General features: G+C 54.6%; 44 protein-coding genes, 1 tRNA gene and 1 riboswitch (1 of these 46 running past the window's edge). Of the genes, 19 read left to right on the top strand and 26 right to left on the bottom strand.

The window, feature by feature from the left end:
- From FHW17_RS23815 to FHW17_RS23770, 10 genes are all read right to left on the bottom strand, one after another.
- A protein-coding gene (locus FHW17_RS23815) for a polysaccharide pyruvyl transferase family protein (protein WP_112529394.1) crosses the window boundary here: on the bottom strand, window positions 1–732 show its 5' portion. 456 nt of this gene lie to the left of the window's left edge; only the first 732 of its 1,188 coding nucleotides appear in the window; the start codon lies at window positions 730–732; the stop codon falls past the left edge of the window.
- A 38-nt stretch (window positions 733–770) separates the two neighbouring features.
- Window positions 771–2,099 carry a glycosyltransferase family 4 protein gene (locus FHW17_RS23810; protein WP_182510957.1) on the bottom strand — a complete coding sequence of 443 codons (1,329 nt, stop codon included), beginning with the start codon at window positions 2,097–2,099 and terminating at the stop codon, window positions 771–773.
- Window positions 2,096–4,339: a hypothetical protein gene (locus FHW17_RS23805; protein WP_182510956.1), complete on the bottom strand. Its 2,244-nt coding sequence runs from the start codon at window positions 4,337–4,339 to the stop codon at window positions 2,096–2,098. The genes FHW17_RS23810 and FHW17_RS23805 overlap by 4 nt, the downstream gene beginning before the upstream one ends.
- A 10-nt stretch (window positions 4,340–4,349) precedes the next feature.
- Window positions 4,350–5,132: a hypothetical protein gene (locus FHW17_RS23800; RefSeq protein ID WP_113097600.1), complete on the bottom strand. Its 783-nt coding sequence runs from the start codon at window positions 5,130–5,132 to the stop codon at window positions 4,350–4,352.
- 10 nt (window positions 5,133–5,142) lie between these two features.
- Window positions 5,143–6,405: a glycosyltransferase family 4 protein gene (locus FHW17_RS23795; protein ID WP_112529388.1), complete on the bottom strand. Its 1,263-nt coding sequence runs from the start codon at window positions 6,403–6,405 to the stop codon at window positions 5,143–5,145.
- Window positions 6,402–7,244 (bottom strand): class I SAM-dependent methyltransferase, encoded by an 843-nt coding sequence (locus FHW17_RS23790; RefSeq protein ID WP_227988835.1) that lies wholly within the window; start codon window positions 7,242–7,244, stop codon window positions 6,402–6,404. Before FHW17_RS23790 ends, FHW17_RS23795 begins: the two co-directional genes overlap by 4 nt.
- A complete protein-coding gene (locus FHW17_RS23785) occupies window positions 7,241–9,505 on the bottom strand; it encodes a glycosyltransferase (protein ID WP_348643777.1) in 2,265 nt (754 codons plus the stop codon). Before FHW17_RS23785 ends, FHW17_RS23790 begins: the two co-directional genes overlap by 4 nt.
- A gap of 73 nt (window positions 9,506–9,578) precedes the next feature.
- Window positions 9,579–10,238 carry a calcium-binding protein gene (locus FHW17_RS23780; RefSeq protein ID WP_091886306.1) on the bottom strand — a complete coding sequence of 220 codons (660 nt, stop codon included), beginning with the start codon at window positions 10,236–10,238 and terminating at the stop codon, window positions 9,579–9,581.
- Between the two features lie 290 nt (window positions 10,239–10,528).
- On the bottom strand, window positions 10,529–11,947 hold the full coding sequence (locus FHW17_RS23775) for an HlyD family type I secretion periplasmic adaptor subunit (protein ID WP_113097601.1): 1,419 nt from the start codon (window positions 11,945–11,947) through the stop codon (window positions 10,529–10,531).
- Window positions 11,944–13,662 (bottom strand): type I secretion system permease/ATPase, encoded by a 1,719-nt coding sequence (locus FHW17_RS23770; protein ID WP_246707013.1) that lies wholly within the window; start codon window positions 13,660–13,662, stop codon window positions 11,944–11,946. Before FHW17_RS23770 ends, FHW17_RS23775 begins: the two co-directional genes overlap by 4 nt.
- Before the next feature lie 256 nt (window positions 13,663–13,918).
- Between FHW17_RS23770 and FHW17_RS23765 the strand changes: the two genes are divergently transcribed.
- From FHW17_RS23765 to FHW17_RS23725, 9 genes are all read left to right on the top strand, one after another.
- A complete protein-coding gene (locus FHW17_RS23765; RefSeq protein ID WP_091886304.1) occupies window positions 13,919–14,488 on the top strand; it encodes a MarR family transcriptional regulator in 570 nt (189 codons plus the stop codon).
- Window positions 14,489–14,529: 41 nt separating this feature from the next.
- Window positions 14,530–15,747 (top strand): glycosyltransferase family 4 protein, encoded by a 1,218-nt coding sequence (locus FHW17_RS23760; RefSeq protein ID WP_112529378.1) that lies wholly within the window; start codon window positions 14,530–14,532, stop codon window positions 15,745–15,747.
- 253 nt (window positions 15,748–16,000) lie between these two features.
- On the top strand, window positions 16,001–17,506 hold the full coding sequence (locus tag FHW17_RS23755) for a DUF6212 domain-containing protein (protein WP_210276011.1): 1,506 nt from the start codon (window positions 16,001–16,003) through the stop codon (window positions 17,504–17,506).
- Window positions 17,496–20,183, top strand: coding sequence for a glycosyltransferase (locus FHW17_RS23750; RefSeq protein WP_182510954.1), 2,688 nt, complete (start codon window positions 17,496–17,498; stop codon window positions 20,181–20,183). The genes FHW17_RS23755 and FHW17_RS23750 overlap by 11 nt, the downstream gene beginning before the upstream one ends.
- Before the next feature lie 28 nt (window positions 20,184–20,211).
- A complete protein-coding gene (locus FHW17_RS23745; RefSeq protein ID WP_112529374.1) occupies window positions 20,212–21,387 on the top strand; it encodes a polysaccharide pyruvyl transferase family protein in 1,176 nt (391 codons plus the stop codon).
- A gap of 46 nt (window positions 21,388–21,433) precedes the next feature.
- Window positions 21,434–22,609 carry a polysaccharide pyruvyl transferase family protein gene (locus FHW17_RS23740; RefSeq protein ID WP_112529372.1) on the top strand — a complete coding sequence of 392 codons (1,176 nt, stop codon included), beginning with the start codon at window positions 21,434–21,436 and terminating at the stop codon, window positions 22,607–22,609.
- Window positions 22,610–22,651: 42 nt separating this feature from the next.
- Entirely contained in the window at window positions 22,652–23,767 is a 1,116-nt protein-coding gene (locus FHW17_RS23735) for a glycoside hydrolase (protein ID WP_182510953.1), read from the top strand.
- Window positions 23,764–24,948, top strand: a complete 1,185-nt coding sequence (locus tag FHW17_RS23730) for an SGNH/GDSL hydrolase family protein (protein ID WP_246707012.1) — start codon at window positions 23,764–23,766, stop codon at window positions 24,946–24,948. Before FHW17_RS23735 ends, FHW17_RS23730 begins: the two co-directional genes overlap by 4 nt.
- An 81-nt stretch (window positions 24,949–25,029) precedes the next feature.
- Window positions 25,030–26,247, top strand: a complete 1,218-nt coding sequence (locus tag FHW17_RS23725) for an adenylate/guanylate cyclase domain-containing protein (RefSeq protein ID WP_182510952.1) — start codon at window positions 25,030–25,032, stop codon at window positions 26,245–26,247.
- Window positions 26,248–26,312: 65 nt separating this feature from the next.
- Here FHW17_RS23725 and FHW17_RS23720 read toward each other — a convergent pair whose 3' ends face one another.
- The 3 genes from FHW17_RS23720 to FHW17_RS23710 all read right to left on the bottom strand — a co-directional run bounded on the left by FHW17_RS23720 (window position 26,313) and on the right by FHW17_RS23710 (window position 28,907).
- Window positions 26,313–26,456 (bottom strand): hypothetical protein, encoded by a 144-nt coding sequence (locus tag FHW17_RS23720; RefSeq protein ID WP_162700433.1) that lies wholly within the window; start codon window positions 26,454–26,456, stop codon window positions 26,313–26,315.
- Between the two features lie 157 nt (window positions 26,457–26,613).
- Window positions 26,614–27,450, bottom strand: coding sequence for an oxidoreductase (locus FHW17_RS23715; protein ID WP_182510951.1), 837 nt, complete (start codon window positions 27,448–27,450; stop codon window positions 26,614–26,616).
- Between the two features lie 167 nt (window positions 27,451–27,617).
- Window positions 27,618–28,907 (bottom strand): amidohydrolase family protein, encoded by a 1,290-nt coding sequence (locus FHW17_RS23710; RefSeq protein WP_182510950.1) that lies wholly within the window; start codon window positions 28,905–28,907, stop codon window positions 27,618–27,620.
- Between the two features lie 268 nt (window positions 28,908–29,175).
- Between FHW17_RS23710 and FHW17_RS23705 the strand changes: the two genes are divergently transcribed.
- Window positions 29,176–30,240, top strand: coding sequence for a nucleotidyltransferase domain-containing protein (locus FHW17_RS23705; protein ID WP_112529361.1), 1,065 nt, complete (start codon window positions 29,176–29,178; stop codon window positions 30,238–30,240).
- Window positions 30,241–30,280: 40 nt separating this feature from the next.
- Here FHW17_RS23705 and gcvP read toward each other — a convergent pair whose 3' ends face one another.
- The 4 genes from gcvP to FHW17_RS23685 form a co-directional block, all read right to left on the bottom strand.
- Window positions 30,281–33,079, bottom strand: a complete 2,799-nt coding sequence (gcvP, locus tag FHW17_RS23700) for an aminomethyl-transferring glycine dehydrogenase (RefSeq protein WP_112529457.1) — start codon at window positions 33,077–33,079, stop codon at window positions 30,281–30,283.
- A 10-nt stretch (window positions 33,080–33,089) separates the two neighbouring features.
- Window positions 33,090–33,458, bottom strand: coding sequence for a glycine cleavage system protein GcvH (gcvH, locus tag FHW17_RS23695; RefSeq protein ID WP_112529359.1), 369 nt, complete (start codon window positions 33,456–33,458; stop codon window positions 33,090–33,092).
- Between the two features lie 5 nt (window positions 33,459–33,463).
- Complete coding sequence (gene gcvT, locus FHW17_RS23690) at window positions 33,464–34,567, bottom strand: glycine cleavage system aminomethyltransferase GcvT (protein ID WP_112529357.1); 1,104 nt, start codon at window positions 34,565–34,567, stop codon at window positions 33,464–33,466.
- Window positions 34,568–34,717: 150 nt separating this feature from the next.
- Window positions 34,718–34,814, bottom strand: a riboswitch (glycine riboswitch).
- A gap of 130 nt (window positions 34,815–34,944) precedes the next feature.
- Complete coding sequence (locus FHW17_RS23685; RefSeq protein WP_113097612.1) at window positions 34,945–35,952, bottom strand: adenylate/guanylate cyclase domain-containing protein; 1,008 nt, start codon at window positions 35,950–35,952, stop codon at window positions 34,945–34,947.
- Window positions 35,953–36,324: 372 nt separating this feature from the next.
- On the opposite strand from FHW17_RS23685, the gene FHW17_RS23680 reads away from it, so the two are divergent.
- The 8 genes from FHW17_RS23680 (at window position 36,325) to FHW17_RS23645 (ending at window position 45,508) form a co-directional block, all read left to right on the top strand.
- The gene (locus FHW17_RS23680; protein WP_182510949.1) at window positions 36,325–37,329 is read left to right on the top strand and encodes an LLM class flavin-dependent oxidoreductase; all 1,005 of its coding nucleotides are present in this window, start codon (window positions 36,325–36,327) and stop codon (window positions 37,327–37,329) included.
- A 15-nt stretch (window positions 37,330–37,344) separates the two neighbouring features.
- Entirely contained in the window at window positions 37,345–38,697 is a 1,353-nt protein-coding gene (locus tag FHW17_RS23675) for an LLM class flavin-dependent oxidoreductase (RefSeq protein WP_112529351.1), read from the top strand.
- Window positions 38,697–39,899 carry a M20 aminoacylase family protein gene (locus FHW17_RS23670; protein ID WP_113097615.1) on the top strand — a complete coding sequence of 401 codons (1,203 nt, stop codon included), beginning with the start codon at window positions 38,697–38,699 and terminating at the stop codon, window positions 39,897–39,899. The genes FHW17_RS23675 and FHW17_RS23670 overlap by 1 nt, the downstream gene beginning before the upstream one ends.
- The gene (locus tag FHW17_RS23665) at window positions 39,896–40,447 is read left to right on the top strand and encodes a GNAT family N-acetyltransferase (protein WP_112529347.1); all 552 of its coding nucleotides are present in this window, start codon (window positions 39,896–39,898) and stop codon (window positions 40,445–40,447) included. Before FHW17_RS23670 ends, FHW17_RS23665 begins: the two co-directional genes overlap by 4 nt.
- 218 nt (window positions 40,448–40,665) lie before the next feature.
- Window positions 40,666–42,471, top strand: coding sequence for an amino acid ABC transporter permease/ATP-binding protein (locus FHW17_RS23660; protein ID WP_182510948.1), 1,806 nt, complete (start codon window positions 40,666–40,668; stop codon window positions 42,469–42,471).
- A gap of 106 nt (window positions 42,472–42,577) precedes the next feature.
- Window positions 42,578–43,444: an ABC transporter substrate-binding protein gene (locus tag FHW17_RS23655; RefSeq protein WP_246707016.1), complete on the top strand. Its 867-nt coding sequence runs from the start codon at window positions 42,578–42,580 to the stop codon at window positions 43,442–43,444.
- A gap of 43 nt (window positions 43,445–43,487) precedes the next feature.
- A complete protein-coding gene (locus FHW17_RS23650; RefSeq protein WP_182510946.1) occupies window positions 43,488–44,537 on the top strand; it encodes an LLM class flavin-dependent oxidoreductase in 1,050 nt (349 codons plus the stop codon).
- Window positions 44,538–44,572: 35 nt separating this feature from the next.
- Window positions 44,573–45,508 carry an ABC transporter substrate-binding protein gene (locus FHW17_RS23645; protein ID WP_113097620.1) on the top strand — a complete coding sequence of 312 codons (936 nt, stop codon included), beginning with the start codon at window positions 44,573–44,575 and terminating at the stop codon, window positions 45,506–45,508.
- A 54-nt stretch (window positions 45,509–45,562) separates the two neighbouring features.
- On the opposite strand, the gene FHW17_RS23640 is transcribed toward FHW17_RS23645, so the two are convergent.
- The 8 genes from FHW17_RS23640 to FHW17_RS23605 all read right to left on the bottom strand — a co-directional run bounded on the left by FHW17_RS23640 (window position 45,563) and on the right by FHW17_RS23605 (window position 56,105).
- A complete protein-coding gene (locus tag FHW17_RS23640) occupies window positions 45,563–47,962 on the bottom strand; it encodes an aldehyde dehydrogenase family protein (RefSeq protein ID WP_162700434.1) in 2,400 nt (799 codons plus the stop codon).
- Window positions 47,963–47,973: 11 nt separating this feature from the next.
- A complete protein-coding gene (gene deoC, locus FHW17_RS23635; RefSeq protein ID WP_091886748.1) occupies window positions 47,974–48,933 on the bottom strand; it encodes a deoxyribose-phosphate aldolase in 960 nt (319 codons plus the stop codon).
- A 41-nt stretch (window positions 48,934–48,974) separates the two neighbouring features.
- Window positions 48,975–49,988 carry an ABC transporter permease gene (locus FHW17_RS23630; RefSeq protein ID WP_112529337.1) on the bottom strand — a complete coding sequence of 338 codons (1,014 nt, stop codon included), beginning with the start codon at window positions 49,986–49,988 and terminating at the stop codon, window positions 48,975–48,977.
- Entirely contained in the window at window positions 49,975–51,471 is a 1,497-nt protein-coding gene (locus FHW17_RS23625; protein ID WP_348643776.1) for a sugar ABC transporter ATP-binding protein, read from the bottom strand. Before FHW17_RS23625 ends, FHW17_RS23630 begins: the two co-directional genes overlap by 14 nt.
- Window positions 51,461–52,456 (bottom strand): sugar-binding transcriptional regulator, encoded by a 996-nt coding sequence (locus tag FHW17_RS23620; RefSeq protein WP_112529333.1) that lies wholly within the window; start codon window positions 52,454–52,456, stop codon window positions 51,461–51,463. The genes FHW17_RS23625 and FHW17_RS23620 overlap by 11 nt, the downstream gene beginning before the upstream one ends.
- Window positions 52,453–53,973: an FGGY-family carbohydrate kinase gene (locus FHW17_RS23615; protein ID WP_182510944.1), complete on the bottom strand. Its 1,521-nt coding sequence runs from the start codon at window positions 53,971–53,973 to the stop codon at window positions 52,453–52,455. The genes FHW17_RS23620 and FHW17_RS23615 overlap by 4 nt, the downstream gene beginning before the upstream one ends.
- Before the next feature lie 42 nt (window positions 53,974–54,015).
- Entirely contained in the window at window positions 54,016–55,038 is a 1,023-nt protein-coding gene (locus tag FHW17_RS23610; protein ID WP_112529329.1) for a galactitol-1-phosphate 5-dehydrogenase, read from the bottom strand.
- Window positions 55,039–55,109: 71 nt separating this feature from the next.
- A complete protein-coding gene (locus FHW17_RS23605; RefSeq protein WP_182510943.1) occupies window positions 55,110–56,105 on the bottom strand; it encodes a substrate-binding domain-containing protein in 996 nt (331 codons plus the stop codon).
- Window positions 56,106–56,394: 289 nt separating this feature from the next.
- Between FHW17_RS23605 and FHW17_RS23600 the strand changes: the two genes are divergently transcribed.
- Window positions 56,395–57,339: a threonine/serine dehydratase gene (locus FHW17_RS23600; RefSeq protein ID WP_182510942.1), complete on the top strand. Its 945-nt coding sequence runs from the start codon at window positions 56,395–56,397 to the stop codon at window positions 57,337–57,339.
- Window positions 57,340–57,467: 128 nt separating this feature from the next.
- Here the strand turns inward: FHW17_RS23600 and FHW17_RS23595 are convergent.
- Window positions 57,468–57,544: transfer RNA gene (locus tag FHW17_RS23595), tRNA-Met, on the bottom strand.
- Window positions 57,545–57,671 lie beyond the last annotated feature (127 nt).

Genomic DNA, 57,671 nt, shown 5'->3' with positions numbered 1-57,671 from the left:
CTCATCGGTGCCGAAAACCATCTTCTTCTCTTCCACTTCACCCTGCGCCATCAGGGTAATGTCAAAGCGTTTGGCCATTTGCTTGATCAGTTCACGATGAAGGGTCAGATAGCGCTGGATATCCTGCGCATAGGTTGGCGACACTTCGCGGCGGACAGTCACACCAACCTTTTTTACCGTATCCAAATCAGGCAATTTAATGCGCAGATGCTGGTTGTTCCGGCGGAAAGCCGTGGGGCAACCAATAATCCGCACGTTCTTGATGCCGATATCATTGAGAACCTGTGCCGAATAGGCACCCCGCACGCCGATGGACGTGGTAGAATCGGCGATGAGACGCCAAACTGCCTTGGATTCCTCCGAAAGTTCCAGCTGACCTTTGACCGGCGCCTGGGCACCAACGCCGAAAGCGATAACCGGCAATCCCAACCGCTTGAGAACCGGGATTGTGTCTCGCCAGTTCATTTCCTTATTGATGTAGTTGGACCCGCGCAGAATGACATAGTCATATTCCTCGCGCAGTTGATCAATCTTCTCCATCGGCGGATTGACGATAGGAAGCTCGCCAACCTTATCGTAGTTCATCAGCTTCAATGACGATTCGAAAACGAAAGCATCGCCAATGTTGTGGTAGTGATCAATACTACGCTGAATATCACTGTGCTTGTACCAGCGTACATTGTCATGATCATATACTTCACCGGCGGGTATCAGTACGAGGACGCGTGCCATGAGGTATTCCTTCTTTTGGCGATGAACGCTGGGTAAATTCAGCTTGCTTGGGAAAGAACAACGTCAGTTCTTGCAGCTACGTTAAGCGACTGCTGCCGGGTAGGTTTAAGCAATTCACCGTAGAGAGCAAGATGTTCTTGAGCACAGTCAATATAGTTCAGCGGACTTCGGATAGTCTGGTGCAGACGATCCCAAATCGAGGAGTCGCTGAGCACTTCTGTGAAACGATCCGCCAGATCTTCAGCGCTGCGAACCCGGAAATGCAAGCCATCGAGTCCATCGCGAATTTTCTCCGCCATACCACCAATATTGGAGCAGATGACCGGACGGCGATGGTGCAGAGCCTCCTGAATGACAATAGGCGAATTCTCCCACCAGATGGAGGGCATAACCACCCAGTCGACTGATTGCATGAGGCGCGGCATCTCCGCATTCTGATATGCGCCATAGAAGCGGACACGCGGTCCGGCTTCCTCAATCAGCTTCTGCATGCGATCCTGGAATTCGCGCGGTTGTTTCTCAAGATTGCCGCCAAAGATCATCAGGCGTGAATCTTCGCCCCAGCTTTCCTCGGGCACGCGCGAGACAGCATCAATAAGCACGTCGATACCCTTGAAAGGCGTGACCTGTCCGAAATAGGCAAAGCGATTGCGCCGAGGCCTTGGTCCCGACAGCTCCCGCGGCGGCGTTATGTTATCGATGGCAATGCCGTTCTCGATGACGGTCAGCTTTGCAGGATCGAGCCCCCATTCCCTGTATCGTTCCGCCAGAAAATCACTGGGTGCAACGAAGGCATCGGCAAGTTCAAGCATACCGCGGATGAAACGTTCCCGCTTAAGAAAACGAGCCGGAGGAATATCGGGGAAACAGGCATGACAATCGATGGGTGAAGCCTCGTTGCAAAGCTTTGCCGAGCCCGCCTTCACCATTTGTCCGTCATTGTTGCAGATCGACAAATATTCGTGGAACGTCACCAGAATGATTGTATCCGGCATCGCCTCGCGAATGGCATAGAGCGTTTCCAACCCGAGGCCGAGCACATGATGAAAGTGTACCACATGCGGATTGAGGTCCCGGACAAAACGCAGGAGATCGCGGCGGATTTCATCGGTGTTGTTATTTGACAGATAGAAGTGATCATATTCATCCGCATGAAACAGGATTTCGTCGCTGCTGCGGCGCATGCTCATCAAAGCGGTCGTACCATGGCGCGGTATCGGATGACCGGCTCGTGCAAGATAGACAGACTGGACACCGGCCAGGCTGTTAAGCCCCTTGTGCAGATTGTAAGATGCGATTTCTCCACCCCCGAGTGAAATACTCGGATGAGCATGGGAAATCACCAGAACCCGAAGCTGTTCGGTCATGCCGTTTCCTCTGTGGAAGCACCGCGTTTATTGGAGACATTGTTGGCCCAGCGTGCGTCAAAAACCTGCCGATCAATCCGCTCGATCAGTGCAATGGTTGAGGCCTTGTCAGATACGGATATATCGTCAGAACCCAACATCTGGGCCGATGGCAGCCAATAGGAACGCAAACCCGACTGTTTGAGTTTGAGGCCAAGATCGAGGCCCTTCTCATGCGTTCCAAGATAGCCGCGCGTGAACCCGTTGACTGAGAACAGGGCATTGCGTGGCAGGATGCAGCACTCGAAGGTTGCCGTTGCTACCTCTGTTATTCCCATCCCAGCCACAGCATCAATTGGATATCCGGCATAACGGCTGATCAAGGCGCGATCGGACTGGGCTCCTGCCACCCATGTCCCGGCCCAGCGGATGGAGTCATCTTCATAGGCAAGGGTTGGAGACAGCACGCATTCCTTGCGTGCATCGTAGGCGGCCAGCAATTTCTGGAACCAACCGGAGCTGCGGGGTAAAAGCGATGCGGCGAGAAAGACAACGCTTTCGGTCGAAACTGCCCGCGCACCCACCTCCAATGCATCATAGAGATCTTCCGACCCGCTTGCGGATACCAGCCGGACGCGTAGGCCATAGAAATCGGCTAATCTGCGAATCTGAACGCCGATACGGTCAACGATTTCCGTTGCAGCGGCTACAACAATCGGCGCCTTGCGTGTACCGGGATCAAGTGCGAGCAGGGCAAGAAGAGGACCAATCTCTTCCACGCGTTCGTCCACACCGATGATAAGCGCAGGTCCTTCAGCGTCTTCAAAGGCACCGAGATCAACGATACCGAAAATCTCCGGAGGCGGACGGCTGACACCGCGAAGCAATGGCACGAGTTGCTGATCAACGATATGACGCAGCGCCCATGCATTGGGGTCAATGGCGCGAATTTGCCTGACAACCGCATCGCGTGACGTAATCCGCGTCGGCGTCAGGGGCATGAAGGCCCGGCGTGCATCGCTCAACTCAAGTTCAATATAGAAGGGAGCCGTGCTGTCACCTGCAAGTTCCGGAGCGAAAGCCACGAACCCATGCGCATGACGATTGGGGTCGAGTCCGGCATTGAATGGTGGCTGGTTGTCGAATTCCCTCGTCACATCAGGCCGGTCTACCCGCGTCCAGTTGCTATCAAGCTGGGTTTCACCGCGGTGCCGACGGAGCTTGACCGACTGCACATGGTTATCCGGGTCGAGTAGCCAGCCGGAAACCAGAAGGCCGCTGCCTTCAACACGAAACACGTTATCAATGCCCATCCTAACCGGGAAGGGCAGGCCGGATATTGTCTCCGTGCCATCAAAACGGTTAGCCGCCGAACGCAGGCGGAGAAGTATCTCCGTCGAACTGCGCATGTTCGGCAAAATAGCCCTGACATGGCTGGGTGTTTCACGCGAGCCAACCAGCAGACGCCGGTCATAGACCTCAATAAAGCGCCAGCCCCGGCGTCCGCGAAACAGCAGGCGCTCAATGTCATTTGGCGCAACAGGTTCATTGGCAAGCAGCAGCCCCGCAAAGCCAGACGCCTGTTCACTCACATCCGGCCGTGCAAAAACGCCAATTGAACATTCCGCAAGGGAAGGAGAACGGCCACTAATCAGAAGCCGCGTAACGGAAGGCGTCAGATCCTGCGCCCAACCCTGTACAAAAATCTCACCTTCATCACTCCCGCCGATCAATTCGATGATGCCATCAGATCGGGCGCCAGCCTGTAACAGTACGGTGATAGCCGCAAGCTTTTTGCGGCCGATCGGGCCGGAAATCAGTCCTTCAACGAGCCCGTCAATGGCGCCGGGCAAATTGGACCCTGCGAGATCGGCCATCATGGCTGCCAGATCGCCAACCGTGGCGGCTCGTGCGGCAAATGAATATCGCGCCACCTTTGCCTTGTGCTGGAACATGATTGTCTTCAGCTGACCGCGGCGTAAAACACTGGTTGGAACAATAGCAACAAAACCGTGGGTGCCCGCTGGCGAAGGTGCCTTCAGTGGCCAAGTGATGAGCGTTGCCTTGACGCTCATGGCAGGATCACCATTGAGGAAAACCGTCACCTGATCGGAGGTGTTACTGCCAATACCGAGGACCAGCACCAGCGTATCCTCTACCGGGCAACCCACAACCATTTCGCCTTCCATGACAATGGAATTGCGCTCCGGCGCTTTACCGGTTTTGGGTACGGGCATCAGGGTTTTTTCGTCGCGTGTCATCTCAACACCCTCAACGGAGAGCCCCAAGCGTCAGGAGCGCACCGGTAACGAATCCCACCAGGACGAACAACAGCAGGAACAATGGTTTGGTATCACCACCGGCGCGCTTATGCAGAAGCTCCATGCGGGTTTCCAATCCCGCCACAACACCATCCATGCGCATGAGATGCACGTCCAGCTCTGTCATGCGTTGATTGACATCGCTGCGCAGACCCTCAAGCGAATTGCTGACATCACCAAGGTCGGAGGGCGTGCCTCCCCCGTCAATGGTTTGTGACGGCCGTTGCAGGGAGCGTTGATTCACCTGTAATTGGCGCTGCGCTGCCATCAGCATATCGAGCTTGTCGAGAATACGCGTCATCGGTGCCGCAATGAGCGCTTCTGCAGCCTGTTCGTCGGGCTTTGGAACGCGCAATGACTGTTCTACGCCTGCGCCGCTGATCGCGATAACAACAAGTTCACCTGCCCGCATCGAGGCAAATTGCGGCAACATCACATCAAAGGCATGGATACCATCACCAATCCCATTGCGCTTCAGGTCGGGCCGGTCCTTATCAGCCGTTGCTTCGGCAATAGGCTTACCATCGAGCATCACGCGAATGGTCAATCTCACATCCGGTGCCGCCGGATCAAACGCCCATCCGTAGAGACGACCATCATCGACAGCGTCGACACGCCCTTTGATCGGTTCTGTTTTTGCTGGCTCAGGCTGCACTTGTTTGGTGTTATCCTGTTCCGGGGCGGTTGTCGGCTTTGCAGAAGGCTGCGCCGACACTTTTGTCACTATAGACATGATATACCTCTCAGGCTGCCTCGACACGTTCAGAACGCAGGGTCTCGATCAGATCGAGATACCGTTCAGCTGTCGTATCGATAGTATCAGGGTGGCGTGCCCCCAGTGAAAGAAGCTGACGCAGGTCAGTATCTTCAGCAATCCGCCGCATAGCAGCTGCCAACGCGAGCGGATCGTTGGGGGGAACAGTCAGGCCATTGACCCCGTTTTCGATCATTTCGGCCATACCGCCAATATTGCTGGTGATCACAGGGCAATCCTGTCCTTGAGCCTCTTGAATTACCAGCGGAGCATTCTCCCACCAGATTGATGGCATAATCGCACAATCAACCGTCGCGATGAGATTTCCTATGTCTTCACGCCGATAGGCACCGCGCCTTTGTACGAAAGGCGATGTCTCGGCAAACAACCTGTCTATATCGGCAACAAACGCTTCACTCTGAAATGGCGCAGCACCGTGGACACGCAGTTCAAAATCATAGCCCTCAGCAATCAGTTGCTTCGCCGCTTCCAGAAGGACAGTGGTCCCCTTCCAGGGGTTGAGGTTGCCGAAATATCCGAAGATGGGCTTGGTACGGGTTGCCGGATCAGTTTTCGCTGTCAGTTCGCGCTTTGGTTGTCCATTCGGGATCACGCTGATCAGCTCTTCGTCAATTCCCCAATCGACATAGCGCTGCTTGAGAAACTCACTCGGTGAAACAAATGCATCCACTACACTCAACAGCGATTTCAGATGACGCTCGCGCAGCACGAATTTGTCCAGCGCAATGTCCTTGAAACAGCTATGGCACCGATCCGGACTTGCTCCGTAACAAAGTTCCTTGTCTCTCGTGCGAACCATCAGGCCATCATGATGGCAGATCGGATAGTAATCGTGCAGTGTCAGAACAATCCGGCATTCGGGCAATGTTCTCCGGACGATATGTGGGAACTCTGCGCCTAACAGCAGCAAATGATGCAGATGAACGACATCCGGCTTGAAATCCCGCAGCAGTTCGACAATGTCGGGCACGATCCCATAGAGATCGACCTGGCTCATGAAAAAGCGGTCAAAGTGGCCAGACCAGAGCAAAATTTCATCGCCGCCGTTGCCAATACTCTGAAAGCTTGTGCCGGGACGTGCCTCGCGATGAATATGGTTGGTTGCACCCAGAAACAGTGCTTCGCATCCGGCGCGCTGATAGGCGCGAAATAGATCATGCGCAAAGATTTCGGTGCCACCGGGATGCAGTGACGGGTGATTATGGGCCGCGATAAGGACACGGGCCATTATCTCTCCCCTCCAGGTCCCGCAATGAAGATGTCCTGATAATGATCAGCGGGTATGCCGCGCCAGTGACCAAGTGATTTATTGAAAACCGATAGGCCAGCACGCGTCAAAGCCTGATCCAAAAATCCGTCATCAAAACCGACCGCGGCGAGGGGAGGCAATTCCGGCACGAACCAGCAGGGCCCTTGATCATAGCGCTGGAAACCCAATCGTGTATCGCGCTTCTTCAGCGGGTTTTCGGCCGCTGTCTTGTCCACTACAAACGCCGTCATGAAAAGGCGTCCGCCGGGCGCAAGAACGCGCGCAACTTCACGCAGATAGACACTGACTTCCTCATCGGGAAGATGAGTAACAACCGATGTCATGATGACAAAATCGAACTTTTTGTCTTCGAAGGGCAATTTGAGCTGAAGGCCATCAATCGCTCCCTTGGGATTATAAAGGGAATGCGCGATATCCATGTAGCGGAACTCGAAATTCGGATAGACGGGCGTGATCTTCTGCTGGCACCAGTTGATGCCACCGGATACCGGGTCAATGCCGCGATAGCTTCCTTTAGCCGGATCAAGATATTGTGTGAGCGGTACAGCCATACGGCCAATACCACTACCGATATCAAGCACATGGCTTTCCGGGCGCAATCCGCCCTTGCGGATAAAATGACCCAGAAACTCGGAGCCGACGGTCCGAAAATCACCATCACCGACAAAAACACTGTCCGGGTCAGGACTGGGCAGAAACCGGTTTCGTACGACAGCTTCCATCAGCCAGTCGACATATTCATCATTCACAGCATTTGTATGCTCGGGTAGGGCTTTCTTGAGTGCTACAACCTCAGTCAAGCGGCGCTCCTTTCAGACTTTCCAACGATATAAGGGGCGACAGTGTCCTCTGTCGCTTCATCGAGGTAGGTCGACATCAATTCGGTTATGTCATCGTTCCAGCGCTTGGTGTGCAGCCATGAATTATACTGGCTTGCCAGACCACGCATGTAATCTGCGCTGCGGCGGATGGACCGCCGCTCGAAATGGTACAGGGAAACATCTGGCTCATAGGCAATATGAAAGCCGATCTGGCGAATTTTCAGGCACAGATCGCTGTCCTCATAGTCACCGATAATGTAATCTTCGGTGAAGCCACCCACGAGATCGTAAATGTCTTTTCGAGTAACCAGACAGGCGCCCGTCACCCCCGGGACAGTGCGGCCCACACGTGCGGGAGCGTATGCGCCGGGCATTCCCTTGTAGAAATGGTGATTCAGCCAGACGCCCTTCTGGTCGCGCGCAAAATACAGCCCGGCATGCTGGAGAGACCCGTCCTCGAACAACAACCTTGGACCGATTGCACCGAGTTTCTTCTGATCAAGCAGCGGTTGAATAAGAGCCTGAAGCCAGCCATTGGCGCAAGGCACAACGTCCGAATTCAACATGACTATCATTGTGCCTGTGGCTACGCCTGCGCCCGCATTACAGGCACGGGCATAGCCGCTGTTGCGATTCATTGTGACAAGCCTGAATGGCAAGCCGTGCAGAATGTGCAAGCCGCCTAGCATATGTTCGGTATCATCCTGAATTTCAGGGGAATCGAGCACAAAAATGAGTTCAGCGTTGTCGACAAGCCAAGGATCTGTCGCCATGGCAGAAAACTGGAAGCGGAGGAAGTCGAGGTTCCGATAGAGCGGAATGACAATCGACACCACAGGATTATCAGGCAGAACGCCATAATCCTTGGTATCAGCGATCTTCACAGTCTTGCCGAGCTTGTGCTCAACTTCCTGCAGGGCAGGGGCGAGAATATTCTCGAAAACCTGATCACGCGCATGTTGCGGAGGGACAGAACGCAGGATGCGATTTCGCTGGGCTGAAGCTTCGAAAGGCTGCAATTGCGGGATCAGCGACGACGTCGCGCCAGATACCAACCGCATCTGGAAACGCGGTTGGAGCAGTGGGCCCAAATTTTTGCTTTGCGGAAGCCATGCAACAAATCCGGTTACATCTGCACCAAAACCGTCTTCGCGCTCGCCGGTTTTACCGGGAAATTTGTAAAAATTGGGTTGAAGCGGCAAGACGCTTCCATTCTCTGAAAGATATTCGATCCTCGATAACATGGCCGCAGGATCATGTGTCCAACCGCCGACAAGCAGACCACCATCCAGCGCGAGAGCGAGATCGATTTCAGCGGCAGGATGCGTGGCGGATTTGGCAATCTGACGAACCGTCAGCGGCGTGCGCGTCTGCATATCAATGGCAGTGGCAAGGCCAGCGCCTGTGACCTGGGCCAATTCGCGGATGAGGAACTCACGCAGATCCATGTCTCCGTGGCGCTTTGCCCACCACTTTTCGAAATCCGCCTGCTGACTGTCACCATCAGCGAGTTTGCGAACGGCAACGCCGTTCTTGCCGCAAAGCACGAGATGGAAGGACTGCGGTAAAGACCGCGCTGACTCAACCAAAAGGTGACACGATTGTCCGCCCCGTTTGATTTGTGAGCCCATGACGAATTTTGCCGGCAGGGCTGTCACCGAAGCCGCACTGATTGCGTAAATCGTGCTCACATCGCCAAGCACAGGATCAATCACTGTTTCCAGCAGATACTGACCGTCGATCGGCTGGCCGCAGGAACGTACGGGCCGGGGTTCTGGTGTCAGCGCCAGAGTGATTTCACGCGCAACGCCGGCGAAAATCTGGTTTTGGGAAAGGCGGAATGTGGTGCGCCATGTGCTCAGAACATTGTTGAGCAGCTTGATGTGACCGGCAGCCGAGAGATTATTCACCGCACTGTTTACATCAAACGATGCAAGTTCATCGGCGGGATAAAGAACGGCCTGCTCCGTTGGCCCGAGCGATCCAGCAGAAAGGGTCAGATTGATCGGCTGATCTTTCGTCCGCATGGCCCAAAGCACACGCTGACCGCCCGTTTCAAGAGGAATGTTGAGGCTAACAAGCGGAACCAGTTGATCCGATGCCTCCAGTGTACATTTTGTCGAGGCTCGCATCGCGCCGGGGAGATCCCAGATCACGACAGCAATATCAGCACATAGACGAGAGATGGATACACTCTCCGTGTCGTCTGCAATATCCGTCGAATGGTCGAGGTTCAACACGTTGCCCTTTCATTCACATCGGAAAGAAAAACGTGCCCGGCAAAAAAGCAGGGCACGCCAATTTTTGAAAAAATCAATGTACGACGAAGTACTGGTCGGGATGTGCCTGCACATCGTCATAGCTGGTGTTCACAAGTGTGATGCTGTCGCCATGGCCGAAATCGACCACAACGTTGTTGCCAACTTGCGTAATATGGTCTGCCACATCATCCGGGGAATTGATGTGAAGGCCATTGATGCCTTTGGATATCTGAAGAACGTCTTCACCTGGGGTAAAATCAAGAATGACGTCGTTGCCGCCGCCACCATTGAACAGGAATACGTCATGTCCGGAACCGCCGACTAGGGTATCATCGCCAGCTCCACCAACGATAAAGTCATTCCCTGCGCCGCCGAGAATAACGTCATTGCCGGAGCCGCCGAAGAGGATGTCTGAGCCATTGCCGCCCAGAAGAGTATCATCTCCGTTGTCACCGAACAGAACGTCGCTTCCGTCGCCGCCATTCAGAATGTCATTTCCTTGGTCACCATGGAGAATATCACTGCCTGTTCCGCCGAAAAGGGTATCGTCACCCCGTCCGCCGAAAAGGAGATCATTCCCTTCATCACCAAATATGATGTCGTTGCCGTTTCCGCCAAAGACGAGATCATCACCACCGTGGGCGTGGATGAAATCGTCAAAACGCGAACCAAACAAAACGTCGTCGTAGGCGCCGCCTTCTAAAGTGGCCATCTGCTTCTCCTTCTGTCTGCTTTGAGTTTCGACTGCCGAAAATGTTCCGACCATCGATGCTTTGACGATTGTGCGCTGCAACAAATCGAAATGCAACATAACCTAAGAGTATAAATGCGGCATTCACGAGTAACAAATTATTACGGAAACGTATTACTTCACGTTTTGTATCACGACTCTAATTTATGTTTATTTCAACTGTAATTAATCTATCAAACTATATTGGTTATATTTTATTTCAAAATTTGAAATGTCACACAAAACGCCCCATTTTGGGGGAATTATTCTACTTAATCTTCTCTAAATGCACGATTGAGGCTGTCTGATATTGGCGAGATGATGTAGTCGATCGCCTTACGAGCCTTATGAACAATGATCACTTCGGCGGGCATTCCCGGATAAAGTTTGACTGACGGATTGGCCGCCAGCGACTTTGGCATGATCTCCGCACGCGCCACAAAGTAGGCCGTGTCGGTTTTTTCGTCGATCACCTGGTCCGCCGCAATGTAGCTGATCTTGCCGTCGAGTGGTGTCAACGAACGCTGATTATAGGCTGTCAGACGAATCTGCGCAGGCGATCCCATCGAAACGCTATCCACGTCCCGCGGATTGATTTTCATCTCCACGACCAGCGGCTCATTTTCTGGAACGATGTCCAGTACCGGCTCTCCAGCCGCGATAACGCCGCCGGGTGTCCTCAGGCGGATGTTGGCGATGACACCGGCCTGCGGTGACTTGATTTCAATACGGCGCATCACATCCTTCGCCGCAACAATCCGCTCTTCCGTATCCGCCAGATCGGTCTGATTTGTTGTAATTTCACCGGCGATTTCCGATTGCAGATCGCTTTCGATTCCAATCAATGCGAATTCTGCACCGGCTTTTGCCTGTTCAGCCCTTGCTTTGTCACCAGCATGCTCGCCGCGGTTTCCGGCCAGTTCGCTCAGTTTTGTATCGATTTCGGTCAACTTGGATTTCTGGGCAAAACCCTTTGCGACCAAGCTGGCGATTGCAGTGCGCTGTTCCGTGATGAGTTCGATCTGTCTGTCTGTCGCAGCGATCTGCGAGGCCGCTGACTTTGCCTGTTCCGTGTATTGTTCGATGGTCTTTTTCTGAACGTCGGTACGGCTGATCTTTTGCGCTGAACGCTTCTGGAAGAAGATGCGCTCGGCCTTCACCGCGTTCTGCGCCGCGACATCATCCGGACCACCGAAATTCTCCGGAAAGGTAATCTCTGGCTCACCCCCTTGTTCAGCCCGCAATCGTGCAAGCTTGGCTATGAGACCGACACGCCGGGACTGCAAGGACTGTAATTCGGAGCGAGCCTTTGTATCGTCCAGCCGGATCAATGGTTGGCCAACCTTCACTTCGTCGCCTTCCTGCACGAGCAGGCGATCCAGTATCCCACCTTCCAGATGGCTGATGGTCTTCCGCTTCGAATCGACAATCACGGTTCCAAGGGCAACCGCAGCGCTTCCAAGCTCAGCCGAATAGGCCCAGCCAAAGAACCCGCCGAACGCGACTACGATGGTCATAACGCCGGCTATGATAAGTCGGCGCAACGGCGACTTTGCATCCTCGTTTTCCAGATCAACAACCCATTCGGGACGCACAGTTCCAAATTTGGTCAATGCGTGCTTTTCACCAGCTTTTTCGCGGGGAGCCAGAAGCTGACTAACGCGCTTGGGAACTATCGATTTGCCGGTCATGCGCCTGCTCCTGCCGTACCCATTTTCGGACCAGTGGGTGTAATGGAAGCCACCACATCAGTGCGCGGCCCGAACTGCGTGATTCGACCGTTTTCAAGCACCAGCAGCTTGTCCGCTACCTGCATGATGGTCGGCCTGTGAGCGATCATGATGACAATAGCGCCATCATCCCGCGCTTGTTCGATGGCGCGCATCAAAGCACGCTCACCAACCGCATCAAGGTTCGAATTTGGTTCATCCAATACGATGAGGCGAGGGCGATTATAGAGGCAGCGGGCGAGGCCGATGCGCTGCCGCTGACCACCGGAAAGAGTGAGGCGACCATCGCCGACAGGCGTGTCGTAGCCAAGTGGCAGACGGCCAATCATCTCATGCACGTCAGCGAGGCGGGCCGCTTCCAGAACGCGATGCGGATCACTGTCACCCATACGCGCGATGTTGTCCTTGATGGTGCCGTCGAGCAGTGCCACCGATTGCGGAAGATATCCGGCTATCTCGCCAAAGGAGCCGCGTTCCCAAAGATAGACATTGTTGCCATCGAGGAAAACACCGCCGGAAGTTGGCTTGACGATACCAATCATCAGCCGGGCCAAGGTCGATTTACCGGCTGCGGATGGGCCCACAACCCCGAGAACTTCACCGGGTGAAAGAGAAAAGGAAATACCCTTGATAATCGGCATTTCAACACCGGGAGCCGCATAAACGAGCTTGTCGATGATCAGATCGCCCTGGGGTCTTGGCGTGGGCATCGTCTGACGCACCGCGAGATTCTGCGCCAGCAGCGATTGTATCCGCTGCCAGTTGCCGATGGCGTTCACCCACTGACGCCATGTATCTACAACATGATCAAAAGGCATGAGAAGGCGGCCAATAATAATCGTCGTAGCGATCATGGCGCCACCCGTGATTTCCTGTTGCATGGCCAACAATGTACCGGCGCCCAGCCCGCCAATCTGAATCATGAAGCGCAGTGTACGGGCAATCGTTGCCATGCCGCGGCTGCGGGTGCCGCCAATATCAAGCAGATCCAGCGCATTCATCTGGGTTGACCGCCAGCGCCTCGCCAGCGCCGGCAACATGCCCATAGCCTCAATCACTTCCGCATGGCGCAAGGTGCTGCCGATTTTGGAAATGGCTTCAATATTTGCCTGATTCGCATCCTTCAGCAGGCTTCGCGTCATAATATCCGTGATAACGCCGCAGATCACGAGCACGACGACAGAAACCACGCCGATGATCCCAAAAACCGGATGCAAAAGGAAAAGCACGGTCAGATAAATCGGCGACCAGGCCGCATCCAGCGGCGCACTCACCGCAGTTGACGTCAGGAATGTACGCAATTCCGTCAGATCGCGCAGTGCCTGTGTGGCCTTCGGCAAGCCCTGATCGACGGATGCCTGAACCGCCGCTGTAAGAATTGGCAAGTTAAGACGGCGCACCAGCGCACTGCCCATAGCCTGAAATGACAAAGCCCGAATAAACTCAAGAATGCCAAAAACAATCAACGCGCCGACCGCCAGAATGCTCAACATAATGAGCGTATCGGTGCTCCGGCTGTTCAAAACTCTATCGTGTACCTGCAACATATAAAGCGGTACAGTGAGTTGCAGAAGATTGATGCAAGCACTTAATAAAACGGCATAAAGCAAGCCTGACAGGAACACCCGGCGCGCTCGCAAAATGAGAGCTTGAGGCGCCGGAACTGCGGACGTCATCGTATTTTTTCCAATATTGCTCTTGCCATTTGCATTGTTTTGACGAGTATCTGTCATCTATAATCTGCCTTGGAAATGCCACAGCTGCCGGTTAGCCCGTTTGACCTTGGTCGAAGGAAACAGACTAGTAAAGTAATACCGTGCAGAATGTGACAGAAAAAAGTTTATATGGTGGGGAAAAAAGCAAAGGAGACTGAGAATATACTTGTAACTTACTTCAAATTTTGAAGTAAAATTGATGATGGAGACCAAGATGATACAAAAACTTCTACACGAAGGAGTGGAAGTCGAAACATCTATTGACGGCTACGATGCCGCCGATTTTCCTGAGATTACTGCTGAAAAACAGGGACATAGACATCCAATTCATACCGTTGTGGTCACACATTTTGAGTTGGCCAGAATGATTGAGAGAGTAAATCGTCGGTTCGCAAGCCTACTGAGGTCCGAATTGACGAAATTGGGAATTGAAGACGTTGGCCCAGCCCAGGCAATGGTTCTCCTGGCAATTGGCGACGTCGAACTTTCCGTCGGAGAGCTTTTGGACCGGGGACATTATATCGGTTCCAACATCTCTTATTATCTGAAGCAGCTCGGCGATGGCGGTTACATCGACAGGGTTGCATCCCAGCGCGACAAGCGATCCGCAAGGATTCGTTTGACGGAAAAAGGCGAACAGCTTTGCTCCAATCTGCGTAACGCTGGCGGGGCTTACAACCGCGTACTTGCCAGGGATGATGACGATCTTCGCAATCTGGAAATCGCATTCCAGACATTACACAGACTCGAACTGGTTTGGGGAAATGCCGCTCGTTACGGCATCTGACCCTCTGTCAATTCGCGTTCTGACGTCTGGAAAGGACTGACATGCATGTGGCTTTCGTTCACAGGCGCGGACTAGGTCAGTTCGCGGCCCTGGCCGAACATCTTGCAACCAGCGGGCATGATGTCAGTCTTATCTGTGAAACAGTGGACCGTCGCCTCCCATCGGTCCGCGTGATCAGACACAGAATGGAACCTGGCCCTCGGGCGGATAGCCAGATGGCCAGGTATCTAGGCATTCCCGACCACCATGTGCGGATCGGGCATCGCGTGGCGGAAACGTTTGATTCGATGGCACGCCAGGGTGAACGCCCTGACATTGTCATTGGCCATATTGGTTGGGGCAGCATGATGTTCGTCAAGGACGTTCTGCCAAACATTCCCGCCCTGGGCTATTGTGAATTTTTCTATCGGGCCGAAGGTGCCGATGTCGGGTTTGCTCCGGATGACAAGCCGGACGCAGAAACGCGCAAAAGATTAAGGCTGCGCAATATTGCGCAGTTAATTTCGCTGGAAGCCATTGATGGAGGCATCAGTCCCACTTTCTGGCAAAAGAGCCTTTATCCGGCTGCAGCGCAAAAACGCATCGCAGTTTGCCATGAAGGCGTTGATACCCAGCTTTTCCGTCCCGACCAGCGCGCATCGCTGAAATTACCGGATGGGCGCATCATCAAAACAGGCGATCCGGTAATCACCTTTGTTGCCCGCGATCTCGAACCCTATCGTGGTTTTCCGCAGGCGCTTGAAGCAGCGGCAAAGGTGATCCAGAAGAACAACGACGCCTTGTTTATCTTTGTTGGCGCAGATGGCGTGAGTTATGGCACACCGCCTCCGGGAGGCGGTTCGTGGAAGGATGCGCTTCTCTCCAAATATAATTTACCAGCTGACAGGATTTTGTTTCCGGGCGCAATTTCGCACGATCTTCTCCGTCAGTTGTATCAGATTTCGACGGCTCATATCTATCTGACTTACCCGTTCGTACTGTCCTGGTCTGTCATTGAAGCGATGGCATGCGGTGCGCTGATCATCGGCTCCGATACGCAACCCGTGCAGGAAGTGATCCGATCCGGTCAGAATGGTCTGCTTGTTCCCTTTTACGATACGGATGCGCTCGCCAGCACCATCCTGCGCGTGCTTGCCAAGCCGAATGATTTTATGCCGTTGCGCGCTGCAGCACGCCGAACAATCGAGTCCCGCTTTCGCTTGACCGACTGCCTCGCGCGACAAAAAAACCTCATTGATACGGTTTTGCGAACGGCTTGAAGACGCGGTTTTGTGCCTCCTGATTTCAATGGATTTTGGTTTTAACGATTATCCAAACCCAGATACGGCATGGGTTTTTTTGCACTGCACACAAAGTATAACTAAACTATTTCGAATTTTGAAACAAATCAAATCCATATCTGTATTATAATTTACTATAGATCAAGAGCATATTCTGTTGACATTACTCTATTGATATTTTCTCATAAAGGGAGACGCAGTTCGCATCTGCACAATCGACCAACTACACTGGATGTCTATTTTGAACACATCACTGCCCACAGCCGTTGATCGACAGCCTCGCCGAAGCCGCTACGCGATTGCTTCCACCCATGATCAACAGCTGCTCGAATCTTCACCCCTGGCCGATTTCATTGTTTTCGTCGAGCCGGAATCGGATCAGGTGCGCCTCCTCAACGCCTTCCCGCTGATTGGCGTTGCCGCTTCGGATACCGGGGCGACGGAGTTAGAGAACGCTTTGAAGCGAATTTACCGGTTCAAGACTTTGCCCGAAGTGCCGATTGTCCGGCTTGATCCATCGACGATTGCCACGGAAGCAGCACTCATAGCGCAGGTGCTTGAAAGCGGGATAGATCGTCTCACCAACCACGTGACAAAGGTTCATACCGAGCTTGTGATGTTGCGCCGGGAACGGGAAACACTGTTCGAGAATTACCGCGCTATCGAAAATGCCTTTCATGCACGCAACTGGGATTCTGTTACCGAAATTTTTAGCCACACACCAAGCGTCGATCCAAAAGACGAGGGTTTCGCAAATCTTTTGCGTGAATCAGAGATCGAACAGCTTTTCCCGGTGTCGAGCTACGCCGTATCGGGCTTTGCCCTGCATTTCCGCGGCCTCCCATCCGGCCGGTCTGGCCAATTGATCGTCACTCTCGATTATGTGGAAAATGGCGAAGGCATTGCCGAATGGCTGGTTCCCTACAGCAGCGTTGCTGCCGATTGGAACTTCTTCTCGCTGCCAAAAGCCTGCGATGGCGGGCACCGCACCTTGCGGCTGAGAGTATCGGCGACAGGTGGTGTACCGCCAGAGCTTTCCCTCGGCAATGTCATCACGAACGAGCGTTATGCTGCAAGAGCGCGCATACCCCATGCGGATCTCGATATGCGGCCGCTTGCCTTCCGCGTCTTTACCGGTCTGCCGGGCGTGCGTCCTACATCCTTGCCGAATGTCTTTGTGCCTACCTCCCTGATTGCGGGAAGGCGCGTGGAAGATTATCGCCTGCCGGTGGAACTGCTTCGCGGCGTTACCAACGTTTCGGTAAGCACTATTGTGCCGGATTTCCCCACAGTGCGTTTCCTGGAACACGAAGATGCAATCGTGTGCCACCCTCTTGCCGAGGGCATTACGGCTGGTGCTATCCGCCGGGTCATATCACCGGGTACGGTGCGCATTTCGGCGCGTGCGCTCATTGATCATCCGGAAGGTAAGCCCGGTGCTGTCGGCTTCCTGCTGACAAGCTTGTCGGCTGACATCAAGGGAGAGATAGCAGCGCTCGGACGCCCGGGCGAAAAGCGCCCCACGGCACTTTTCAGCGGCTGGACCGAGATCACCGCAATGCAACCGGCTGATATCAATTTCATGCTGGATACAGCAACCACCCGTGCGATGGACCTCGTCGTTCTTAGCAAGGCTACCGCTGGTTCGGTCGATTTCTCCTGGCTGAAGGTATTCAACTTCCGGCTCGTCAAGCATATCGAGGCTCGTCCAGTCCAGGAGATGGCCAATGCCCGATAAATCTCAGGACCTGATTGCCATTGCAATGCCACTCTATGGCCATGCAGCACTCGTTCCTGAGGCGCTTGAATCTGCACTGGCATCCGTAACAAAATTCCGCATTGCCATTGTCGTATCGGTAGATGGTGATCCCCGGCACGAAGTCTTTGACCAGCTCGCACTTTATGCGGCAGCACACCCCGAAATCCATGTGATCTTCGGGGAAAATGCCGGGCCGGGCGGCGCGCGCAACCGGGCGATTGACTATATTCTTGAAGAATTGCCCGAAGCAAAGGCAGTATATTTTCTGGACGCAGACAACCGCGTTCAGCCATATACTGTGGATACACTTTACCGCCGTCTAGCTGCGAGTGATGCAGGCTGGATTTACACAAACATTGATACATTCTCGGTCAACTGGCGCGCCCACTATGGCGACAGCTATTCGCGTCTCATTCATTGTATCACGGACAATATCTGCGATACGGGATCGATGATTTCGCTGGATGTTTTCAAGAGCGGCATCCGTTTTGATGACGACCGCCAGAATGGCTTTGAGGACTGGGAATTCTGGCTTTCGGCGATTGAAGCAGGCTTTGTTGGCCAGCCATGCCATGACACCGGTTTTGAGTATCGCCTAAGAGCCGAAAGCCGCTTTAAGGAAGCAAATCGCGACCGGTCCGCATCCATCAATTTCCTGCGCAAGCGACACAAGGTTCTGTTTCGACGTCCAACTTTGGTTGGTTTCGAACATGAAGAATGTCCGCGCTATGCGCTCATTCGCACGGGCGAGGGGACACTCAGCACCTTCAGCGATCCCACGCAAAAGCCGGGAGAGGTCGCATTTGACGATGCGATCCGCGCTTTTTGGGGAAGCGTCGGCGAGCCCGACAATTTCCACTTTCCGCCCTTCGTTGCCGCCTGCAGCAGCGAGACATTAAAGCTGCTTACGCGCTCGCGGCTTCTGCCAAATATTCTTTGCCATCTCGAACGGCTTGCAGAAAAAACCAACATTGTCTTTGTTGAACTTGGCAATGTGGATTCAGAGCGGCGCATTGATTCCGAAATCATGTCGTCGGGCACCCATCAGGGTCCGGCTGATCTGATCTTCGTTTCAACGAAGCTCATCCAGAACGTCATTGATAATGACGCGCTCGACTGGTTCTCGTCCATTGGCAGCCAGCAATTATGGCCCACCTCATCGCGGGTGAAAATTCGCTTCCCGTTTCCAAAGGCGCGGCAACGCCGCTCGCTGGCACGGCCCGAACAGGCGCTGCTCAATCTTGTTACCGCCATTGCGACCAGCCCGCTCAAGCAAACAGCCTCGACACGCTGGACATGGCGCCCGCGCCGCTTGCCTGCCCTGTCAGAAATGTATCAGGTCTTGCGCAAGGAACTTGGCGGATCGCCAGTCCTGCCGCTCGCCCATAATGCCGGCAAGCGAAAGACGGCTGCGGTGCTGGTTCCCAATGCCTCCTTTGGCGGCGCTGAAAAAGTTGCCTACGCTGCAGGACGCGAGTTGAAACAGGAAGGTTTCGAGACCCACCTTTTTGTGCTCGGTTCAAGCCGGATGGATGTGCTCGATGAGTTCGATCAGGCTTTCGATTATGTGCATTTCTGGAAAGACGGCATTCCGGCATGGGGTGATACCAATCGCTTCCTTGGACAGGATTTCATCACCGAGGATCATCCTCTCGATTGGGAAGGGTTACGCGGACAGCTTTCCGGGTTTGACCTGATCGTCAATAACCACGTCATGGCCGCCCATCCGCTCATGGGGAAACTCCGGTCGGAAGGCACGCGCACAGCCTGTTATCTTCATGTGGTGGATGAGACGGTGTTCCGTCGCCGCGCCGGGCAGCCCTATGCCGCCATCGCGTTTGAACACGCCTATGACGCATTCCTGACCTGCTCCGAACAGCTGAAAACTTATCTGCACAGCTTCGGTGTGCCATTCGAGAAGATATTCGCTGTACCGAACGCGGCCAGTTTTTCAATCGATACAAAATTGCGCACACAGGTCACCGCTGCGCGTAAAACGCAGCAACCGGATGAGCCGCTTCGTATCCTCTACATGGGACGACTGGACCGCCAGAAGGGCATTGACCGGCTGTATGATGCCATCTTCAAGCTGCGCGAACGCGGTATTGCCTTTGAAGCACAGGCCATTGGCGGCGAGATTCTATCCGATGATCCAAGTTCCTCCTGGATGGCGAGGCTCAAAGACGCCGGCGTCAAGGTTTCACCGCCGGTTTTCAGCGGCAAGGACATCGCGACCCATCTCGCTTGGGCAGATGTGCTGTTGATGCCATCCCGATGGGAAGGTGCGCCTTTGATGATTGCCGAAGCACAACAGCTCGGTTGCGTGCCCGTGGCGACGGCTGTTGGCGCTGTCGATGAACTGATCGTTCACGGGCTTGATGGCATTCTCATCAAAAATGCCAATGACGCCCAGATCGTCTCTGATATCGCGCGGCTGCTCACTATTCTCGCACAGGATCGCGGAGCCCTTGCCCGCACCGCTGAGGGTTCACTCGCCAGTGCATCCCGTCGTTCCTGGACCTCGTCTTTTGCCAGCTTCATTGCCTGGTGCAACACAATCGAACCCGCAATTCCAGGTGAACGGAATGCGACCACGCCCGAAATCACAGAGGAATTCAATGTAACCGCCGAGCTTCCGGGCCGGGCAGTCGCATGATGATCAGCAGAAAGGTTTTGTGAACCCCATGAGCCCCAGAATTCTCCTTACCGGCATCCCCGGCCACCTGACACGTCTCATTCAGAGAGCAGAAGATTCCCGTGTCTTTTATTCGGAGAAACAGCCGCAGCCGGAAGACAAGGAAGCATACCTGCGCGAACTCAAGAATATCAGCAATACGGGGAACTACCTGATCGGGGAAGGTGCGCTGCGCGCGCTGTCGCCAGACGCTACCCATATTCCATTCTGGCACCTCTACAACGCCGTCAACAACGGTACGGGTCTGGACGCCATCAACAAGCAATTCGACATCTGCGTCTTCACCTGCGCCAATCTTCTGCGCAAGAGCCTGTCTGCCGATGCGGAAGCGCAAGTGCTGTCCAAGCTGGATATGCCTGTCGTCATGCTGGGCATCGGCATTCAGAACCGGCCAGACCTCGAAGAGTCCTTGCCCGAGGGCACCCAGCGTCTGCTGCAAGTCCTGAAGGAAAAAGAACATTACTTCCTGACACGCGGCGATGAGACAGCCGCGTACCTCAAGGATCAGGGGTTCTCATTCGTGAGGCCTGTTGGTTGCCCGTCGATGTATTTCATGCCAGCCAATGTGCGCAAAGCCATTCGCCGTCTGCCCGATGTGAAGGTAGGCGAGGGACGCACCGTGTTCACCGGTTACATGGGTGCAGCGCTTGATACGATTGGTGACATGAATGCACTTTCGTCCGACGATGGACGTTCGGCCTATGTCATTCAGGACGAGCCCCTGCATTTTGACATGCAGATTGAACCGAACGAGGATGGCCGCGTCTACGATTCCACCTCGGGTGAGATGATCGGGGACCTGACATTCAAGGGCTCCGAAGAGCTGAAAAAGAAGATCAAGGTTCATACATTTTTCGACACGAACCAATGGCGCGCCTGGACATCGTCCATGGACTTCTCCTTTGGTCGGCGTTTCCACGGCAATGTCATTGCGCTTCAGGCTGGCGTGCCAAGCCTGATTGTGGCCGTCGACGACCGGATGCGCGAAATGCTGAACTTTTCCGGGTTGCCGAAAGTCGAGGCCAATGACCTCAATTCTGCAAATGACCGCTCGGCATTCATCTCTGACCATTTGGCTGAGATGAACATTCCGCAGGTCATCGAAAAATACTCTGACCGTGAACGCAGCTTCCGCTCGGTCCTAACCGAGATCGGCATCGGATAACTCCCATATCCGGCGCCTTGGAAGCTCCAACATAAGATGGACGAACATGCGAATAATGATCACAGGCATCCCATCATATCTGATGCGGACCGTCGACAGCGTTTCCGGGGCAACGGTAAAACACCGGCCCTATTTCGAAAACATCCGAACAAAAAAGGATGTCATCGATCAGGTTAAGAGGATTGCCAATACGGGCAATTATCTCATTGGCGAAGGCGCTGCCAACAGCGTCCGCGGCCACGATGTTACCTATATTCCGTTCTGGCATCTGGCCAACAGCATTCACTCGCCGGAAACCTATGCAAGGTTGAACGAGAGCTTTGACCTGTGCCTGTTTGCATCGGCCAATCTGCTGCGGCCCGGCTATGCGGCTGCAACGGAATCCCACGTGTTTGAACTTCTCAACATGCCAATCGTCATCATGGGCATCGGCATCCAGAAGAAGGAAAATCTCAAGGCTGAATTGCCCGAGGGTACGCAGCGCTTTCTCAACGTGCTGAAGAAGAAGGAAACCTTCTTCCTGACGCGCGGACATTTTACGGCAGAGTTCCTGAAAGCCGAGGGTATGAAATATGTGCGTCCGACCGGATGCCCGTCGCTTTATTTCGATCCGGCCCAGATGAAGCGTTCGCTGAGCCGTCTGGCCGATCCGGGACTGGCTGAATCTCAGAAGATCGCTTTTGGTGGTTATCTTGGCAGCGTTCCCGATACGATCGTCGATGCCCATGCACTCCTGCACAAGGACAGTACGGCAAGCTATGTCATTCAGGACGAAGTAATCGTCTACAACATGAACATGGTCGGTGAAGACACCACGCAAGCCTACGATCAGGCGGCAAGCCGTATCACGGCACCAACTGAGTACAAGCATGCGGAAAAATGGCAGCGTAAGCGCGATTATCTGGTCTTCTTCGATACACATAAATGGCGCAGCTGGGTATCGGGGCAGGATTTCTGCTTTGGCCGCCGCTTCCACGGTTCAATCATCGGCATGCAGTCGGGTATTCCGGCACTGATGATCGCTGTCGATGACCGTATGCGCGAGATGCTCGATTTCGTCGGCTTCCCGCACATCGAGGCGTCGGTGTGGAATCGCGAGCCACAAAAGAAGGCGTTTCTGCAGGACTTCCTCTCGAAGATTGACGTTCCGGCGGCGATACATCGCTATTCCGAGTGCGAAGCTAATTTCAACGGCGCTTTGAAAGATATCGGCATCCGATAATGAGGCTTTCACCGGCGTCCAGCATATGGGAGGCATGAAACCATGACGTGGCGATTGCAATTGCGTGGGCTTTACGCCGGTGTTTCCTTTGCTGTGGCAATGGCTGTTGCGGGCAGTGTGCTCGCAACGCCATCGCAGGCAACAGAAGACGCACGATTTGGTGTGAACAGGGTCAACCTTGCCTGGCTTTCGGCACCGGAACGGGAAAAAGTGCTCGACCTCATGGTCAAGAGCGGTGTGGTTGCGGTGCGGTTGTCACTAACCAGGCCGATTGACCAAAGCATTGACGCAATCCGCGTGGCCCATGAAAAGGGACTGGCAATTCTTCTTGAAATATCCCTCAACAATGCGGCTTTCTACCCCCAAGGTACCAAACCGCGTTCCGGACTTGGCCGGATATGGGATATGTACCGGCTTTCCGATATTTCGCCAGATCAGTTCCGGTCTGTGGTGGGTGATGCCTTGCGCAAGATTGATGCGCTGAAAATTCCTCTTGTCGCAGTTGAACCCGGTAATGAAATCAACTGGGGCGCCTATAATGGCGATCTTGAGGTGAAGCCCAAGGCCAAATCGAAGACGGCGCGCGTCTTGAAAGATCTTGATAACTTGACCGTTGTCGAGCAAGGCGCTGCAAAATATGTCCAGCTTGCTGCTGTTGTTCGTGAAGAACTCAAAACCACCAAGTACAGCGCCAATGCCAAGGTTATCTCGGCGGGTCTTTCGGACATTCCGTTTGCTGACGCTGACAGGCGCGGGATCGATAGTGTTGACCTGACCATCTTTACCAATCTCCTGCGCGAGCATGGGTTGGATAAGGTGGTGGATGGCTACGGGATACATATCTATCCGGGCAGCAATGGTACGCCAAAAACGCGCGCAGACCATATCAGTCAGGCGCTGTCGATCTGCCGATCAGAGCCGGATGGCAAACCATGCTGGATCACCGAATGGGGTTTCTCGAATACGTCAACGACATGCCCCGCCAATGACGGTTCGCGCGAACTTCTGGTCGAGACAGCGCGAAACCGGTTCGAAGAACTCATGGGAACGGGCCGCGTGGCAGCGGCCTATTATTTTGATTGGGACGCAAAGGGATATGGGGTCTGGCGTTGCGGAGGACTTTCTCCTGCGGGCAAGGCAGCAGTGGTGGCACCATGAAATTAAAAACCGTAGTCATCGGCGGCTCCAACACCGTCATGTTGCCAGGCTATTTGCCGTCGCTTTTGTCAACGATGGCACGGCGCGGCATTGAGCTTGACGTTGTAGCCGACCTCGCCGTCGGCGGCACCACCAGCGCCTTTGGGCTTTATCAGCTCAAGATTTATGACCAATTGGCTGATTGCGATCTGTTGCTGATCGAATATGCACTCAACGATGCGTTCGTTTACGGCGACGAGCGGCGGCCGTTCCGTCATTGGGCCAGATTCTATGAGGGCATTATACGCTATGCTCTGGAGCAAAACCCCAACTTGCGCATTGCAACTCTTATCTTTGGCGCACGCAACGGTTCGTTCCTTAACGCCGTTCCGTCCATCGATGCGGGTATCAATTACATCTCGCAGTGCTACGGGACCATATGCGTGGACGTATCACGCAATCTCATGCAGCGCTTGGGCCGTGATGTTGTCGGCCACGCCAGTTTCTATTCCGATCAAGGCCATTACGCCCGGCCTGTCGCGACAACCATTGTTGCCAACCTCATCGCCGATGAGTTGGAACCCGCATTGCAGCGTCCGGTCAAGGCCGCCGCCTTGCCACCGCCCATTGATCCGGAACACTTCGCCGGGGCACGCGCCCTTGATGGCGTCCAGTTGAGCAAAAGGCTTGGCCGGGTTCCAGTCGAATACAGCAATCGGCGATTTTCTATCTCGGCTCTGGATTTGGGCGGCGACCGGTTGCGCTTCGAGGTGGACAAGGGGCAGCTTCTGGCAATGGCCTATGTGTGCGAACCGCGCATTCCGCCGCTCGATATCCGTTTGGGTAACGATTTGCATCGGGCGGCTCTGCTCAAGGGCGGCGTGCGTGACGGGACCTACAAGTTCCTGGTTTCCATGCTGAGCTTTGAATTCCTCTACGGCACAACGCTTCTTGAGCCTCCGGCAACTCTTGCGCTCACACTTGGCGGCGGCACTGCTGGAGGCGAGCACAAGCTGCATGTTCCAAAAGATAGTATCCGCCATGAAACGCTTCCGGCTGAACCGGCATTGCCAATCAGTGGCATTCTCTTCACCGGCAATCTGAAGGTCTGCGCTATCGAAAAGACCACGGATGGCGAAAAGCCGGCACCAGATCTGCCGACACCCCCGATGAAGCTGGAACCTGTAACAGCGGGCAACTGAATCCCGGCACCGGAACGGGACTATCTTTGTCAAACGGCATGAACGTGATACCCGTTCAGCACTCATGTGAGAGCGGGAATCATGATTGAAGCCGATATCGTTGCAATTGAAGAATGGCTTGACGCTCAAGGATTGGCTGGAGCCAGCGAAACCGAACTGCTGAACGGTTTTTGTGCGCGCTGTTGCGGCCTCGGTATCACACTTGAGCGCGCCCTGGCGTTTGTCGATACGCTGCATCCGATTTATGAGGGCAGGGCATTTCACTGGCGCCAGCGCGAGGAAGTTGAAAAGCCTGTCATTGAGTACGGTTCCAGCACCCAGGGAGCGAGCGCGGAAAGCTGGCAGCGAACCACGTTCTATCATCTGTTACAGTCAGGCGAAGATTCGCTCCGCCGCCGTATTGGCGAAATGGACGAGCCGGGCTTTGTTCATCTTGAGAACCTCAAGGCTGAAGGACTTACCGATTATCTGGCGCTGATCAACCGCTTTTCAACCCAAGGCAGTATCGGCGAAATGGATTGCTTCTATTCGCAGTGGTCTACCGCCCACACCGATGGGTTCAACGACAGCGACATCGCAACATTGAAGCGTCTCGTGCGGGGCCTTGCCATTGCCATCAAATGCGCCTCGCTGGCGCGGATCGTGCGGACAATTGCCGAAGTCTATCTCGGTCATGATGCAGGTGAACGCGTTCTGGCAGGGCGTATCAATCGCGGCGCTGCCGACCGGATCGAAGCCGTTCTGTGGTATTCGGATTTGCGGGATTATACCCGTATCTCCGATGCTGCTGGACCAGATGCGATCATCCCGATGCTGAATGATTATGCTGATGCGGTGATCTCATCCATACAGGAAGCGGGCGGTGACGTATTGAAGCTGATTGGCGACGGTACATTGGCTATTTTCACCGATGGTGGTTCGCAAACCGCATGTGTGGCCGCCCTGAAGGCGGAAGCGCTGTTGCGCAAGCGGCTTGTTGCTCTTAATGAGCGCCGCACGGCAGAAAAACAGCCTGTTACCAATGTCTATCTTGGCGTCCATGTCGGCGAGGTGTTCTTCGGCAATATTGGCAGTGATACGAGGCTGGATTTTACGGTCGTTGGTCCTGCCGTGAACGAAGTCAGCCGCATCGCTTCCATGTGCCGTTCGGTCGATCAGGACATTCTGATCTCCGACCGCTTTGCCGTGTTTCTGCCGGAAGGACTCCGGTCCAAACTGGTTTGTGTCGGACGCTTTGCCCTACGCGGTGTTGGCCGTGCGCAGGAACTCTTCACTCTTGATCCGGTTGAAAGGCACTAAAAAACCCGCAATGCCAAACATTGCGGGTTTCCTCAACTTTCAATAGCGCGTGAAAAAGGCGCTGATTATCCGTTTAAATATCGCTTTGCCAGTTCCGCCATGTCGCGATCTTTCTTTGTCTTGATCGGATGGAACACGCGTGAAAGAAGTTTCAGCGTTGAAAAACTTGGCTTGAGATACGGTGAAAGGGTGGGGAGTTGGATGTTCATGATAAATATCCCTTTCTCTTTAAAGTGAATTGAATAGCGGGGTTTTATTCCCAGTCTGAATTTCGCACGGCGGAGAGGCGAGGCGGTAGACCAATCCAACGAGCTGCTTGCCTATTTCTCCGGGAAAATCGTGTTGATCTCTGGGCAGAAAAACGGCTCAAAAATTACCATCTGTAGAAATCGACAAAGATCGCCATTTATTGATCTCCGCGTGAACCGAATCCAGCTTTGTCGCGATGCCTTTGACTGCATCGGACCCTGCGACGTAACGCAGTGGAGGCTCTTTCGATGCAGCCAGCTCAACCAGAGCAGCACCCAGCTTTGCCGGATCGCCAGCCTGCTGGTAGCTATAACCGTCATATGTCGTGCGCCTCTCATGTAGGGAGGCCGTGTAATCATTGATGGCTTGCCTGCTATAACGGACGGAACTCTCGTCGAGAAAATCCGTATGGAAAAAACCCGGCTCCACAATCGTTACATGGATACCAAACTGGGCAAGTTCCATTGCAAGTGACTCTGAGAACCCTTCAACGGCAAATTTTGTTGAACAGTAGATCGATGCTCCAGCGAAGCCGATCATGCCACCCATGGACGAGAAGTTGAAAATCCGGCCTGATCTTTCCCAACGCATAACGGGCAGGACAGCGCGGGTCACATGAAACATTCCGAATACATTAGTCGCAAATTGCCGCTCGATATCGGCGGCAGGGTTTTCTTCAAAGTTTCCCAACTGACCATAGCCAGCATTGTTGACCAAAACATCCACACCGCCGAAATGGGTGACAGCAGCGTCCACCACTAAGTCCGCCTGATCGGGACTGGTGACATCCAGTTCCATGATTAACAGCTGTCCGCTTATACCTTCAAATGCTTTTTGAACCTGTTTACGGTTACGACCGGTCGCAACCACATTGTGCCCTGCGGCCAAGGCCGCCTTTGCAACTTCCGCGCCGATACCCCGGCCAGCACCGGTGATAAACCATGTCTTGCTCATCGTGCATTTCCTTGTGTGCTGAGATAGTGAGGCCTATGACCTCACCAGCACACAATAGGGGAGCAATCGGAGGAACGCGTAGACCGGAACTCCTGATGAATTGCACGATCCTCCAGATTTTTACGCTGCCCTGAGTTGCATAACCTTAATTATGGAACTGGCAAACTTTAGTTGAGCCTTGGAGCATAACTTGCCGGATCGACCGCATGAGGGCGGCCATGCAACGCGATCGTACTGACCCGTTTCGGTGTCCGTGCAATGGCTTTGCCCGACTTGATCACCACCAGCCGGGTGGCCTTGAGACGAATAGCCTCAATCGTATCTGCAGCCTGTAACAGAACCATGTCCGCCTTGCAGCCGACATCAAGGCCATAACCTTCAAGATTGAGTATCTTGGCTGGCTCCGTTGTTACAGCCGCGAAGCATTGACGCATCGCATCACGGCTCGTCATCTGCGCCACATGCAGTCCCATGCTGGCGACATCAAGCATGTCGGCCTGCCCCAGTGAATACCAAGGGTCCATCACACAATCATGTCCGAACGCGACGGTAACACCATGTGCAAGAAGCTCTGGCACGCGTGTCATGCCCCTGCGTTTCGGATAGGTGTCGTGGCGGCCCTGAATGCCGATATTGATGAGTGGATTGGCAATCGCCCCAACACCGGCCTCTGCAATCAACGGCAGCAGCTTGCTGACGTAGTAATTGTCCATCGAATGCATTGACGTCAGGTGCGAACCAGTAGAACGGCCACCCAGACCAAGGCGCTGTGTTTCATAGGCCAGCGTTTCGATATGGCGCGATAGTGGATCATCTGTCTCGTCACAATGCAGATCGATCATCAGGTCGCGCTCCGCCGCAATCTCGCAAAGCGCTTTGACGCTCGCTGCACCGTCCATCATGGTACGCTCAAAATGCGGGATACCGCCAACCACATCAACACCAAGATCAAGCGCACGTTTGAGTAGATCAACCGCGCCGGGATAGCGGTAATAACCATCCTGCGGGAAAGCCACAAGTTGCAGATCAATATAGGGTGCAACCTGCTTTTTGACGTCGAGGAGTGCTTCCACGCCCAGCAGGCGTTCATCGCAGATGTCAACGTGAGTGCGGATAGCAAGCAGCCCTTGCGTCACAGCCAGATCGCAATAGCGTAGCGCTCGCTCAATCACGGTGTCATGGGTCAGAAGCGGCTTCAATTCGCCCCATATCTGGATACCATCGAGCAACCGCCCGCTCTCATTAAGGCGTGGCTGGCCGAGCGACAGGGTTGCATCCATGTGGAAATGGCTGTCGACAAATGGCGGTGAAACCAGCAGCCCATCCGCATCGATTGTCTCCCCTGCCTCGCCGCCAAGATTGGTTTCGACGGCAACAATACGACCGGATTTGATACCAATGTCGATATGGGTGCGACCGTCAGGTAAGGTGGCATTCGTGACTTTCAGATCGAACATAGGATTCTTTCGACTCTTCCCGGATTGCTTTTGTGTCTAGTTAACAAACAAACTTCAAACTTCTGCAATGGGCAAACCATGCCATAACAAAAGCCATAATCGCGCATTGGAATAGAAATAATATTATCGTATTGAAAAATAAATGATTATCCCTATATAATTCGGATTCCAACGCACAAGGGATAACTCTTTGGAAATCAACTTCCTGATTCACCTCTATTGATATATTATCCCTGCTACGACAGAAAAACGATAATCTGGGGATAATATGAGTAAATTCAGAGAATTATCTTCAGAACAAGTGCGCCAATTGATTGATACGGAACAGGCCTATGATGTCTATCGGGCCAGTCTGAAGGAATATGAGCAACGTTTTTCCGGCTCGATGTCCTGGAAGAAGAGCACGAACGGCAAGGAATATCTCTACAAGAAGACGAACGGCATCTGGAAATCTCTTGGGGCCCACTCGACCGAGACTGAAGCAATCTTCGGGCAGTTTCATACTGGCCGCGAAGTCTCGAAAACCCGCGTTTCGCGCTTGGCAAAACGGCTGGATGAACTGGCACCTGTCAACCGGGCAATGGCGCTTGGCCGCATCCCGCTTCTGACAGCACGCATTATCCGCGCACTCGGCAAATCCGGTTTGATTGGCACGGCTGTCGACGTGGTCGGCACCAATGCGCTCTTTGCCTATGAACGTATGGCAGGCGTCCAGATATCAGGCGGACTTTTGTCCACCCAAGATGTCGATCTCTTATTCGACTCGCGTTTCAGTCTGCGATTGATCAGCAAAGACTTTTCGCACAAGGGCCTGATCGGGCTTTTGCAAAAGATCGATCATTCCTTCGCACCCATGGCCCGCAATGCTTATCGCGCCGCCAATCGCGATGGTTTCCTTGTCGATCTGATCAAGCCAACGCCAAAAGACCGCATGTCCACCCGCGAGAAGGCTCGTTTCAGTGCCGATGCGGAGGACCTTCAGGCCATCGAAATCGAGGGGCTGACATGGCTGGTCAACAGTCCGAAAATCTCGACTGTGGTCATCGACGAAAAAGGCTATCCGCTAGACTATACCTGTCCTGATCCGCGCGCCTTTGCCTTGCACAAACTGTGGCTGTCACGCCGGGCAGACCGCGATGCCGCCAAGCGTGTGCGCGATGAGATGCAGGCAAGAATTGTCGCTGGCCTGATCAGGACCAGATTGCCGCATCTATCCTTTGATGCCAATGATCTGCAGGCACTTCCACTGGCATTGCGGCAGCTTGCAGCTGAGCTTGGTCCTATACCTGATGATGATGCAGACGAAAGTCTGAGCCTCACACCGAACTGGTAAAAAAAGCCCCTCCCGGATGCTCCGGAAGGGGCGCTTTATCTTAGCTATATGCCTGCATGGGCGGGCAGGAGCAGACGAGATTGCGATCACCGGCCACATTGTCGATACGCGACACTGGCGGCCAATATTTCGGGTTCTCTTCGCTCTCACCGGCCGGAAGGCTGGCTTCCCTGCGGCTGTAAGGATGCGACCAGTCATCGGCCAGCACGTCGCCGGATGGGTGCGGTGCATTCACCAGCGGATTGTCTTCCCGTGGCCAAACCCCGCTGGCAACCTTTTCGGCTTCTCCGGCAATGAGGATCATCGCATCGCAGAAGCGGTCGATTTCCCGCTTTGATTCCGATTCCGTCGGTTCGACCATCAGCGTACCGGCAATCGGCCAGGACATGGTTGGTGCATGGAAACCATAATCAATGAGACGCTTGGCAATATCCTCGACGCTGATCCCGGCACTGTCTTTCAGAACACGGGTATCGAGAATGCACTCGTGCGCGACACGGCCATTACTTCCCTTGAACAGCACGGGATAGTGGCCCTTCAACCGCTCGGCGATGTAATTGGCGTTGAGAATAGCCATTTCCGTTGCACGTTTGAGACCCGCACCACCCATCATGCGGATATACATCCATGTGATTGGAAGGATGGATGCACTGCCGAACGGTGCCGCAGAAACCGCATGCTGCGACCCCTTGGCGACATGTCCGGGCAGGAACGGAGCCAGATGCTTCTTCACGCCGATTGGGCCAACACCCGGTCCACCGCCGCCATGCGGAATACAGAACGTCTTGTGCAGGTTCATATGACAAACGTCGGCGCCAATATCACCAGGACGGGCAAGCCCGACCAGCGCATTGAGGTTGGCACCGTCAAAGTAAACCTGTCCGCCATGCTGATGAATAACCGTGCAGATATCCTTGACGCCTTCTTCGAACACACCATGCGTCGAGGGATAGGTGATCATCAGCGCTGCAAGATTGGCACTGTGCTGTTCCGCCTTTGCCTTGAGGTCTTCAAGGTCAATATCGCCAGCCTCTTCGCAGGCCACAACAACAACGCGCATACCGGCCATATGGGCACTGGCCGGGTTTGTACCATGTGCCGATTCTGGAATGAGGCAGATGTCACGATGATCATCACCCCGGTCCAGATGGTAACGGCGAATGGCCAGAAGACCGGCATACTCACCCTGACTGCCCGCATTAGGCTGCAATGAGACGGCGTCAAAACCAGTAATCTCGGAAAGCCAGTTTTCCAGATCATCCGTCATGGACTTGTAGCCAAGCGCATGACCAGCCGGAGCAAACGGATGCACATTGGCAACGCTGTTCCAGCTGACCGGCAGCATTTCAGCTGCTGCATTGAGCTTCATCGTGCAGGACCCGAGCGGGATCATGGCGCGATCGAGCGCCAGATCCTTGTCCGCCAGACGGCGAAGGAAGCGCATCATTTCGGTTTCTGAACGCTGCTGATGGAAAACGGCCTGCGTCATGAACCCTTCGGCGTGTCTCTCACCCAGCAAGGTAGTCTTTGCCTCAGCGGGCAAGGTCGCGCCGAAGAGTGCAACCAGCGCCGTCAGATCATCTTCTGACGTTGTTTCATCGACTGTAATGCCCAACCGGTCCTGATCGACAATGCGCAGCAGACGCCCATTCTTTTCCGCCTCGGCTGCGATTGATGCAGCCTTGCCGGGAACAGTGACCGTAACAGTATCGAAGAAATGCGATCCGGCGAGGGAAAGACCAGCACTCGTGAGAGCCGCCGCCAATCGCGATGCCTGTGCATGCACGCCGCGCGCGATAGCCTGAAGACCCTGCGGACCATGCCAGATGGCATAAGATACAGCCATATTGGCGAGCAGTGCCTGTGCGGTACAGATATTGGACGTCGCTTTGTCACGGCGGATATGCTGTTCGCGCGTCTGCAAGGCAAGGCGGTAACCTGCCCGGCCCTTGCTGTCCACTGACTGACCAACCAAACGGCCCGGAATAAGCCGTGTCAGTGTTTCGCTGACAGCAAGATAAGCAGCATGCGGACCACCATAACCAATCGGCACACCAAAGCGCTGCATGGAACCGGCGGCAATATCAACACCTGATTTGGCAGGTGGTGGCGTGATTGTCAGAGCCAGCGGATCAGCAACTGCGATAACCAGGGCTCCGGCTGCCTTGGCTGCCTGAATAACCGAGCTATAATCGCCATAAACACCAAATGTATCCGGCCATGGAACGATGATTGCTGCGACACCCGTATCAATTTCGCCCTCGTCGACGGTCATCCCCAGCGGCTCGGCACGGGTTTTGACCACATCGACGGTCTGCGGATGCAAAGCACCTGCGATGACGATACGGTCCCGCTTTTCGCGATGATGGCGATAGGCAATGCCGACCGCTTCGGCAACAGCCGTCGCTTCATCCAGAAGTGAAGCGGATGCGACCGGCAGACCTGTAAGCTCTGTCACCAGCGTCTGAAAATGGAACAAAAGTTCGAGCCGACCCTGACTGATTTCCGACTGGTAAGGCGTATAAGCCGTATACCATGCCGGGTTTTCAAAGAGATTACGCAGGATAACGGCTGGCACATGGGTGCCGTGATAACCCTGACCGATAAAGCTCTTATGGGTCTTGTTTTGACCCATCTTGGCCGCGAGTTCCGCCAGAGCGTCAGCTTCGCTGGCCGCTTCAGGAATATCGAGCGGGCGATCAAGGCGGATCGACTTCGGCACGGCCTGTGAAATCAGGGTTTCCAGCGATGGAATGCCAAGGGCGGCCAACATGGCGCGCGAGCCTTGTATGCTTGGGCCAATATGGCGGTCAGCAAACGGGAATACGGTGTCTTTCATCATCATGCCTTCAGCCAATGATTGCTTTATAGCCAGCCTCATCAAGAAGGCCGGTCAACTGGTCCGGATTGGACAGCTTCATCTTCCACAGCCAGCCATCGCTTGCGGCGGCTGAATTGACCAGCGACGGATCGCTTGTGGTCGCATCGTTCACTTCGGTCACTTCGCCATCAATAGGCGCATAAACGTCAGATGCGGCCTTGACGGATTCAACAACAACGGTGGGATCGCCCTTGGAGAGGGACTGACCAACATCCGGCAACTGGACAAAAACCAGATCGCCGAGCTGATCCTGCGCGTGGTCGGTAATGCCGACTGTCGCAATGTCATTCTCGACGCGGACCCATTCGTGATCTTCGGTAAAGTAAGTGGCTGCCATCTCAATTATCCTTTGTGGTAGCGATGTGGAGTAAAAGGGAGTGAATGAATTTCCACGGGGATGCGGTTGCCCCGCACCTCAGCAAAAACCTTGGAACCCAGCGCAGATAAATCTTTGCTGACATAGCCCATGGCAACTGGGAAACCAGCCGACGGGCCGAAGCCGCCTGATGTAACCAACCCGATCTTGTTGCCATCGGCATCAAAGAGTTCAGCATCAGTGCGTACCGGCTGGCGTCCTTCGGGCTTCAAGCCAACGCGCTTCTTGGTCGAACCCGTTGCAATTTTGGCAAGGAGTGCCTCGGCACCGATAAAACCTGCTGTCTCGCGCACAGGCTTGGTGATAGCCCAGAGCAATCCGGCATCAACAGGGTCATAATCAGGGGTAATGTCATGGCCGTGCAAACACAGGCCCGCCTCAAGACGCAGGCTGTCGCGGGCGGCAAGCCCAACCCATGCAACACGATCATCGGCAAACAAGCGTTTAACCAGCACGCGCGCGTCTGCTTCGGGCAAACCGATCTCAAAGCCATCTTCACCCGTATAACCGGAGCGGCTCATAAACCATCCCGGTTTCGGTTCAAATCCATGCATGAAAGCAAGTTCGGTTCCGGCAATACCGGCATCGCGCAGCACATTCACGGCCTCAGGTCCTTGAATGGCGAGGAATACCCGGTCCAGCGCATCGATCTTGCAGTCAAATCCCTTGGCCACACCGCGTAGGTGCGCTTCATCCGCTGCCGCATTTCCGGCGTTAGCAACGACCATGAAATGCTCGTCGCCCAAACGGGTGACGATCAGATCATCGAGAATACCGGCTTCATCATTCAGGAAGAAGGTGTACTTCGATTGACCCGCCTGCAACGAGGCTGCATCAAGTGGACAAGCGCGCGAAAGCAGCGCTGCAGCTTCAGCTCCAGCAACATCAAACAACTGCATATGCGAGATGTCGAACAGGCCAACCTTCTCACGCGTGTGCAAATGTTCCTTCATCACACCAAGCGGATAGGTGATTGGCATAGACCAGCCCGCAAAGCCGCCAAAGCGCGCATTTGCGGCCTTATGCAGATCATCGAGCGGCAGTTGTTTCAGATTTTCTTCAGTGCCCATTTTTACTCCAGAGACGTGCAAAGACCTCCGCCATAGAGCGGAACATTTCTTTGCCCCTCTGTCGGAAGCCTGAGAGACTCGCCCAGCCAGGACCCCTGACTGAACTTACACCTTCGGCGCGGAGTTTCCCCCGACTTTCCAGAGTTGCCTTCCCGGTTTGCGGTTCCTGGTACCTGAGAGATTTCGGGCGATTTCCCCTTCGGTGGCCTGCATATTTCTATGCACGACACTCTCCCGCAAACTGACAGGGCCGAAGCCCTCGACAGCCCGGACCATAGCGCAACGGCCTTTGCCTGTCATCGTGCAAATGGCCAATTTGCCGCTTTGTGGACAGAAATTGTCTGAATGAGAATACTCGCAAGCTGGCTAGCAGACCGTCACCGCGTCAGGGCGATCACCCCAAGTGCCTGCCCCCTACCCTTTACGCCGTGCAAACCCAGATAATCAGCTTTGATTTCATTGGATAAACTCATGCGCTGTGCCAAATCAGTTGAGATCAAAACCGGTGCTTCCAGTGTCCGGCAAAGACTTTCAAGGCGTGCAGTCGTATTCACCGTATCGCCAAAATAGGTGATCTTGTGATGATCGACTCCGATTTCGGCTGTGATGATGGGGCCTCCATGCAGCGCGGCACGCAAAGCTGGAACCTGTCCGAATCGCTCCAGCCATTGAGCCGTGTTCTTTTCGATACCATCCAGAATATCAAAGACGCAGCGCACGCAGCTTGCGTCCTTGATGCCGCGATCGATCGGCCAGGTGATGATGGCCGCGTCACCGACATAATCATCAATAGCACCATGATGACGCCTGACCGGCTCGGCAAATGCAGCGAACAGTGCGCCAAGAAACTGCTGAGCCCGCAGATCTCCATGCTCTTCGGCAAAAGTTGTCGACCCAACCAGATCAATGAACAGAAATACGCGTTCTTCTGCCACCGGCTGACGGTAGCGGCTGATGAGAAGGCTCGCAAAAATATCCCGGCCCAGCAAATCCCGTACCCGCAAGATGAAAATCATGATGCTCAATACACCAAGCGTATAGAACAATACCTGCGGTGAAAGGATCGCGGCCTGCCAGAATGTTCCGTTGAGCCATCCGAAGTACCACAGAATTATACCGCAAACGGCATTACCAAAACTGATCAACACGTAGTCGGCAATCAATGCCGTCACGAGAAAGCCCGCCGTCGGCAATGTGTTTATCCATGCCCGCAGTTTTGGAAAGATAACGCCGCGCTCGAAAGCCAGGATCGGCGCACAAATCGAAAGGGCAAATATTGCGCCAATGTAGTAGCCCTCGCTGTATACTATCAAACTGTAGAGATAGCCGCTCGCGGCAACTGCGGTAAGCACGCATATCCAGAAGCCGATCGAATTTCTGCGCATGCCCCGCTCCCATCTTATTCAAATTGTCAGAAACCTGTCTCAAGGCGCGATTCTAACGTCATTCCCTTATGCCTCACTGGACCCGTATTAGCCCAATAGACAGATGCTATAGCCTGTTATCCATTTGAAGAATTCATTGATAGACCAATACAAGTCACATCCCCATGTCGCGTGCAGTATTTCGGCTTGCAAAGGTCCCACGTTGAAATTTACCCAATGAAGCAAAGAATATTAATACAATTTCCCCGCTGATTTTTAGCAAAGCGTTCTTTGACGCTCCCCCAAATTCGGGAAAATCTACTGCCTCTGAAACGGAGTCCCGGCGCCTGACGGTGATTTGCGGGTCCAATCACATGGAGGCCATACCCCAAAATGGGCTATGCACTGAGTTTGCTCGATAAAAGTCCAATCCAAGATGGCGAGACGGCCAGCACTGCGCTGAAGCGTACAATCGAGCTTGCCCGTCTCGCCGAACAGTGGGGTTTCCACCGGTTCTGGGTTGCCGAACATCATGACACACCTGCTTTGGCAAGTTCCTCGCCTGAAGTGCTGATTGCCTTCCTGCTCGCCAACACAACACGCATTCGCGTTGGATCTGGCGGTGTCATGCTGCAGCACTACAGCCCTTACAAGGTGGCGGAGAACTTTAATCTTCTCGCTGCTCTTGGACCCGATCGCGTGGATCTTGGCGTCGGAAAAGCGCCGGGCGGGCTGCCCTATTCGACCCGAGCCTTACAAGGCGTCATCCCCCGGTCCGAAAAACAGGACTTTGCTGCACAATTGGCACAGCTCGGCGCATTCCTTGCGAAGGGTCTGCCCGAGAGTGATCCACTTGCCGGTGTGCGGGCAACGCCGCTCCCTACGGTGGCCGCACACCGCTTCCTTCTCGGCGCCAGTGTTGACAGTGCTGAGCTTGCTGCCGCCCAAGGTTGGGATTTTGTCTTTGCCAGCCATTTGAATGGCGATGAAACAGTGCTGCAACAGACACTCGATGCTTATCGAAAGAAGGCTCCAGATCGCTCACCTTTACTGGCAGTGGGCATTGTAGCGGCCGAAACCGATGCGGAAGCCGAGCGTCTCGTGGGCAACATCCAGCATTTCAAGGTTCATGTCGAAAACGGCCAGAGCGTCACCGTCGGCAGCGTCGAGCAGGCGGAGGAATACGCCCGTCAGGCAGGCGCTACCAATTACCGGATCGAGAAGAAGACGCCCAATGTCCTGCGTGGTTCAGCGCATACGGTTACAGACCAGCTCGAACGCCTGCATAGCCGCTACGGCATAGGCGAATTCATCATCGACACCCCCATCAATGACGCCGCGAAGCGCCTCCGGTCCATCGAACTTCTGGCCCAGGCACAATTCGCTGCTGCTGCATAATACGGAGATTTCAAAATGACCAAGCGACCCATTCCGTTCGGTGTGATGCTGCAAGGTGCAGGTGGCCATATGAACTCGTGGAAACACCCGAGTTCGCCTGTGGATGCCAGTGTCAATTTCGACTTCTTCGTGCGCAATGCACGCAAGGCCGAAGAGGCAGGTATCGCCTTCGCCTTCGTCGCTGACGGGCTCTACATCAACGAAAAGTCCATTCCGCATTTTCTCAACCGCTTCGAACCAATCGCCATCCTGTCTGCACTGGCCGCGACTACGTCGAAACTCGGCCTCGTCGGTACAGTTTCGACCTCTTACAGCGATCCCTTCACCATTGCCCGGCAGTTCGGCTCGATTGACAAGATCAGCAATGGCCGTGCTGGCTGGAACGCCGTGACGTCGCCGCTTGAGGGCTCGGCCAAGAATTATGGCCGCGATCACCCCGATCATGCATTGCGCTATGAAATCGCCGATGAACATCTTGAGGTGGTCAAGGGCCTGTGGGATTCCTGGGATGATGACGCCTTTGTCCGTAACCGCGAGACGGGACAGTTCTTCGACAAGACCAAGCTGCATCGCCTGAACCATCATGGCCGGTTCTTCAACTCGGAAGGGCCCCTCAACATTAGCCGTTCCGCTCAGGGGCAGCCCGTTATTTTCCAGGCAGGATCGTCCGATGACGGTATTGATCTGGCTGGCAAGCACGCAGATGGCGTGTTCACCAACCATGTGCCGATCGAGGAAGCGCAGACCTTCTATCGCCGCGTCAAACAGAGCGCCGTGGAGCATGGCCGCAAACCGGGTGATGTCCTGATCTTTCCCGGTATCGCACCAATCGTTGGCGCAACGGACGAGGAAGCGGAAGCCAAATACCGTGTGATCCGCGATCTCGTGACTGTCGACGAGGCCCTTGCCTATCTCGGACGATTCTTCGACCATCATGATTTTAGCGCCTATCCGGTGGATGAGCCATTCCCCGAGCTTGGTGACATCGGCAAGAACAATTTCCGCTCCACAACCGACCGCATCAAGCGTAACGCCAAGGAAAAAGGCCAAACCTTGAGAGAAGTCGCGCTGGAAGTAACAACGCCGCGCAACGCCTTCACCGGCACACCGCAGAAGATTGCCGACGAACTCATTCACTGGGTCGATACCGAAGCAGCTGACGGTTTCATTCTTGGCTTTCAGATTCTGACCGAAGGGCTAGAGGACTTTACCCGTGAGGTCCTGCCTCTGCTGGAAGAACGCGGCTATCACAACAAGGTGCTGCCGGGCACGACGCTGCGCGAGAATATTGGCCTCCCTTTCCGCGAAAGCCGATATGCCAAACAGGATCAAAGCGCCAAACAACGCATTAAAGAAACGGCGCTCTGATGGGTCAACACACGGACAGGATCGGGGAAAAGATCGGCACTTATCTGGACGAGATGGTCGCTCTTCGTCACGATCTGCACCGGCACCCCGAGCTTGGCTACAATGAGCATCGCACCAGCGAACTCGTCGCAGACAAGTTGAATGACTGGGGCTATCAGGTGACCCGAGGCGTCGGCAAAACCGGCGTTGTCGGGACCTTGCAAAACGGCAATGGACCCAGGAAACTCGGCATTCGCGCCGATATGGACGCCCTCCCCATCGTTGAAGCAACCGGCCTGCCCTATGCCAGCAGTACGTCCGGGAAAATGCACGCCTGCGGTCATGATGGCCATACGTCGATCCTCTTGACCAGCGCCCGCTATCTTGCAGAAACACGCGATTTCTCCGGTACGCTCAACGTCATCTTCCAGCCAGCCGAGGAAGGTGGTGCCGGCGCGCGCGCGATGGTCCGCGATGGCCTGTTCAAACGCTTTCCCTGCGATGCGGTATTTGGCCTGCACAATTGGCCAGGCGTTCCCACAGGTCAATTCGGGTTCATCACAGGCCCCGCCATGGCTTCGGTGGACAAGGTGACGGTCCGTATTATCGGCAAGGGCGGCCATGGCGCAAGGCCGCAGGAGACTGTGGACCCGGTCATTGCGAGCGCGTCTTTTATCATGGCGCTGCAAAGCATTGTGGCCCGCAACATCGATCCATTGGATGCGGCGGTGATTACAGTTGGTACCATCCATGCAGGCATTGCCCCCAATGTCATACCGGACAGTGTCGAGTTGGAACTGACGGTACGCACATTCCGCAGTGAAGTGCGGGAAACCATCAAGGCCCGTCTCAACACCCTCGCCAAGGCACAGGCTGAAAGCTACGGCGCCGTTGCCGAGGTGGATTATCCCAGCGGCTATCCGGTGCTGGTCAATCATCCGGATGAAACAGAGTTTGCCCGGCAAGTGGCGCTTGATCATTTCGGTGCTGCGCGCATTGAAAAGGACTTCCGGCCGATTTCCGCCAGCGAGGACTTTGCCTTCATGCTGCAGGAAACACCGGGCAGCTACCTTTTCATCGGCAATGGTGACAGCGCGCCACTGCATAGCCCGCTCTACAATTTCAACGACGAGATTTTGCCCTCAGCCGCCCGCTACTGGGTGACGCTAACCGAAGCTTATCTTGCCAAAAACCCCTCCGACAAAAGCGCGAGACAATCATGACTGATGTTTTTGTTTACACCACCCCGAATGATGAACGCTCACAGCCTTTGATTGAAGCGCTGATCGTCGAGTATGAAACGCGCTATGGCGACTATTATGGTGAACCCGCACGCAACGAGTTAAGCCGTTATCCAGCCGAATTGTTTGCCCCTCCCCACGGCGCTTTCCTGCTCCTGATCCGCAACGGCGAAACAATCGGCGGCGGTGCGTTCAAGCGTTATGATGAACATACCGCTGAACTTAAACGCATCTGGACTCATGCGGATCTTCGCCAGCAGGGGCTGGCGCGCAAGGTTGTCGTCGAACTGGAACGGCAGGCTGCACGTCAAGGTTACACGCGGATTTACCTGACTACTGGCTTTCGCCAACCGGAGGCAAAAGAACTGTATTTGCGCTCCGGTTATACGGCGCTTTTTGATGTCAATGCTGCACCGGAAACCTATCGCCATCTGCCCTTCGAAAAGGATATCAGCGCATTGGCTGCGCAGCTTTCACAAGTAACAGATGCCGCCACATCAGACCGTGATCTGTTGCGTCAGGCCGGGTAATTTGATGCGTGCCATGATTGTGTCAGCTGTGGGATTTCATGCTCAATACATCCCGTTCTTTGCAACAAAGCTTCTCTAACCACCCTGAATTTGCAGTCTGCCGTCTTTGACTGTTTCGCCTAAACACTACTAAATCAGTCGAGTAAAAGACAATCCCGTACAAGTTTCTTTCACGGGATTTCTCGACAGAGAAGTGTTGCACAGGGGAATTTGGAAGTATGGCGATTACAGCAGACTATTCGGGCGCGCATTCCGTGCAGCCCCCCGCCGCCGCGACCGAGGATTACACGCACTACAAGATTGTGAAGGCGAAATATCCGGCTCGTTTCTTCGGAACATTAGTTGCGGCACTTATCATTGCTGTCACACTCCAATCTATCCTGACGAACCCCAAATGGGGTTGGAATGTCTTCGCCGAATGGTTCTTCTCAGCACCGGTTCTCGCGGGGCTTGCACGCACATTGCTGCTGACAGCTTTGGGCAGCGTGCTTGGCTTTGCACTGGGAACAGTGCTTGCCCTTGCCCGCGTTTCGAAATCTCCTCTCCTGTCCGGCTTGTCGTGGGCTTACATCTGGCTGTTGCGCTCGATCCCACTGATTGTTCTGTTGCTGATCCTCAACAATCTCGGCTACCTCTACGCAACCGTGCGGATCGGTGTTCCCTATACGGATATTCTCTTCGCCGAGTATCCAACGATCTCGATCCTCAGCCCGTTTGCCGCTGCCCTCATCGGCCTTAGTCTCAATCAGGCGGCCTTCTCCTCCGAGATTATCCGTGGTGGCATTCTGTCTGTTGATCAGGGGCAGCTGGAAGCAGCGGCGGCACTCGGTCTTTCCCGGCGCAGGCAGGCATTGCGCATTGTCCTGCCACAGGCCATGCGCACCATCCTCCCCACCGGCTTCAACGAGATCATCGGTTTGGCCAAGGGCACATCCGTGGTCTATGTGCTGGCATTGCCGGAACTCTTCTACACCGTTCAGGTGATCTATCGACGCAACCTTGAAGTGGTGCCACTTCTGATGGTGGCAACGGTCTGGTACCTGATCATCATGACTGCCTTGTCGGTAGCCCAGCACTATATTGAACGGCACTTCTCCAAGGGCGCCCTGCGCAATCCCCCTGCTCCGATTTTCCGCAAACTGTTCCGCAGGCTCTTTGGCGCCCCGATCCTTGCTCGCCCGCAGACTGTGACCGTGTCGTCCCTGCAGAACGTCGCTGCGTCCAAAACCAGCGACCGCAGCATACCTCTCGCCAAATGGCGCGCACCGGGATCAGTAAAAATTCAAGGCGTATCCAAGAGCTTTGGCCAGCTCAAGGTGCTCGATGATATCCGGCTCGATATCAAAGCGGGCAGCGTAACAGCTATTCTTGGCCCGTCCGGCTCGGGCAAATCCACTCTTCTGCGTACCATCAATCATCTTGAACGCGTTGATGATGGCTTCATCACCGTCGACAACGAACTGGTCGGTTATCGCAAAAGTGGCAGGACACTCTATGAGTTGAAGGAAAGGGACATTCTCAAGCGCCGTGCCGATATCGGCATGGTGTTCCAGAGTTTTAATCTGTTCCCGCATCTGACGGTTCTCGAAAACATCATTGAGGCTCCAGTTTCGCTTGGTCGTCTCACCCGCTCCGACGCCATCAGCCTTGCTCGCGAACTGCTTGGCCGCGTCGGCCTCAGCGACAAGATTAATGCCTATCCGCGCCAGCTCTCCGGTGGCCAGCAGCAGCGCGTAGCCATCGCCCGGGCGCTCGCTCTCAGACCAAAGGTCCTGCTGTTCGATGAACCAACATCGGCGCTTGACCCCGAATTGGTGGGTGAAGTTCTCGACGTCATCAAGGAACTCGCCCGCTCTGGCACCACGTTGATCATCGTTACCCACGAGATCGGCTTTGCCCGGGAAGTGGCCGACACGGTGATTTTCATGGACGGCGGCAAGGTTATTGAAACCGGATCGCCGGAACAGGTCCTGAACCGCCCGAGAAATGCGCGCACCAGCGAGTTTCTAGCCAAGGTTCTCTGATCCGCCGCATCATCTCTTCAGACATAGGAAATACAATATGTTGCTTCGTCCCTCTTTCATCTCCTTCACTCTGGCAGTTCTCATCGCCACGGCGTCCGGACTTGCCATGGTTCACGCTGAAGGTTTCGATCTCAGCCCCGATCAAAGCGGTAAGCCGCGGGCGGAGAAAAGTGAAAAGGTGATTGCGTCGATCCCGGCAAGCTTCAAATTTGTTAGAGATGACACATTCACCGTTGGTATCAGCGTCGCGCATCCGCCGCTCAGCACCTATGCCACCGATGCCAAGACGGTCGTTGGCTATGATCCTGACTTTGCGCAGTTGATCGCCGATATCCTGGGCAAGAAGCTTGAACTCGTTCCCATCGCCTGGGCCGACTGGCCGCTTGGTCTTCAATCCGGAAAATTCGATGCCGTCATTTCCAATGTGGGCGTAACCGAGCAGCGCAAAGAGAAATTCGATTTCTCCACCTATCGCCTCGGCTTGCATGGCTTCTACGTCAAAGCCGACAGTCCGATCACCTCGATCAAGGAACCAAAGGACATTGCGGGGCTGAAGATCATCACTGGTTCCGGCACTATTCAGGAGAAAATCCTGCTCGAATGGGACAAGCAGAATGTTGCCAAAGGTCTGAAGCCCGTCGAACTGCAATATTATGACGATGACGCGGTGAGTGCGCTCGCCATCCAGTCTGGCCGTGCCGATGCGGAGTTCAATCCCAACGCACCGCAAGCATATCGTGCCGCTATCGATCACAAGATCAAACTGGTTGGAACAGTGAATGCCGGGTGGCCGCTGATCGCAGATGTTGCAATCACCACCCGCAAGGGAAGCGGCATTGCCGACAGCCTGACAGCAGCAATCAACGAGCTGATTGCAGACGGTAAATACGCGCAGTCACTCACGCGCTGGCAGCTTACCCCCGAAGCCCTCGACAAATCGCGGACAAACCCACCGGGCTTGCCGAAAATCTGATTGACCGACCATCAGTTTAAGCGCCAACAACAAGGTCTTCCCTATGACGCATACTTCTCTTTCCATCAATCATGTGGGCTTCCTGACACCGGGAAATTACAGTGATGACGATCCGCATGAAGGATTGGAGAACACGCTACGTCTGCTGGAATTCGGCGAGAAGCTGGGATTTGACAGCGGCTGGGTGCGGCAGCGGCATCTTGAGCACGGCATATCCTCAGCGGGTGTGTTCCTTGCAGCGGCAACACAGAGAACCAACCGTATCCAGTTGGGCACAGCGGTCATTCAGATTGGCTACGAAAGCCCGTATCGCCTTGCGGAAGACCTGTCGACCGTTGACGTTCTGTCGCGTGGCCGCCTCAATATTGGGTTGAGCGCTGGCACGCCAGCCCATGCAGACCTGCTCGGACCACTGGTTTTTGACGGCAACTGGAAGGATTTCGATCTTTCCCATGAGCGCGTCATCCGTTTTGCCAATAATCTGCGCGGCGAATTCCTTGCTGATCCCGAGACATTTATTGCAACGCCCGGTGGACCGCAGCGACCGCGACTGCAGCCCCATGCCGAGGGTTTGGTCAATCGTGTCTGGTATGGCGGCGGTTCACTACGATCCGTCGGCTGGGCTGGCAAGAATGGTTTCAATCTGATGATCGGTAATGTCACTGCCGGCGAAAACACCGACAATTTCTTTGAAGCGCAGGGGCGTCAACTCGATACTTATCACCAGAATCTCGGCGGAGCATTCCGCCGTGTGTCACTCGGGCGTGTCATTGTTCCCACGGATAGCGCCGATGCGGCCACCCGTAAAAAATATGCTGATTATGCCGCAAGCCGTTACGAGCGCACGCTTAAACCGCAAGGCGACCGGCGGACCCTGTTTCCGCAAGACCTCGTCGGGACGTCAGAGCAAATTCTGGAACAACTGTTCAATGAACCTATCGTTGCTCGCGTCGGGGAATTGCGGCTCGAACTGCCCTACGAATTCAAACAACACGAATATGAGCAGATCCTCTCCGATTTCATCACCAAAATCGCTCCGGAAATCGGCTGGGGCAATCAGCCCGTGCGCATCAGTGCGGGGGCACGGCGCTGAACAACAACCAACAAACCACACTCAAGGGGTTATCCATGATCAACAGACTAAAACTTATATCTTTTGTCGCGGGCGCTTTCATTGCCGCAACGACCGGCCTTACCTACGCAGCAGGCGACGGCTTCGATCTGAGCCCTGACCAGAAAGACCGCGTGCGGGCGGAGAAAAACGAGAAAGCCATCGAAGCGGTCTCCAAGGATTTCAAGTTCGTCAGCGACGGCAAGCTCACCATCGGGCTCCATCCTTCCAACCCGCCACTCAGCACCTATGCCAACGACGCTACGACTGTTGTCGGCTTTGACGTCGATCTCGCACAGCTTGTGGCCGATAGTCTTGGCCGCGAATTGGTACTCGTCCCCGTCGCCTGGGCCGACTGGCCGCTTGGGCTTGAATCCGGCAAATTCGACGCGGTGATCTCCAACGTTACCGTTACCGAACAGCGCAAGGAGAAGTTTGATTTCTCCACATATCGCAAGGACGAGCTTGGTTATTACGTAAAGGCGGACAGCACCATCAAAGCCATTAAAGAGCCAAAGGACATTGCCGGGCTGAAGGTGATCACGGACGCAGGTACCAATCAGGAGAAAATCCTGCTGGCCTGGGACAAGGAAAATGTCGCCAAGGGCCTGAAGCCCATCGAAGTCCAGTATTATGACGACGATGCGGTCAGTACGCTTGCCATCCAGTCCGGGCGCGCCGATGTGGTGTTCAGCGTGAATGCTACGCAGGCCTATAAGGCCAAGGTGGGCGGCAAGACCAAGCTGGTTGGTACAGTCAGTGGCGGTTGGCCGATTACCGCCGAAGTTGCCGTAACGACGCGCAAAGCCAGCGGAGCTGCTGATGGCATCACCACTGCACTCAACGCAGTGATCGCCAACGGCAAATATAAACAGGTTCTCGATCGCTGGAATCTTGGTTCGGAAGCAATCGACAAGGCTGCTACCAATCCGCCTGGCCTGCCAAAGAGCTAAAATCATTGAAATCAAAAAGACCGCAGCGGTTGCGCCGCTGCGGTCTTTTTTGGGTTATTCGCCGTAGGGCACCCAGATGTTCTTCACCTGAATGGCGCGGCGCAGATAGTCCTTGCCCTGCCCCTGTTGCGTATTCAGCCAATCACGCTGGCGGCCATTGTTCACCCATGTGGCTTTCAGATTACCGCAGGATGCTTTTTCAACCATCGCGCTGCCTTCCTTCGAGCCGACATACCAGAGCGCATCCACTTCATCGTGTTCGGCCAGTGTTTTGGCCAGAACATCGCGCTCACCAGTGACAATATTCACCACACCACCGGGTACATCTGATGTATCCAGCACTTGATAAAGATTGGCAGCCAGAAGCGGATGCTTGGTGGAAGGTACGGCAACGACACGATTGCCCATGGCGATCGCTGGCAAAACCAGTGAAATGAATGACAGCAACGGTTGATCATCCGGGCAGACAATGCCCACAACGCCCCATGGCTCATTCATCGCCAAGGTTACATGACGGGACTTGGTGGAATGCACCGCGCCATCATATTTGTCGGATTGAGCCGCATAGTAGAAGATACGGCGAAGTGCGGTTGCGAACTCTTCAGCCGCAGCTTTCGGCGTGACACCCGTGCTTTCGACCAGCAATGCCTCGAATTCGGTTTGCCGGGCGCTGAGGTTTTCGCCGAGATAGTAAAGCACCTGCGCACGGTTATGCGCTGTGACACCACCCCATGAACCAGCCTTGGCAGCTGCTTCCACGGCATTGCGGATATCCTTGCGGTTGCCGATACCAGCCTGACCGATGACCTGACCACCCTTGCCGATGACGGAATAGCTGTAGCCACCATCAGGGCGTGCCTGCTTGCCGCCAACATAGTTTTTGACAGTGCGGTCAATTGAACCGTCAAGGGCGACTTTCGCTTCACCGTCAGGCGCGGCCGATGGTTTGAATGCCTGTTCTGCTTTGCCTATTGGCAAGCGCTTTTCCCAGTCGGCAGTCAGATATTCATAAAGCCCTTCGCGTCCGCCTTCACGGCCATAACCGCTTTCACGATAGCCACCAAAACCGGCACCTGCATCGAGAAGGTTGGTCGAATTGATCCAGACAACACCCGCCTTGACCCGCGCCGCCATATCAAGCGCCAGATTGATATTCTCAGACCAGATTGATGCGGCCAGCCCATACTTGGTATTGTTGGCAAGCGCGATGGCTTCGTCGGGCGTGCGAAACGTCGTCGTCGTAGCGACGGGACCGAAAATCTCTACCTCGCACACTGTCGATGCAGGCTCCACGTCGGTGAAAAACGCAGGCGCGAAAAATGCACCCTTGGCCGGCAGCGTTACCGGTGCCTGCCAGAGCGTGCCGCCCTCGGTCTTGCCCTGTTCAACCAGCGATGTAATGCGCTTCAACTGTCCCTTGGAGACGATAGCACCAACGTCCATGGTCTTATCAAGCGGATCACCAACCCGCAGTGTTTCCATGCGCTTGCGCAACTTCGCATAGAAATGCTCAGCGATGCCTTCCTGAATGAGAATGCGCGAACCGGCACAGCACACTTCACCCTGATTGAACCAGATGGCATCAACCACACCTTCGATAGCGCCATCAATATCGGCATCTTCGAACACGATGAAGGGCGACTTGCCGCCAAGCTCCAGCGATAGCTTCTTTTCAGAACCGGCAATCTGCTCGCGGATAATGCGACCGACTTCGGTCGAACCGGTGAAGGCCACCTTGTCTATATCATCATGACCGCAGATTGCAGCGCCTGTCGCGCCATCGCCATGAACGATGTTGACCACGCCAGCGGGCAGACCCACTTCATGGCAAATCTCGGCAAAGGCGATGGCTGTCAATGGCGTTAGCTCGGCTGGCTTCAGAACAACCGTGTTACCGGCAGCAAGCGCCGGAGCAATCTTCCATGCGAGCATCAGCAGCGGAAAATTCCACGGGATCACCTGCCCGCAAACACCCACAGGCGAAAAGCCCTCGAACTCGGTCTCGACCATCTCCGCCCAACCGGCGTGATGATAGAAATGCCGGGCAACCAGCGGAATATCGATATCGCGGGTTTCGCGGATCGGCTTGCCATTATCCATGGTCTCCAGCACGGAGAAGAAGCGCTCACGCTTCTGGATGTGACGGGCAATCGCGTAAAGATATTTAGCGCGTTCATGCCCTGACAGCTTCGACCATTTGCCGAACGCTGCACGCGCCGCTTTCACCGCCGCGTCAACATCGCCATTTGTGCCATGGGCAACCTTTGCGAGGACGGCGTCATTGGCCGGATTGATAACGGCAAATGTCTCACGTCCCTCAGTGCCGGTGAACTTGCCATTGATGAAATGGCCAAAACCCTTCTTGTTGGCATCAAGCCAATTCTGGACGTCGGTATTGCTTTCTGGTGCCGGGCCATATTCCATCGTGCGAAGAATATCCTTGATCTGTCCCATAGTCGTTTTCCTCAAGCGAGTGCGTGGCGCGAAGACGCGGAGTAGCGACCCGTCACATAATGTTCCAACTGCCGTTCGATATCGCCGAGCATTGAGCTGGCTCCGAGCCGGAACAGGTCCGGCTGCATCCATGGCAGTCCCAGTTCTTCTTTCATCAGGATCAGCCAGTTCATGGCGTCCTTGGCAGTTTTCATACCGCCAGCAGGCTTGAAACCGACGATCTGACCGGAAAGCTCACCATAATCCCGCAAGGCACGCAGCATCACCAGGCTGACGGGAAGCGTTGCATTCACGTCTTCCTTGCCGGTTGATGTCTTGATGAAATCTGCTCCGGCCTGCATCGCAACCATTGAAGCGCGATAGACATTGCGCAGTGTATTCAGATCACCCGTCGCCAGAATGGCTTTCATATGCGCTTCGCCCGAAGCCTCGCGCATTTGGGAAATCTCGTCATAAAGCGCCGACCAGTTCTGGGTCAGAACATGTTCGCGCGTAATGACGATATCAATCTCCTTGGCACCTTCACCTACGGCATAGTGGATTTCGGCCAACCGCTGCGGCAATGGCGTCAAGCCAGCCGGGAAACCCGTCGCAACGGATGCAACCGGGATGCCAGAACCTTCGAGAGCCTTGACCGCATGGGAAACCATGGTCGGATAGACACAGACAGCACCGGTCGTAATATTCGCATCGGCAAGACCAAGCGCTTCTAGAATATCGTCCCGCACAGGTTTCTTTGCCTTGGCACACAGACGGCGGACACGGCCAGCGGTATCATCACCGGCAAGGGTGGTAAGGTCAATGCAGGTGATCGCCTTGACCAGCCATGCCGCCTGATACTCCTTCTTGACAGTCCGTCTCGTCGTCAATGTCGCGGCACGACGTTCCGTTGCAGAACGGTTGACTGCAATATCCTCGAACCAATCGGGCAGCAGTTTCGTGCCGGTGTTACGCGCGTGGGAATGTGGCATTTGGATTTCCGTGCCCTTTTGGACCAATGGTTGTTGCGTGTTCATCCCCGACCCTTCCTGTGATCGATGAAGCGATTGAGCAAGATGGCTGCAACGATGATAATACCGGTCACAGTCATCTGGTAGAAGGAGCCCAATCCCAGAAGATTGAATATGTTGCGGAGAACCTGCAGCAGCATGACGGCAAAAAATGTACCGAGCACGCCGCCGCGTCCACCGAAGAGACTTGTACCACCGAGCACAACGGCAGCGATAGCGTCAAGCTCAAGTCCTTGAGCAGCCGTCGGCTGACCGATGCGCAGGCGTGATGTCAGAAGAATACCGCCAAGTGCCGCCATGAAACCAGAGACGGCGAAAACCGCGGTGATCATGAACCGTGTCGGTAGGCCCGAAAGCCGTGCAGCTTCAGGATTGCCACCTGTGGCAAAGACGTATTCGCCAAAAACGGTAAAGCGAAGTACTAGTCCGGCAACAAGGCAAAGAACGATGAAGATCAGTCCCATTGATGAGAGGGAAAAGCCGGGGAAAAGTGGGATCATCGTCGAGCTGATCGATGCAAAACCCTGCGGCAGACCGCTTACCGGTACACCATCGGTCATGAGGTAGGTGATACCTCGAAACGAGACGAGCCCCGCAAGGGTCACGATAAAGCTGGGCACTTGGGCGAGCGCACTGATTGCACCCATCCCGGCACCGCAGGCTGTACCGACGAGAGCCGTTATTGCGACTGCCACGACCGGATCAAACCCATGTGACATGAGCACTGCAACCAGCATACCGCAAAGCGCGACAACGCTGCCGACAGACAGATCGATATTGCCGGTCAGGATGACGAAGGTCATGCCTATGGCAACCACGCCAACAACAGCCGCCTGCTGAAACAGGTTGGCGATGTTGGTGAAGGTCAGAAAGTTGCTCGAAAGCGACGCTGCGATAACGACGACTGCCAGAAAGATGACGATGAAATTATACTCGATCGCCAGATCGACAAGGCGTTTGCCGAATGCCGGCGACGGCGTATCAGCCGGCGACAATGCGGTTTCAGTGTTGGACATGATTTTCACCCAGAATTGTTGCCCTTAATATCGTGTCACGGTCCACGATTGAAGGATCGTATTTGCCGATGTTGCGGCCTTCATGAAATACCCAGATTGTGTCGCAGGCGGCGTAGAGTTCATCGAGTTCGCTGCTGGCAACGATGACCGCCGCTCCTTCCGCCGCAAGCCTGTCAACGAGGTTGTAGAGATCGGCCTTAGCGCCGATATCGAGCCCGCGGCTCGGCTCATCCAGAAGCAGGACCCTCGCGCCATTGATGATCCATTTGGCCAGAACAACCTTTTGTTGGTTGCCACCCGAAAGCTGCACGACAGCCTGTTCCGGTCGTCCATATTTGGTCGAAAGACTTTTGAGAACCGGCGTCGTCTTTTGTTTCTGATGGGAATGGCGTGTCAGCCAGCTTTCGCGCATGGAAGGCAACGTTGCATTCTTGTAGATAGGCGCATGAAGAACCAGCCCTTCCGTCTTGCGATTTTCCGGAACAAGACCGATGCCACTGCGAATAGCATGGGCCGGATGACGCGGATGGAACGGCTTGCCTTCCAGCGTGATTTCGCCTTCGAAGCTATTGGCCCCGAAAAGCGACTTCAGGAATGATGTGCGGCCGGAACCATTAAGGCCGGTCAGGCCAATTACTTCACCCCAACGCACGTCGAGGTCATTGATATCGAGACCTGCCGGCCCGCGCAGCCTGTTGACATGCAGCGCTACGTCGCCGGTAACAGGTTCGCGCAATTTTCGTTCGATCAGGGATCGCTGTTTGCCAATGATCGCTTCGACCAAGGCGCCATCGCCAGTATTTTTCACATCGAATGTCTCGATGGTCCTGCCACCCCTCAACACCGTGACCCGATCGCCGATTTCGCGCAGTTCACCAAGGCGGTGGCTGACATAGAGTATGGCAACCCCTTGTTTGACCAGTTCGCGGATGACTGCAAACACGCTGGCAAGCTCGGTTTCGTTGAGGGATGCCGACGGCTCATCCATAATGATAATCTTGGCATCCATAGTCAGCGAGCGGGCAATGGCTGTTAATTGCTGGTTGGCAACCGACAGGGTTTCAACCCGGGCTTCCGGTTTGAAATTTGCACCAACGCGCTTTAGGGCCACGGCGGCTCTTTCCCGACGTTCCCTATGGTTGATCAACCCAAAGCGGCCGGGCGCATGGCCGAGAAACAGGTTCTGCTCGACGGTCAATTGCGGGACCAGATCCAGCTCCTGATAGATCATGGAAATGCCAAGCCGTGCTGCCTGCGCTGGCGAATGCAGATCAACCGATTTGCCATCGAGTAGCAGCGCGCCATCTGTCGGGCGGAAGGCTCCGGCGATAATCTTCAGCAAGGTTGATTTTCCGGCGCCATTGGCCCCAAGGAGACAATGCACCTCGCCTGCACGGACATTCAGCGAGGCCGATTCCAGTGCGACGATGTTGGGCAGGAACTTCTTAGACACCTGCTGGACGGTCAGGACGTCAATCGTCACTTCTGGCCTCCAATGCATAATGAGCAGTGGCCTCGTCGGTGACAATGACTGAGACATAACCCGCTTTCAGAGCAGCAAGCGCGATCTGGAGTTTCTCCTCACCGGCGACAACGCCAATCGAACGCTGCTTGGTCCTGAGATAGTCAAGCCGCAGCCCAACCGTGCGGTCATCAATCGTCTGGTCGACAATGTTGCCTTCCTTATTGAGGAAGCGACCAAGAATATCACCGACAGCGCCCGCATCTTTCAACCGGTCAATATCTGCTTCTTCAAGATACCCGGAGCTGAGAAGCACAGAATCATGGTTGATCCCGCCCATACCGAAACAGACCACATCGGCCTCTATCGCCAGCTTGAGCACACGCTCAATGATCGGGTCTTCCTCAAGCACTTCACGGGTGGTTTTCTTGCCGACAATGGCAGGGACAGGCAGCAGCGTTGCGATGCCATTGCCCGCCTTGGCGAATTCCTCGGCAACGGCACTTGTATGTGTGGAGGTAGACCGCAGATTCGTCGAGCCATTGACCAGAACGACATGCACGCCGGGATTCCAGTTGTTTGGCAGAAATTTGGCAACCGCCGACATGGTACGCCCCCAGGAAACACCGATCAGATCGGCCTTGGGGTTGAGACCTGCCAGATATTTGGCCGCAGCCTGCGCCACACTTTCCATAAGAAGAGCTGAATCGGTCGTTCCACCTGATGGAACCACAATGGCGTCGCGCAGACCGAATTCCTGCTGCAGTCGTACCTCAAGTTCTGTTTTGCGATAGGCCCGCGGCGTAATCTCTATGCGGACAACGCCCAGTTCCTTGGCTTCGATCAGCAGCCGGCCAACCTGCCAGCGTGTCAGGCCAAGCTCCGTAGCAATCTCGCTCTGGGTCCGTTCAAGATCATAATAGAGCTTGGCAACACGCACCATCAGATGCTCCCGCTGCTCATCGGAGGGTAACCGGACAGATGGATTGATCCGAGCGTCGTTCATGATGCAGCCCCCGCCAATTGCCTGCCGCTCAATCTATGCAGCGTCGGCATCAATGTTTCGGTTGTATCCCGATAGAGCGCTATCGTATCGCGATACCGCTGACTGCGCACGGGGTCAGGGTGAACTTCTCTCGTCGGTGCAGCACAGGCTTCCGATGCAGTGATGAGATCAGGAAACAGCCCAAGTGCATGGGCGCAGCAGACAGCTGTTCCAATGAGCGAGAGATTGTCATCTCCAGCCACATGAACAGGTCTGCCAATCGCGTCGATTGTCGCCTGTAGCCACAGTGCATTCTTGCAAATGCCGCCAGCCATCACGATCCGCTCAACGGCGACGCCGCGCTCTTCCAGCACAGCGACAACATTGGCAGAGCCAAGCGCGACGGAATCGACCGCCGACGAATAGATGTCCGCCCTGGTATGACCAAGCGAGAGACCTAATATCACTCCGCGCAGATTCGCGTCGCGATAGGGCGTACGATTTCCCATCCAGTAATCAAGCGTCAGCAATCCCGAATTCTGTTTCGAAATGACCGATGCCTCACGGATGAGATCACGATGACCCTGTTCATCCAACCCGAAAATCTTGCTGCTGAACCAGTTGAGGATGGAACCGGCGGAAACCTGACCAGCCTCGACGAGCCATAATCCATCGACAAGCGCATTGGGATAAGGTCCCCAGAAGCCGGTCACATTGCCCTGCTCTTTCAGGTGGGTCAGATGCACGACGGATGTTCCGCCGATGATCAACATGCCGCCTGCAGCAACAGTCCCTGCGCCCAGCACGCCGATATGAGCGTCAATGCCCCCTTGAGCGAGCAGTGGTGACGACGTGACGCCAAGTGCAGCCGCGACCTCAGGCTTCAATGAGCCGATCGCATCGCCAACCGGAACAATCCTCTGTGGCAACTTGCTCTGCAATTCGGGAACGCCAAGCGCTTCGTAAATCTCGGGAACGAAAGCGCCATTCTTGGAATCGTAATTCCATTTGCAGGCGGCGTTCATACGCGAGCCCACCCACTCACCGCACAGCCGGTAATTGATAAAATCCAGAGCCTCACAGATGATATCAGCCTGACCAAAGATAGTGGGCTCGTGTTCGGCCAGCCACATAGCCTTCGGAACAAGCCATTCGACTGCATCGCCGCCACCGCTATAGGCCATAACCGGATGTTTTACCTTTTCCGTCGCACGCGCCTCTTTTGCAGCACGGCAGTCCATCCATAAAATAGCGGGATAAAGCGGCGTGCTGTTCCTGTCACAGACCACAACGGACGAAGCTGTTGTCGCAACACAAACTGCCGCTATTTCTCCCGATCCGCATTGTTCGACTGCCTGGCGGCCCGCCGTCAAAAGCGCGTTCCACCATTCATCTGGCTGCTGTTCGGCCCAACCGGCGTGGGGATATGTGGTGGAATACCTTGCCTCCGACAGCGAGAGCATGGTCTTGCGCTCGACATCGTAAACACCGGCGCGGACTCCTCCCGTGCCAAGATCAAAGTTCAGGACAAGTGTCATCCTGCCAATTCCTCCCTCGATACCCTGCCTCTTCCCAAAGTCTCAGGGCCGGAACATGACTTTTGAAAAGAACATGCTCCTGTCAGTCCGGAATTTTTCGAACATGCCCGGCAACTCAGCAAGGTCAAGATCATGGGTAATCATGAACTCCCATTCGAGTTCGCCGGAACCCAGTTTTTCCAGCGTCACCGTCCATTGTGGCCCCGGATAAGGCGCGCCGAATGAATTCCACGAGCCATGCAGCGAGACTTCCTGCCGAAGGAAATGCTGGAAGGTTTTGTTGTCGAGGGCCACATCCGCTACGGGAATGCCAATGAAAACCACATGACCGCTCGGCGCGGCCATTTTCACCGCCATATTGATCGAGGAGGGATGTCCTGCAGCTTCGATAATCGTATCGCAAAGGAGGCTTGCTGGGATATCTTCTCCCGAAAGAAATGTATGCGTCGCGCCCGCGCGGCGCGCCATATCAAGTTTTTCTTCCGACACATCGACCGCAACGACTTCGCTCGCACCCATCAGTTTGAGCCATTGTATGGCAAACAGCCCAATCGGCCCGCAACCGATGACGCCGCCACGCTGCCCCATACCAATGCCGCCAGCCTTCCAAATGGCGTGAATGGCAATTGATGCAGGATCAGTCATCGCAACCGCACGCGGATCAATCCCCTTTGGTGTCTTCAACAGGTTGGAAACGGGCACACAGACAAATTCCGCATAGGCGCCGTCGCGGCGCGAACCGAAATAATCGTAGTCGCGGCAACGCGAAAACTGCCCCTTCTGGCACTGGTCGCATTTGAAACACGGCAACATCGGCGGAATTGCCACCAATTCACCAAGATTAAAACCCTCAACCCCTTCCCCAAGCTCAGTAATATGGCCCGAAAACTCATGACCGCAGATGAGTGGCATCTTATGCGCACCCTTGATCAGCATGCGCGGCAGATCCGACCCGCAGACACCAACAGAAGCAACACGGACGATCACATGGCCCGGCTTGATCTGTGGTTTTGCGACGTTTTCAAGGCGTATATCGCCGGGGGCATAGAGAACTGCTGCACGCATGACATGATCCTGTGGGTATTAATGAGAGGAGCTGCGAAGCAAATCTGCTCCGCAGGCTCGAGAGACCGGCCTTACTGACCGAGAACTTGCGGGCGATATTCGGCAAACAGTCCAGTACGCGGGAAATCCGCAACATTTTTGGATGTTACCAATGTCGTGCCCGCATCAACGAATTTCGAAACAGGTTTCTTGGCCGCCGCTTCGCGCGCCGCCTGTATGGTCACATCGCCGAGATATTTCGGATCGTTCAGTGCCGAGCCGATATAGTTGCCGCCAGCAGCGATAATGCCAAGTGCTTCGGAAAGTCCGTCCACGCCAGCGACCAGAACATCGTTGCGATTGTTTTCCTTGAGAACCTGCAAGGCACCGAGCGCCATATCGTCATTATGCGCGTAAACAACCTTCACATCTGGATTGGCCTGAAGCAAATCCTGCATGGCCGTTACCGCATTGGCGCGGATATATTCCGCATAGGGGCCTTCAACGATTGTGTGGCCGGAACCTTCAATGGCACTGTGAAAGCCATCACGCCGGTCCATCATCACCGCACCGCCTGCGTCGCCCTGAATCTCGATGATCTTGGCTTTCTCAACGCCGTCGGCCTTCAGACGTGCAACAACGGCTTCACCCACCAGCTTGCCCATATTCTTGTTGTCGCGGCCAACATGAGCGGTAACACCCTGACCATTGACACTCCGGTCAACGGTGATCACCGGGATACCCGCAGCAACAGCCGCTTCAAGCGATGGCACAACTGCGTCCGGATTAACCGGGTTGATGATCAGCGCATTCACACCTTGAGTGATCAAATCCTGAATATCGTTGTTCTGTTTGCTGACATCACCATTGGCGTCGAGAAAGACCAGTGTGTCACCGCCGGCCTTGGCTGCCGCATCCGCTCCAGTCTTGAGTTGCACATAAAAAGGCGACTGCAATGTCACTTGACTGAATCCGATTTTCAGGCCCTCAGCATTGGCGGCAGTCATAGACATGCCGAGTGTCGCCATCACTGACATAGCGGTTCCGGCAAATGCGAATCTGAACAAAAAGGTGCGGCGGCTGAGCATGTTTTTCCTCCCCAGGAACTCAATTTTCCGATAAATCTACATTTGAGCAAATATCGCTCATTTGTTATTTTAGATAACCAGAAGTTGCATGACGAGTCAACGCGCTTGAAGAAATCTCACAGCGATACGGGTAATAATTTGAAATAATTATGCTTTTTTGATCAGAGCTGTTGTCGTTTGAACGCAAGCCGTCAAAAATTTGAAATGTGGGTATCGGCTGAAAATCAACAGAACTTGCATTTGCAGGTTAGAGCGCTCTATTCTGATATCTCCGCATCGCGAGTTCTCCATGTCCAGCCCAACACAAATTACCCCCGAACGCATCGTCGATACCGAGCGCCTTATTCGGCCACATATCCGGCATACGCCTGTCATGCGTGCCAATCTTGTCGACTTCGGAATGCAACCACGCAGCATCGACTTCAAACTCGAATTTCTGCAGCATTCGGGTTCGTTCAAGGCGCGGGGTGCCTTCACCAATCTGCTTAGTCGCCCTGTACCACAGGCGGGTGTCGTGGCAGCTTCGGGCGGCAATCACGGTGCTGCCGTCGCATATGCCGCCATGCGGCTTGGTATTCCCGCAACCATATTTGTTCCCAATGTCACTGCAGCCGCCAAGGCCGAACGTATTCGCGGTTACGGTGCGAATCTCATTATAGGTGGCGATCGTTACGCCGATGCTCTGGCCGCCAGTGAACAATTCGTAGCAGAGCACAATGCTATGCCAATTCATGCGTTTGATCAGCCAGAGACATTGCTTGGTCAGGGAACGCTTGGTCTGGAAATCGAAGCGGACCTACCCGATATTACAACCCTGCTGGTGTCTGTGGGCGGTGGAGGCCTCATTGGTGGGATTGCTGCATGGTTTCGCGGCCGTATCAAAATTGTAGCTGTCGAGCCGGAAGGTTCACCAACCTTGCACGATGCCTTGGATGCGGGAAAACCTGTCGATGCGCCTACGGAAGGTATTGCCGCTGATTCCCTCGCACCCAGACGCGTCGGAGAATTGATGTTTCCGTTTGCTCAAAACTTTATTGAGCATGCGATACTGGTATCGGACGATGATATTCGCGCCGCTCAACGCGCGCTTTGGGAACGGCTTCGCATTGTTGCTGAACCGGGCGGAGCAGCGGCCTTTGCCGCACTTTTATCGCAGAAGTATATTGCAGGGCCAGATGAGCGTGTTGGCGTTCTTTTATGCGGCGCCAATAGCGGCGCGGTACGGTTTGACTGACGATAGAGCTTTATTTCTTTCGCTAGTATAGCCCCTTACACCCCCGCATAGGCCTGTTTTGCGGGTTTGTGTTTTGTATTTTGGCTTGAGTATCTGAGAAGCTGTTTTTGTTTTGGGGAGGGAATGGTTGGTTGCGGGGACAGGATTTGAACCTGTGACCTTCAGGTTATGAGCCTGACGAGCTACCGGGCTGCTCCACCCCGCGCCACCATGATCGGCGATTTGCCGGATCTTCGGATTATGCTCTTTTGTCCGATGCTTTGCAAAATCGTGAGCTGATATGCAAAATCGTGTGTTTTGTTTTGCAAAAGCAAAAGGCCGCGATGAGCGGC

The organism is Phyllobacterium sp. P30BS-XVII, from assembly GCF_014138335.1.
In the GTDB taxonomy this organism is placed as follows: Bacteria; Pseudomonadota; Alphaproteobacteria; order Rhizobiales; family Rhizobiaceae; genus Phyllobacterium; species Phyllobacterium meliloti.
The sequence above is the reverse complement of the archived record's forward strand: the minus strand, read 5'-3'. Positions and strand labels throughout refer to the sequence as shown.

Coding starts and splice junctions, on each gene's coding strand:
- FHW17_RS23810 (WP_182510957.1), bottom strand. CDS start 2,099: ATGACCGAACAGCTTCGGGTTCTGGTGATTTCCCATGCTCATCCGAGT.
- FHW17_RS23805 (WP_182510956.1), bottom strand. CDS start 4,339: ATGACACGCGACGAAAAAACCCTGATGCCCGTACCCAAAACCGGTAAA.
- FHW17_RS23800 (WP_113097600.1), bottom strand. CDS start 5,132: ATGTCTATAGTGACAAAAGTGTCGGCGCAGCCTTCTGCAAAGCCGACA.
- FHW17_RS23780 (WP_091886306.1), bottom strand. CDS start 10,238: ATGGCCACTTTAGAAGGCGGCGCCTACGACGACGTTTTGTTTGGTTCG.
- FHW17_RS23775 (WP_113097601.1), bottom strand. CDS start 11,947: ATGACCGGCAAATCGATAGTTCCCAAGCGCGTTAGTCAGCTTCTGGCT.
- FHW17_RS23770 (WP_246707013.1), bottom strand. CDS start 13,662: ATGACGTCCGCAGTTCCGGCGCCTCAAGCTCTCATTTTGCGAGCGCGC.
- FHW17_RS23760 (WP_112529378.1), top strand. CDS start 14,530: ATGCATGTGGCTTTCGTTCACAGGCGCGGACTAGGTCAGTTCGCGGCC.
- FHW17_RS23755 (WP_210276011.1), top strand. CDS start 16,001: ATGTCTATTTTGAACACATCACTGCCCACAGCCGTTGATCGACAGCCT.
- FHW17_RS23750 (WP_182510954.1), top strand. CDS start 17,496: ATGCCCGATAAATCTCAGGACCTGATTGCCATTGCAATGCCACTCTAT.
- FHW17_RS23745 (WP_112529374.1), top strand. CDS start 20,212: ATGAGCCCCAGAATTCTCCTTACCGGCATCCCCGGCCACCTGACACGT.
- FHW17_RS23740 (WP_112529372.1), top strand. CDS start 21,434: ATGCGAATAATGATCACAGGCATCCCATCATATCTGATGCGGACCGTC.
- FHW17_RS23735 (WP_182510953.1), top strand. CDS start 22,652: ATGACGTGGCGATTGCAATTGCGTGGGCTTTACGCCGGTGTTTCCTTT.
- FHW17_RS23730 (WP_246707012.1), top strand. CDS start 23,764: ATGAAATTAAAAACCGTAGTCATCGGCGGCTCCAACACCGTCATGTTG.
- FHW17_RS23725 (WP_182510952.1), top strand. CDS start 25,030: ATGATTGAAGCCGATATCGTTGCAATTGAAGAATGGCTTGACGCTCAA.
- FHW17_RS23720 (WP_162700433.1), bottom strand. CDS start 26,456: ATGAACATCCAACTCCCCACCCTTTCACCGTATCTCAAGCCAAGTTTT.
- FHW17_RS23715 (WP_182510951.1), bottom strand. CDS start 27,450: ATGAGCAAGACATGGTTTATCACCGGTGCTGGCCGGGGTATCGGCGCG.
- FHW17_RS23710 (WP_182510950.1), bottom strand. CDS start 28,907: ATGTTCGATCTGAAAGTCACGAATGCCACCTTACCTGACGGTCGCACC.
- FHW17_RS23705 (WP_112529361.1), top strand. CDS start 29,176: ATGAGTAAATTCAGAGAATTATCTTCAGAACAAGTGCGCCAATTGATT.
- gcvP (WP_112529457.1), bottom strand. CDS start 33,079: ATGAAAGACACCGTATTCCCGTTTGCTGACCGCCATATTGGCCCAAGC.
- gcvH (WP_112529359.1), bottom strand. CDS start 33,458: ATGGCAGCCACTTACTTTACCGAAGATCACGAATGGGTCCGCGTCGAG.
- gcvT (WP_112529357.1), bottom strand. CDS start 34,567: ATGGGCACTGAAGAAAATCTGAAACAACTGCCGCTCGATGATCTGCAT.
- FHW17_RS23685 (WP_113097612.1), bottom strand. CDS start 35,952: ATGCGCAGAAATTCGATCGGCTTCTGGATATGCGTGCTTACCGCAGTT.
- FHW17_RS23680 (WP_182510949.1), top strand. CDS start 36,325: ATGGGCTATGCACTGAGTTTGCTCGATAAAAGTCCAATCCAAGATGGC.
- FHW17_RS23675 (WP_112529351.1), top strand. CDS start 37,345: ATGACCAAGCGACCCATTCCGTTCGGTGTGATGCTGCAAGGTGCAGGT.
- FHW17_RS23670 (WP_113097615.1), top strand. CDS start 38,697: ATGGGTCAACACACGGACAGGATCGGGGAAAAGATCGGCACTTATCTG.
- FHW17_RS23665 (WP_112529347.1), top strand. CDS start 39,896: ATGACTGATGTTTTTGTTTACACCACCCCGAATGATGAACGCTCACAG.
- FHW17_RS23660 (WP_182510948.1), top strand. CDS start 40,666: ATGGCGATTACAGCAGACTATTCGGGCGCGCATTCCGTGCAGCCCCCC.
- FHW17_RS23655 (WP_246707016.1), top strand. CDS start 42,578: ATGGTTCACGCTGAAGGTTTCGATCTCAGCCCCGATCAAAGCGGTAAG.
- FHW17_RS23650 (WP_182510946.1), top strand. CDS start 43,488: ATGACGCATACTTCTCTTTCCATCAATCATGTGGGCTTCCTGACACCG.
- FHW17_RS23645 (WP_113097620.1), top strand. CDS start 44,573: ATGATCAACAGACTAAAACTTATATCTTTTGTCGCGGGCGCTTTCATT.
- FHW17_RS23640 (WP_162700434.1), bottom strand. CDS start 47,962: ATGGGACAGATCAAGGATATTCTTCGCACGATGGAATATGGCCCGGCA.
- deoC (WP_091886748.1), bottom strand. CDS start 48,933: ATGCCACATTCCCACGCGCGTAACACCGGCACGAAACTGCTGCCCGAT.
- FHW17_RS23630 (WP_112529337.1), bottom strand. CDS start 49,988: ATGTCCAACACTGAAACCGCATTGTCGCCGGCTGATACGCCGTCGCCG.
- FHW17_RS23620 (WP_112529333.1), bottom strand. CDS start 52,456: ATGAACGACGCTCGGATCAATCCATCTGTCCGGTTACCCTCCGATGAG.
- FHW17_RS23615 (WP_182510944.1), bottom strand. CDS start 53,973: ATGACACTTGTCCTGAACTTTGATCTTGGCACGGGAGGAGTCCGCGCC.
- FHW17_RS23610 (WP_112529329.1), bottom strand. CDS start 55,038: ATGCGTGCAGCAGTTCTCTATGCCCCCGGCGATATACGCCTTGAAAAC.
- FHW17_RS23605 (WP_182510943.1), bottom strand. CDS start 56,105: ATGCTCAGCCGCCGCACCTTTTTGTTCAGATTCGCATTTGCCGGAACC.
- FHW17_RS23600 (WP_182510942.1), top strand. CDS start 56,395: ATGTCCAGCCCAACACAAATTACCCCCGAACGCATCGTCGATACCGAG.